At 69.6% G+C, this 57,189-nt stretch carries 46 protein-coding genes and 3 pseudogenes (1 of these 49 cut by a window edge); 20 read left to right on the top strand and 29 right to left on the bottom strand.

Annotated elements, in window-relative coordinates; translation table 11 throughout:
* Window positions 1-1,723: the 5' portion of a LodA/GoxA family CTQ-dependent oxidase gene (locus ACFY0F_RS26415; RefSeq protein ID WP_388799047.1), read on the bottom strand. It extends 299 nt beyond the left edge of the window; the window shows 1,723 of its 2,022 coding nt (coding positions 1-1,723); its start codon is at window positions 1,721-1,723; its stop codon lies beyond the left edge, outside the window.
* Between the two features lie 856 nt (window positions 1,724-2,579).
* Between ACFY0F_RS26415 and ACFY0F_RS26410 the strand changes: the two genes are divergently transcribed.
* Window positions 2,580-2,753: a DUF5133 domain-containing protein gene (locus ACFY0F_RS26410; RefSeq protein WP_388799271.1), complete on the top strand. Its 174-nt coding sequence runs from the start codon at window positions 2,580-2,582 to the stop codon at window positions 2,751-2,753.
* A gap of 192 nt (window positions 2,754-2,945) precedes the next feature.
* Here the strand turns inward: ACFY0F_RS26410 and ACFY0F_RS26405 are convergent, their stop codons facing one another.
* On the bottom strand, window positions 2,946-4,067 hold the full coding sequence (locus ACFY0F_RS26405) for a PP2C family protein-serine/threonine phosphatase (protein ID WP_388799044.1): 1,122 nt from the start codon (window positions 4,065-4,067) through the stop codon (window positions 2,946-2,948).
* Window positions 4,068-4,515: 448 nt separating this feature from the next.
* On the opposite strand from ACFY0F_RS26405, the gene ACFY0F_RS26400 reads away from it, so the two are divergent.
* Both ACFY0F_RS26400 and ACFY0F_RS26395 read left to right on the top strand, forming a co-directional pair.
* Complete coding sequence (locus ACFY0F_RS26400; RefSeq protein WP_388799041.1) at window positions 4,516-4,782, top strand: hypothetical protein; 267 nt, start codon at window positions 4,516-4,518, stop codon at window positions 4,780-4,782.
* A gap of 831 nt (window positions 4,783-5,613) precedes the next feature.
* Window positions 5,614-6,363 (top strand): phytanoyl-CoA dioxygenase family protein, encoded by a 750-nt coding sequence (locus ACFY0F_RS26395; protein WP_388799038.1) that lies wholly within the window; start codon window positions 5,614-5,616, stop codon window positions 6,361-6,363.
* 79 nt (window positions 6,364-6,442) lie between these two features.
* Here ACFY0F_RS26395 and ACFY0F_RS26390 read toward each other — a convergent pair.
* The 5 genes and pseudogenes from ACFY0F_RS26390 to ACFY0F_RS26370 all read right to left on the bottom strand — a co-directional run.
* Window positions 6,443-7,006: pseudogene (locus ACFY0F_RS26390) on the bottom strand (transposase); the annotation flags it as partial.
* An 11-nt stretch (window positions 7,007-7,017) separates the two neighbouring features.
* Window positions 7,018-8,157, bottom strand: a complete 1,140-nt coding sequence (locus ACFY0F_RS26385) for an XdhC family protein (RefSeq protein ID WP_388799035.1) — start codon at window positions 8,155-8,157, stop codon at window positions 7,018-7,020.
* Window positions 8,150-10,288, bottom strand: coding sequence for a xanthine dehydrogenase family protein molybdopterin-binding subunit (locus tag ACFY0F_RS26380; RefSeq protein WP_388799032.1), 2,139 nt, complete (start codon window positions 10,286-10,288; stop codon window positions 8,150-8,152). Before ACFY0F_RS26380 ends, ACFY0F_RS26385 begins: the two co-directional genes overlap by 8 nt.
* Window positions 10,285-11,277 (bottom strand): FAD binding domain-containing protein, encoded by a 993-nt coding sequence (locus ACFY0F_RS26375; protein ID WP_388799029.1) that lies wholly within the window; start codon window positions 11,275-11,277, stop codon window positions 10,285-10,287. Before ACFY0F_RS26375 ends, ACFY0F_RS26380 begins: the two co-directional genes overlap by 4 nt.
* A complete protein-coding gene (locus ACFY0F_RS26370) occupies window positions 11,274-11,855 on the bottom strand; it encodes a (2Fe-2S)-binding protein (RefSeq protein WP_388799026.1) in 582 nt (193 codons plus the stop codon). The genes ACFY0F_RS26375 and ACFY0F_RS26370 overlap by 4 nt, the downstream gene beginning before the upstream one ends.
* 283 nt (window positions 11,856-12,138) lie before the next feature.
* Between ACFY0F_RS26370 and ACFY0F_RS26365 the strand changes: the two genes are divergently transcribed.
* Window positions 12,139-12,708, top strand: coding sequence for a TetR/AcrR family transcriptional regulator (locus ACFY0F_RS26365; RefSeq protein WP_388799023.1), 570 nt, complete (start codon window positions 12,139-12,141; stop codon window positions 12,706-12,708).
* A 500-nt stretch (window positions 12,709-13,208) separates the two neighbouring features.
* Here the strand turns inward: ACFY0F_RS26365 and ACFY0F_RS26360 are convergent, their stop codons facing one another.
* The 3 genes from ACFY0F_RS26360 to ACFY0F_RS26350 form a co-directional block, all read right to left on the bottom strand.
* Entirely contained in the window at window positions 13,209-13,877 is a 669-nt protein-coding gene (locus ACFY0F_RS26360) for a response regulator (RefSeq protein WP_388799268.1), read from the bottom strand.
* 8 nt (window positions 13,878-13,885) lie between these two features.
* On the bottom strand, window positions 13,886-15,196 hold the full coding sequence (locus ACFY0F_RS26355; RefSeq protein WP_388799266.1) for a sensor histidine kinase: 1,311 nt from the start codon (window positions 15,194-15,196) through the stop codon (window positions 13,886-13,888).
* Between the two features lie 169 nt (window positions 15,197-15,365).
* The gene (locus ACFY0F_RS26350) at window positions 15,366-17,480 is read right to left on the bottom strand and encodes an MMPL family transporter (RefSeq protein ID WP_388799020.1); all 2,115 of its coding nucleotides are present in this window, start codon (window positions 17,478-17,480) and stop codon (window positions 15,366-15,368) included.
* A gap of 592 nt (window positions 17,481-18,072) precedes the next feature.
* Between ACFY0F_RS26350 and ACFY0F_RS26345 the strand changes: the two genes are divergently transcribed.
* Window positions 18,073-19,215: an acyl-CoA dehydrogenase family protein gene (locus tag ACFY0F_RS26345; protein WP_388799017.1), complete on the top strand. Its 1,143-nt coding sequence runs from the start codon at window positions 18,073-18,075 to the stop codon at window positions 19,213-19,215.
* Between the two features lie 348 nt (window positions 19,216-19,563).
* Here the strand turns inward: ACFY0F_RS26345 and ACFY0F_RS26340 are convergent.
* Window positions 19,564-19,713 (bottom strand): annotated as a pseudogene (locus ACFY0F_RS26340) (transposase); the annotation flags it as partial.
* On the opposite strand from ACFY0F_RS26340, the gene ACFY0F_RS26335 reads away from it, so the two are divergent.
* Together ACFY0F_RS26335 and ACFY0F_RS26330 are read left to right on the top strand one after the other, a co-directional pair.
* Entirely contained in the window at window positions 19,714-19,980 is a 267-nt protein-coding gene (locus ACFY0F_RS26335) for a hypothetical protein (protein ID WP_388799277.1), read from the top strand. It begins immediately after the preceding pseudogene.
* Between the two features lie 436 nt (window positions 19,981-20,416).
* Window positions 20,417-21,304, top strand: coding sequence for a YceI family protein (locus ACFY0F_RS26330; RefSeq protein ID WP_388799014.1), 888 nt, complete (start codon window positions 20,417-20,419; stop codon window positions 21,302-21,304).
* A gap of 706 nt (window positions 21,305-22,010) precedes the next feature.
* Here the strand turns inward: ACFY0F_RS26330 and ACFY0F_RS26325 are convergent.
* Window positions 22,011-22,541 (bottom strand): MarR family winged helix-turn-helix transcriptional regulator, encoded by a 531-nt coding sequence (locus ACFY0F_RS26325; RefSeq protein WP_388799011.1) that lies wholly within the window; start codon window positions 22,539-22,541, stop codon window positions 22,011-22,013.
* 109 nt (window positions 22,542-22,650) lie between these two features.
* Between ACFY0F_RS26325 and ACFY0F_RS26320 the strand changes: the two genes are divergently transcribed.
* The 5 genes from ACFY0F_RS26320 (at window position 22,651) to ACFY0F_RS26300 (ending at window position 27,870) form a co-directional block, all read left to right on the top strand.
* Window positions 22,651-23,214 (top strand): NADPH-dependent FMN reductase, encoded by a 564-nt coding sequence (locus tag ACFY0F_RS26320; RefSeq protein WP_388799008.1) that lies wholly within the window; start codon window positions 22,651-22,653, stop codon window positions 23,212-23,214.
* Window positions 23,215-23,220: 6 nt separating this feature from the next.
* On the top strand, window positions 23,221-24,210 hold the full coding sequence (locus ACFY0F_RS26315; RefSeq protein ID WP_388799006.1) for an amidohydrolase family protein: 990 nt from the start codon (window positions 23,221-23,223) through the stop codon (window positions 24,208-24,210).
* A 384-nt stretch (window positions 24,211-24,594) separates the two neighbouring features.
* On the top strand, window positions 24,595-25,479 hold the full coding sequence (locus ACFY0F_RS26310) for a catechol 1,2-dioxygenase (RefSeq protein ID WP_388799003.1): 885 nt from the start codon (window positions 24,595-24,597) through the stop codon (window positions 25,477-25,479).
* A 105-nt stretch (window positions 25,480-25,584) separates the two neighbouring features.
* On the top strand, window positions 25,585-26,415 hold the full coding sequence (locus ACFY0F_RS26305; RefSeq protein WP_388799263.1) for a dioxygenase: 831 nt from the start codon (window positions 25,585-25,587) through the stop codon (window positions 26,413-26,415).
* 531 nt (window positions 26,416-26,946) lie between these two features.
* Window positions 26,947-27,870: an MBL fold metallo-hydrolase gene (locus ACFY0F_RS26300; RefSeq protein WP_388799000.1), complete on the top strand. Its 924-nt coding sequence runs from the start codon at window positions 26,947-26,949 to the stop codon at window positions 27,868-27,870.
* An 83-nt stretch (window positions 27,871-27,953) separates the two neighbouring features.
* Here ACFY0F_RS26300 and ACFY0F_RS26295 read toward each other — a convergent pair.
* Window positions 27,954-28,432, bottom strand: a pseudogene (locus tag ACFY0F_RS26295) (transposase); the annotation flags it as partial.
* 68 nt (window positions 28,433-28,500) lie between these two features.
* On the opposite strand from ACFY0F_RS26295, the gene ACFY0F_RS26290 reads away from it, so the two are divergent.
* The gene (locus tag ACFY0F_RS26290; protein WP_388798996.1) at window positions 28,501-29,403 is read left to right on the top strand and encodes an AraC family transcriptional regulator; all 903 of its coding nucleotides are present in this window, start codon (window positions 28,501-28,503) and stop codon (window positions 29,401-29,403) included.
* A gap of 347 nt (window positions 29,404-29,750) precedes the next feature.
* On the opposite strand, the gene ACFY0F_RS26285 is transcribed toward ACFY0F_RS26290, so the two are convergent.
* Entirely contained in the window at window positions 29,751-30,113 is a 363-nt protein-coding gene (locus tag ACFY0F_RS26285) for a hypothetical protein (protein WP_388798994.1), read from the bottom strand.
* Between the two features lie 502 nt (window positions 30,114-30,615).
* Between ACFY0F_RS26285 and tap the strand changes: the two genes are divergently transcribed.
* From tap to ACFY0F_RS26265, 4 genes are all read left to right on the top strand, one after another.
* Window positions 30,616-32,859, top strand: a complete 2,244-nt coding sequence (gene tap / locus ACFY0F_RS26280; RefSeq protein WP_388798991.1) for a telomere-associated protein Tap — start codon at window positions 30,616-30,618, stop codon at window positions 32,857-32,859.
* Between the two features lie 12 nt (window positions 32,860-32,871).
* Complete coding sequence (gene tpg / locus ACFY0F_RS26275) at window positions 32,872-33,429, top strand: telomere-protecting terminal protein Tpg (protein WP_388798989.1); 558 nt, start codon at window positions 32,872-32,874, stop codon at window positions 33,427-33,429.
* Between the two features lie 316 nt (window positions 33,430-33,745).
* Window positions 33,746-34,099 (top strand): hypothetical protein, encoded by a 354-nt coding sequence (locus tag ACFY0F_RS26270; RefSeq protein WP_388798986.1) that lies wholly within the window; start codon window positions 33,746-33,748, stop codon window positions 34,097-34,099.
* A 625-nt stretch (window positions 34,100-34,724) separates the two neighbouring features.
* Complete coding sequence (locus tag ACFY0F_RS26265) at window positions 34,725-35,276, top strand: cupin domain-containing protein (protein ID WP_388798982.1); 552 nt, start codon at window positions 34,725-34,727, stop codon at window positions 35,274-35,276.
* Window positions 35,277-36,114: 838 nt separating this feature from the next.
* Here the strand turns inward: ACFY0F_RS26265 and ACFY0F_RS26260 are convergent.
* Both ACFY0F_RS26260 and ACFY0F_RS26255 read right to left on the bottom strand, forming a co-directional pair.
* Window positions 36,115-36,720, bottom strand: coding sequence for a dihydrofolate reductase family protein (locus ACFY0F_RS26260; RefSeq protein ID WP_388798979.1), 606 nt, complete (start codon window positions 36,718-36,720; stop codon window positions 36,115-36,117).
* Between the two features lie 72 nt (window positions 36,721-36,792).
* A complete protein-coding gene (locus tag ACFY0F_RS26255) occupies window positions 36,793-37,185 on the bottom strand; it encodes a hypothetical protein (protein ID WP_388798976.1) in 393 nt (130 codons plus the stop codon).
* Between the two features lie 254 nt (window positions 37,186-37,439).
* Here ACFY0F_RS26255 and ACFY0F_RS26250 point away from each other — a divergent pair, with 254 nt between their 5' ends.
* On the top strand, window positions 37,440-38,180 hold the full coding sequence (locus tag ACFY0F_RS26250; protein WP_388798973.1) for a class I SAM-dependent methyltransferase: 741 nt from the start codon (window positions 37,440-37,442) through the stop codon (window positions 38,178-38,180).
* A 303-nt stretch (window positions 38,181-38,483) separates the two neighbouring features.
* Here ACFY0F_RS26250 and ACFY0F_RS26245 read toward each other — a convergent pair whose 3' ends face one another.
* The 4 genes from ACFY0F_RS26245 to ACFY0F_RS26230 form a co-directional block, all read right to left on the bottom strand.
* A complete protein-coding gene (locus ACFY0F_RS26245) occupies window positions 38,484-41,768 on the bottom strand; it encodes a GH92 family glycosyl hydrolase (RefSeq protein ID WP_388798970.1) in 3,285 nt (1,094 codons plus the stop codon).
* A gap of 460 nt (window positions 41,769-42,228) precedes the next feature.
* Window positions 42,229-43,386 (bottom strand): cellulose-binding domain-containing protein, encoded by a 1,158-nt coding sequence (locus tag ACFY0F_RS26240; protein ID WP_388798967.1) that lies wholly within the window; start codon window positions 43,384-43,386, stop codon window positions 42,229-42,231.
* Window positions 43,387-43,513: 127 nt separating this feature from the next.
* Complete coding sequence (locus ACFY0F_RS26235) at window positions 43,514-44,524, bottom strand: ABC transporter permease (RefSeq protein ID WP_388798965.1); 1,011 nt, start codon at window positions 44,522-44,524, stop codon at window positions 43,514-43,516.
* A gap of 37 nt (window positions 44,525-44,561) precedes the next feature.
* Window positions 44,562-45,602 (bottom strand): substrate-binding domain-containing protein, encoded by a 1,041-nt coding sequence (locus tag ACFY0F_RS26230; RefSeq protein WP_388798962.1) that lies wholly within the window; start codon window positions 45,600-45,602, stop codon window positions 44,562-44,564.
* A 172-nt stretch (window positions 45,603-45,774) separates the two neighbouring features.
* Here ACFY0F_RS26230 and ACFY0F_RS26225 point away from each other — a divergent pair, with 172 nt between their 5' ends.
* On the top strand, window positions 45,775-46,536 hold the full coding sequence (locus ACFY0F_RS26225) for an ATP-binding cassette domain-containing protein (protein WP_388798959.1): 762 nt from the start codon (window positions 45,775-45,777) through the stop codon (window positions 46,534-46,536).
* A gap of 274 nt (window positions 46,537-46,810) precedes the next feature.
* On the opposite strand, the gene ACFY0F_RS26220 is transcribed toward ACFY0F_RS26225, so the two are convergent.
* The 7 genes from ACFY0F_RS26220 to ACFY0F_RS26190 form a co-directional block, all read right to left on the bottom strand.
* Window positions 46,811-48,226, bottom strand: coding sequence for a cytochrome P450 (locus ACFY0F_RS26220; RefSeq protein WP_388798956.1), 1,416 nt, complete (start codon window positions 48,224-48,226; stop codon window positions 46,811-46,813).
* Between the two features lie 280 nt (window positions 48,227-48,506).
* Window positions 48,507-49,757: a beta-ketoacyl-ACP synthase II gene (fabF, locus tag ACFY0F_RS26215; protein WP_388798953.1), complete on the bottom strand. Its 1,251-nt coding sequence runs from the start codon at window positions 49,755-49,757 to the stop codon at window positions 48,507-48,509.
* Window positions 49,754-50,233, bottom strand: a complete 480-nt coding sequence (locus ACFY0F_RS26210) for an SCP2 sterol-binding domain-containing protein (RefSeq protein ID WP_388798950.1) — start codon at window positions 50,231-50,233, stop codon at window positions 49,754-49,756. The genes fabF and ACFY0F_RS26210 overlap by 4 nt, the downstream gene beginning before the upstream one ends.
* Window positions 50,230-51,924 carry an FAD-dependent oxidoreductase gene (locus ACFY0F_RS26205; protein ID WP_388798948.1) on the bottom strand — a complete coding sequence of 565 codons (1,695 nt, stop codon included), beginning with the start codon at window positions 51,922-51,924 and terminating at the stop codon, window positions 50,230-50,232. The genes ACFY0F_RS26210 and ACFY0F_RS26205 overlap by 4 nt, the downstream gene beginning before the upstream one ends.
* Window positions 51,921-52,910, bottom strand: coding sequence for a hypothetical protein (locus ACFY0F_RS26200; protein WP_388798944.1), 990 nt, complete (start codon window positions 52,908-52,910; stop codon window positions 51,921-51,923). Before ACFY0F_RS26200 ends, ACFY0F_RS26205 begins: the two co-directional genes overlap by 4 nt.
* 4 nt (window positions 52,911-52,914) lie before the next feature.
* Window positions 52,915-54,051 carry a 3-oxoacyl-[acyl-carrier-protein] synthase III C-terminal domain-containing protein gene (locus ACFY0F_RS26195; protein ID WP_388798941.1) on the bottom strand — a complete coding sequence of 379 codons (1,137 nt, stop codon included), beginning with the start codon at window positions 54,049-54,051 and terminating at the stop codon, window positions 52,915-52,917.
* A 19-nt stretch (window positions 54,052-54,070) separates the two neighbouring features.
* Window positions 54,071-54,331 carry an acyl carrier protein gene (locus tag ACFY0F_RS26190; protein WP_388798938.1) on the bottom strand — a complete coding sequence of 87 codons (261 nt, stop codon included), beginning with the start codon at window positions 54,329-54,331 and terminating at the stop codon, window positions 54,071-54,073.
* Window positions 54,332-54,692: 361 nt separating this feature from the next.
* Here ACFY0F_RS26190 and ACFY0F_RS26185 point away from each other — a divergent pair, with 361 nt between their 5' ends.
* On the top strand, window positions 54,693-55,322 hold the full coding sequence (locus tag ACFY0F_RS26185; protein ID WP_388798935.1) for a class I SAM-dependent methyltransferase: 630 nt from the start codon (window positions 54,693-54,695) through the stop codon (window positions 55,320-55,322).
* Window positions 55,323-55,337: 15 nt separating this feature from the next.
* On the opposite strand, the gene ACFY0F_RS26180 is transcribed toward ACFY0F_RS26185, so the two are convergent.
* Both ACFY0F_RS26180 and ACFY0F_RS26175 read right to left on the bottom strand, forming a co-directional pair.
* Entirely contained in the window at window positions 55,338-55,577 is a 240-nt protein-coding gene (locus ACFY0F_RS26180) for a transposase (protein WP_388798932.1), read from the bottom strand.
* 481 nt (window positions 55,578-56,058) lie between these two features.
* The gene (locus tag ACFY0F_RS26175) at window positions 56,059-56,946 is read right to left on the bottom strand and encodes a neutral zinc metallopeptidase (protein WP_388798929.1); all 888 of its coding nucleotides are present in this window, start codon (window positions 56,944-56,946) and stop codon (window positions 56,059-56,061) included.
* Window positions 56,947-57,189: the final 243 nt, after the last annotated feature.

Genomic DNA, 57,189 nt, shown 5'->3' with positions numbered 1-57,189 from the left:
AGTCGCGCACCTCGACGATGCCGAGCTTGGGCCAGTCCTTGATCATCTGTGTGCGCTGCTGGTTCATGGTGCCGTTGAGGCCGCGCAGCCAGGTCGCCCGCCGCTCGAACGCCTCTTCCCGGGCGCTGTCGTCGCTCCCGGTCGACGGCGTGTTGACCTTCTCGAAGTCCTCCAGCTTGAGGACATGGTTGGGTGCCTGGGCAGGCCAGAAGGTCGGCAGGTAAGGGCTGTACCGGGGCCCCAGGTTGGCCAGCACCTCATAGCCGGAGCGGCAGCTCGCGGTGTCCGCCTGCCAGGGGGCGGCCATCCAGCGAGTGAGGTCTCCGGGCCCCTGTGCGTGCAGGGGGCCGTTGGCGGCCACCGCCTCCTGCGGGGTGAGGGTGGGCCCGTAGTCGGGTTCCGCGGTGCCCGTGGCGCGGTGCAGGATGCGGAAGGGTTCACTGAACATGCTCGGGTGCCTGATCGGCCAGGTGACCTCGCACCCCGGGTGGAACGCGTCGGCGGCGCAGTTCTCCAGGGTCGCCCGGTCCAACAGCCCCGGCTGCTCGCCGACAGGGGCGTCGTCGACCGTGGGGCGCGGCTGCCGCAGGGGTCCGGCCAGGAAAGCCCCGTCCGCCCAGCGCTGCAGCATCCAGTCCTGGGTCGGCGACAGTACCAGGTGCTGACGCACGGACTTGGGCGTGCTGGCCATGGCGTCGCCGTAGATCCACGGCCACGGCAGCGGGGACTTTCCGTCCCGGTCGTAGTCGCGCAGGGCGGCGTACGTCTGGCGGCGCAGTTCCCGGTTCCGGTCGGACGGATCGGCGAGCCTCTTGCGCATGGCAGGCGAGAGGAAGAAGTGAGGGCCGTTCCAGCCGAACTGCGCCGCGAATCCCTGGTTGACCCACTGCAGATCGCAGAACCGGCGGAAGATCGGCTCGATGTGATCGGTGAACGAGATCTGCTGCGGGCGGGTCAGCGAACCGGCCTGGACGAAGACGTCGAAGAGCAGGTCGTGGAGGGTACGTATGGACTTCACGCCGGGGGCGTAGTCCGGAGGCCCGACCACGACCCAGGCCGGGGCGGCGGTCAGATCCTTGCCGTCGATACGGACCGTCGCCGTCACCGGGCCGTCGGACACGTCGTCGTACCAGGTGTTGTTGTTGGCGACCCCAGTGATCGGCTGGTTCGTGTAGGAGGCGGAGTTTCCCCGGCCACCGAGCACCAGCAGACGGCCGTCGGAACGGGTGGAGATCTCGCCGAGGTACACCGCCTTGCCCATGATCTTGCCGGTGTCGAACTTCTGCGTCTCGGTCTTCGAGCCGCGGACGGTGCGGCTTCCGGGGTCGTTGACCAGCTTCTTCCTCTCGGCGCCCACGACGTCGGCGTTGCGCAGAGCGTATTGCTCTGCCGCGAGCGTGTTGCCCTCGGGTATGTCCAGCGCCAGATGGAACTGGTACCAGGCGGCCTTCTTGTTGGCCAGATGCACCGTCCACTGGATCTCGGAGACACCCTCGGTGCCCGGCTTCAGCTCCCTCACCACCTCCCCCGCGGCGTTGTAGCCGTACACACGGAACCGTGCGGCCTGCCTGCGGAGCGCCCCGGAACCGTCCTTGTAGGAGCCGGGGTCCGCTGGTTTCTGGTCCGGTGATTCCGGGCCGATGAAGGGTGCTTCGAGACTGTTGCCGACCCGGGCGACACCGATGGCGGGGTGAATCTTCACCTTCACGATCTGACTGTCCATCGAAGAACCTTCCGTTGGGGGCCGTCGGGATGCGGTCTCGCATGTAAGACGCGCAATTCCGCCCGGGGGTCACACTCCGACGGGGCTGATCGACGGCCGATCATCATTGACCTCCTACCAACTGCTGTCGTACGCACGAGTTCGCCCCGGTCGGAGGTGTGTTGCCGCACCTGAGGAGATCGCCGGCGGAAGTCAGCGGACGCGTCTCGATCAGCTCACCACGCCGGTGAGGACCCGGCACGCACGAAAATGCCGTACCGCCCCGCCTCGTCGACGGCCTCCTCGCCAAGACCTGCCTCAAGCTTCCGGCCGCCGTGACTCGGCCATGGAGGTGCACCTGGTCGAGGAGAACGCCCTCGCGCGTCAGGGCGAAAGCCGGCACGGTACGGCGGCGCGCGCGTACCGGAGGCTCGTCCTCCGCGACAAGTCTGAGCTGGCCCGTGACGTCCCGCAACAACAACCGGGGGCGAGGTGCGGAAAGGCTCCGGGGCAGGGCTCCACCCGGCGCCAGTCCGTCACCCGTCGGGCCCGGGAGCTATGCAGGCAGGATGCCGGCATAGCTCCCGAAGTCAGGGGGATGCTCGAATGTCGACCAGGTGGCTGTCTCTGGGGCACCGACGACGAGGACTCCGTGTGGCACGCCGCCATCGACCGGGACCTGCGGCCGCCAGTTCAGGACGCGTTCCATCTGGGTGGTGCTGGCGCAACCGCCCAGCGGGTCGCCGGGCGGCATCGGCGTCTCCCGGAGCTGGGTGCCGGGGTAGGGCGGCGATGAGGTCAGCGACGCGGCGGATGCTGGTCGGGCGTCCGGTGCCGATGTTGATCGTCTCCCCGTCGGCGGCCCGGGTACGACGCGCTGCGGATCCTGCATGCCGATGAGGGAAACCCGGAGGTCCGCCGGCGTATGGACGACCTCGCGTGCATGTTGTGCGTGTCCACCGGCACCCGCGGTATCGACGCTGCCCTCGTCTCCGCACGGTTCCGGCTGCCTGGCGCCAGCACAGAGGACGATTCTTTCGTGCCCACCTGACCCTCCGCTACGGACGAATGTTCCTTGAGACGTGATCTGCGTGCGCCTGCGGGATGAGAGACGGTGGGGCGGGAACCGGGCTGCGCACCCGTTCCCGTGCGAGGTCGGCGTGCATGACGGGACGCATGCCATCACTGCCGGGCTGACAGGTACTGGCCTGGTCGAGGACGAGCGGAGTCCGGTGGCCGGGGATCAGACTGTCACGCGGCGGATCGCGACTACGGCCGCGTCGTCGTTGAGGTGTCCATCGACGTGGGCCAGCAGGTCCTGCTGGAGATGGCGCAGTAGATCGTCGGGGTCGTCCTTGGCCCACTCCATCACCCGTTCGGTGAAGGGGTAGAAGTCTCCGTCGGCATTGCGGGCTTCGATGACGCCGTCTGTGTAAAGGAGCAGCAGGTCGCCGACCTCGAACGGGAAGGTCTGGACGTCGTAGGCGGCCATGCCGAAGACCCCGCCTAGTCCGATCGGAAGGTGGCTCGCCTCGGCCACGAGTGGGATGAGCTGATTCCCCCGCAGAAGGAGCGGTGGTGGGTGGCCGCAGGAGATGAGGTGGACGACCTGCTCGTGGTCGGGGATGTCGAGCAGCATGGCGGTGGCGAAGTCCTCGTTGGTGTCCTGCTCTGTATGTGATCGCCACTGGGTGGTGTCCCAGCGGAGCGCGGCGTCCAGGTGGACGGCGAGGCGAGGGAGGGTGGCCTGTCGATGGGCGGCTGCGCGGAAGGCGCCGAGCAGCAGGGCGGCATTGCTGATCGCGGGCAACCCGTTGCCGCGTACGTCGCCGATGAGGAGCCGGGTACTGTGGTGGGCGGTCCGTGCGGCCGCGTACAGGTCTCCGCCCAGGTCGGCTTCTTCCTCGGCGGGGATGTACATGCCGGCGATCCACAACGGGCCGACGTGTGTGGGCAGTGGCTGCAAGAGCACACTCTGTGCTGCCTCGGCCACCGACCGCACCCGGTGCAACTGCCGCTCACGCCGGTCCCGCAGCACGCAGAAGGTGACACAGACGGTGGAGACGACGATCAGGGCAGCGACCTGGACCTGGATGTTGGCGGTGGGCAGGACGCCTCTGAGCACGCCGATCAGCACCTGGGCCGCCACCGCGAGAGCTCCCATCAGCGCCGTCACGCGGGCACCGGCGAACGCCACGGTGATCGCGGGTGCTGCCACTAGCAGTGGACCGAGGTGGATGTGCGGGGGAGCCAGCACATCGACCACACACACGGTGACGATCAGCCCCAGTGGGATCACGACCAGCGCGGGTGCGTGACCCGGCCGCCAGGAATGCCGCAGGTTCAGCCGCGCTCGAAGGGCCATGCCTCCAGCTTTCCACCTCCATCCGCATGCGGGGATGTCGCCGCTCCGGGGACCGGATGCCGTGGTTGTGTGAGACGGAAGTCCTTCATCGGACGCCCTGAGCAAGCAGGCCGCCGTCAGCGATCTCGGCCAGTCGCCCCACGAGGCCGGATGCCCAGCGGCACGGCAACCCGCCGCCCGCGGCGAAGGAACGTGACCCGTCGCTGGTACCCATGGAGATGACCTGGCACTTCACGAGCCCCCGGGTCGCCTGGTCGCTTCCGGACGGCGTACAGCGCCGACAGGGAAAGGTCATGTCCTGGACATTCCGGCATGGCCGGCGGCTGGGCGTTCCTGATGTAAGGCCCCCGGCTTCGGGCCCGATGCCGAGGCGCTCGCCCGGCTCGGCGTCACCGAGACGGTCCACCTGAGCGCCACCTCCGCGAAGGCCATCTACACCTTCGCCCACATGCATGACGGCCGCCGCATCGACGACGACTGGGGTGCCCTGGAGCTGATCTGGTACGACTGCGGCCGCGCCCCCTACTTCCGAGGCGGTCAGCTCGACTTCCTCAACCAGGCCATACGCCGCGCCGAACTCGACCACCCCGAACTGACCAGCGAGTTCGAGCTGTACTTCCACGCCCTGGAGGACGCCTTCGGCCTCCAACTGCCCCGGCAGGACATTCAGCAGGGAACGGTCCGGGCCGCGCAGTGGGCACGCCGCGACAGTTGACCGTTCCGCCCCGAGAGCCTGCCGAGGACCGTGGCATCTCATGGCAGCCCGCCTACCCCCGGGCATGCCCCCCACCTCGACGGCCGCGCAGCCGTGAAGGGCACAAGGCAGCAATCCACGTCCCTCGAGTCGCTCCTGCGCAAGCGGGGATGATCCCGGCTCGTTTCGCGACAGCCATCCGCCATCCTCCCGCGCGAGCGCACTGCAGGCTTACTCCTGAGGCTGGCCGCCGCGGTTGAGTCCGTCTCCAGCATCCCTGTGCGTACTTGCCGTTTCGGTCGATAGGTCGGAGTTGGTGAAAGTGTCGAGAACCGGCTTGGCGGCAACGGAAGAATGCAGGTCACCTCGGCGGTCACGGTCTCGTGCAGCTGCCGCTCAGCCGTCGCACGCAGCTTCTCCGGCATGGCGTACGGCATCGCCGCGTCCACGGCAGCCGCGACCGCGCGGCGCCGGGCCCGGCTACCGAACCGCCGGTCCTCGCACCGCGGACACTCCCGGCCCGTATCGAGATGCATCCCCTCGTCACACAGCTGGTCGCCGCACTTCTGGCGCTGCGGCAGGGCACGGGTGACCAGCCAGCCCACCGGGCTCAGGACTGCTGCGGTTCGCATCTGCGAAACACTTTCTACCGGACCGTCACCCGCAGGGTTTCCGCGCCGGGGTCGGCGGCGAAGGGGATGAGCATCCGGCGGCCACGCCGCCGGCCAGCTGGTGCTCTGACCGGGAAGGTTCGCCGGGTCGGTTGCGCATTGCGGGTCGAGGTGCTTTCTGCCTCAAGCGGCAAGGGAAATTCGGTTGTCCGAGTCCCCCACTGCCTGTTGCACTGGCGACATGGGGCAGATCACCGGGGAGATGCGAGCCTCCTTCCTTCGCGACGGGTTCGTCGTCGTGCCGGACGTGCTGGACGCGGCGCAGATCGCGAGGGGGCGAAGGATCGTCGAGGGGATGCTGGAGCGGAAACCGCCTGACCCTGGTCACCGGGGACCGTACTTCCTGTTCCCTCGACTCGGCTCTGTAGGACATCCGCTTCTTGAGTTCTACCGGAGTGCAGGAATCGGTGAACTCGCGGGTGAGCTGCTGCGGCCGGGGCTGAGCGTGTACGAGCCGGAGTTCGCGCAGCTCGCCCTGACGCTGCCGCCCTGGCCGAACCCGCCCGGAGGTCCGCACGTCGACGGGCTCACCCCGCCCGAGCCGGATGGCCGCCCCGGCACGTTTTCCCTCCTTGCCGGGGTGTGGCTGACCGACCAGAGCCTCCCACACCGGGGGAACCTATGGATCTGGCCAGGCACGCACCTGCGCTTCGGGCAGTTCCTGGCTGAGCGCGGACCCGACGCATTGCGCCTTCAGGACATGGTGCCCGGTCCGTACCCGCCCGTTGAACTGGGCGACCCCGTGCAGGCCACCGGCACCGCTGGAAGCGTTCTTCTCGCGCACTACCTGCTCGGCCACAACATCGGCGATCACGTCGCAGGCGAACGGCGGGAGACGATCTACTACCGGCTGATGGCCCAGGGGCACCGGGAAGGATGGCGCGACTACGTCACTGACCCCCACGTCGAGTTCCGGGCGGAGTCGGTGTAGCAAGCGCTGCCTGGCTCTGGCAGAGCATCGGATGAGAGTCACGGTGCACTGCTGTGATCGCATGGATTCGCCGCGTCGTTCAGGCCGCGGTGGCGAGGGGGCGTCGGCCCCAGCGGATTCCCTTCTCGCTGCGGATGCGGGCGCGTTCCTTGCGTTCGGCGGCCAGGACGTCGCGATGGCGGGCGTTGGCGTTGCGCCAGCGCAGGTAAGCGTGCAGGGCCCGATTCTGCACGGTGTGGTTGGGATAGTTCGAGTTGGCGATGGTGAACTGCCTCAGCGGTCCGAAGCGCGCCTCGATCGGGTTCGCCCACGAGGCGTAGGTCGGAGTGAAGCGCAACTCGACCTTGTACTTCTTCGCCCAGCGGCGGATGTCGGCGCCCTTGTGGGCGGATAGGTTGTCCATGATCACGTAGATCGGTGCGCCATCGGGCCGGGCGGCGCGGATCGACCTCAGCGCGGCCAGCGTGTTCGCAGTGCCTTTCCTGCGGTGGTTGACACCCCACAGGCGGTCGTCGCCGACCGAGTGACAGCCCTGGAAGTAGCGCACCCCGTGAGTGCGGTGGTAGGTGGCCGGCACCCGGTCGGGATGTTTCCGTTCGGCCCAGCCCCAGCCTGCGGTGGGCCGGATCCCGAGCGGACCCACCTGGGCGCTGCTTATCCCACCGTCGCTTCCGCGGTCTGAAGGTCGCGGTGGATGGGCGTCCGGGAGTCGGTCAGGGGCACCCCGGTGCCGCCCCGCCTGGCGGCGACGATCTCCGCCACGATCGACAGGGCGGTCTCCTCGGGCGTACGAGCACCGAGGTCGAGGCCGATCGGAGAGCGAAGTCTTTCCAGTTCCCGCGCACTCACCCCCTCGGCCCGCAGACGCCTGTTGCGCTCCTCGTGGGTGCGGCGCGAGCCCATCGCGCCGACGAAAGCCACCGGCATGCCGAGGGCCAGCTTGAGCAGAGGGATGTCGAACTTGGCGTCGTGGGTGAGGACGCACAGGACCGTGCGGGTGTCGGTCGCGGTGCGCCGCAGGTAGCGGTGCGGCCAGTCCACGACGACCTCGTCGGCATCGGGGAAGCGGGCCCGGGTGGCGAAGACCGGGCGGGCGTCGCACACGGTCACGTGGTAGCCGAGGAACTTGCCGGCCCGTGCCAGCGCCGAGGCGAAGTCCACCGCCCCGAAGACGATCATGCGTGGTGGCGGCACGTTCGACTCGACCAGCAGGGTGAGGCCGCCGGGGCAGTGTGAACCGTCCGCCGACATCTCCACCGTGCCGGTACGGCCCGCCTCCAGCAGGGCGCGGGCCTCGGCCGCCGCCGCCCGATCCAGTTCCGGGTGGCCGCCGAGAGCGCCTTCGTACGAGCCGTCGTACCGCACCAGCAGAGCCCGGCCCAGGAGCGCGGCCGGGCCGCGGGCGACCCGGGCCAGAGCCACCGGCCGGCCCTGCGCGGCGGCCGCCACGGCCGCCGCGAGGACCGCCCGGGCGGGCTCCTGGCCGGACACCGGCGTGACCAGCACCTCGATCGTGCCGCCGCAGGTCAGTCCGACGGCGAAGGCGTCCTCGTCGCTGTAGCCGAACCGTTCGAGCACGCTCTCCCCGGTGCGCAGCGCCTCCAGGCACAGGTCGTACACCGCGCCCTCGACGCAGCCGCCGGAAACCGAGCCGATCACGGTGCCCGCGCCGTCCACGGCGAGGGCGGCGCCGGGACCGCGCGGTGCGCTGCCGCCGACGGCCACCACGGTGGCGACGGCGAACTCCCGGCCCTCCGGGATCCACCGGTCCAGCTCCCCGGCCAGGTCAAGCATCGAGCGCTCCCGTCGCCGAGGTCAGGACCCGGTCCGGCCGGATGGGCAGGACTCGGTGGCGCACGCCGGTCGCGTGCCAGACCGCGTTGGCGACGGCGGCCGCGGCGCCCACGATGCCGACCTCGCCGATGCCCTTGATCCCGACCGGGTCGTTCGGGTCGAAGTCGTCGATCCAGTCGGCCTCGACGTGCGGGATGTCGGCGTGGGTGGCCACGTGGTAGCCCGCGAGATCGGCGCCGACGTGGCCGCCCGAGGCGCGGTCCCGTACGGCCTCCTCGTGCAGCGCCATGGAGATGCCCCAGATCATGCCGCCCACGAGCTGGCTGCGCGCGGTGAGCGGGTTGACGATCCGGCCCGCCGCGAAGATCCCGAGCATGCGCCGCACGCGCACTTCGCCGGTGGTGACGTCCACGGCCACCTCGGCGAACTGGGCTCCGAAGGAGTGTCGCTCGGCGGGCGCGAGCGAGCCGATGGCCTCGGTGGTGTCCGAGCGCACTGTGATGCCCTCCGGGGGGATGTCGGCGCCCGGAGCCAGTGTGTCGCGCAGTTCCGCGGCCGCGGCGGCGACCGCCCAGGACCAGGAGCGGGTGCCCATGGAACCGCCGGCGATCATCGCCGGTCCGAAGTCGCTGTCACCGATGCGGACGCGGACCCGCTCCGGGGGCACGGCCAGCGCATCGGCGGCGACCAGGGTGAGTGCGGTACGGGCGCCGGTGCCGATGTCGGCCGCGGCGATCCGCACGGTGAAGCCGCCGTCCGGGTGCGCGGTCACGGTGGCCGTGGAGGGCGCCGCGCCCGCGGGGAAGGACGCCGCCGCGGTGCCGGTGCCGAGCAGCCAGCGGCCGTCCCGGCGCAGGCCGGGGCGCGGGTCCCGGTCCGCCCAGCCGAACCTGCGGGCGCCGTCCCGGAAGCAGGCGGCCACGTTGCGGCCGGCGAACGGCAGGCCGGACACCGGCCCCCGCTCGGGGTCGTTGCGCAGCCGCAGCTCGACCGGGTCGATGCCGCCCTTCTCGGCGAGTTCGTCGAGCGCCGCCTCCAGCGCGAAGGAGCCCGGCGCCTCACCCGGGCCCCGCATCCACGTCGGGGTGGGCACGTCGAGCCGGACCGCACGGTTGGCGGTGTGGTGGGCGGCGGCGTCGTACATCACCCGTGCCACCCCGGCGCTCGGCTCGACGAACTCGTGCACGGTGGAGGTGAGGCTGAGGGAACTGTGCTCCAGCGCGCGCAGCCGCCCCTCGGCGTCGGCGCCGAGCCTGACCCGCTGGATGGTGGGACTGCGGTAGCCGGCCAGCGAGAACATCTGGCGGCGGGTCAGGACGACTCGCACCGGGCGCTGCAGTATGGTTGCGGCCATCACGGCGGCCACCTGGTGGGCCCGTACGCCCTTGCTACCGAAGCCGCCACCGACGTGCTCCGAGCGCACCCGCACCGACGCCGGGTCGAGCGAGAAGAGGTTCGCGAGTTCGCCGATGACCCAGGTGGCGCCCTGGTTGGAGTCGACCACCTCGAGCCGGCCGCCGTCCCAGTGGGCGGTCGCCGCATGCGGCTCCATCGGGTTGTGGTGCTCTTCTGGGGTGCGGTACTCGGCGTCCACGACGAGGTCCGACGCGGCCAGTTCGGCGTCCAGGTCCCCCTTCTCCGTCACCGCCGGCATGTGCCCGTCCACCGGGTAGGCGCCCGGATGGCCCGCGACGAAGTCGATGTCGTGGGGCTCCTGTTCATAGTGCACCACGAGCGCCTCGGCGGCCTCCCTCGCCTGCTCGGACGTCTCCGCCACGACCAGCGCCACCGGCCAGCCCAGGTGCGGCACCCGGTCGTGCTGGAAGACGGCACAGGTCGGGTCCGGCTTCGTGCCCAGCAGACCGGTGTAGTCGGTGTTCAAGCGCAGGGCGTTGCGGTGGTCGAGGACGGCGAGGACGCCCGGCATGGCGAGGACCGGGTCGCTGTCGATGGCGCGGACGCGGCCACGGGCGACCGTGGAGAGCACCAGCCAGCCGTGCGCGAGGTCGGCGAAGGGGATCTCACCGGCGTAACGGGCCGCGCCGGTGACCTTGTCCCTGCCCTCCACGCGGGTATGGGCAGTGCCGACGGAAGGCTCCCGCGTGTGGGCCGCGGCGGTGACGGTGGTCATCGGGTGGCCTCCTGTGCGAGTCGGGTGAACTCGGCCACGACGAGGTTGCGCATGAGTGTCACCTTGTATCCGTTCTGGGCCAGTGGCCGTGCTGCCGCCAGTTCGGCGTCGGCCGCGGCGGCGTAGGTCTCGGCGTCGGCGGGAGCACCGATCAGGACGCGTTCGGCGGCGAGGGCCCGCCAGGGCCGGGAGGCGACGGCGCCGAAGGCCAGGCGCGCGTCGCGTACGATGCCGTCCCTCACGTCGAGCGCGGCCGCGAGCGAACCGATGGCGAACGCGTACGAGGCGCGCTCGCGCACCTTGCGGTAGCGGGAGTTGGCGGCGACCGGAACGGGCGGCAGGGCGACGCCGGTGATCAGGGCACCTGCAGGCAGGGCGGTCTCGCGGTGCGGTGTGTCGCCGACGGACAGGTAGAAGTCCGCCAGGGGCGCCTCCCCCGGCCCGTCGGCGGTCTCGAAGTGGACGACCGCGTCGAAGGCGGCGAGCGCGACGGCCATGTCGGAGGGGTGTACGGCGACGCAGTTCTCCGACGCTCCCAGGATCGCGTGGTTGCGGTGCTCGCCCTCTATGGCGGGGCAACCGCTGCCCGGAACGCGTTTGTTGCACGGTTTGGCGACGTCGGTGAAGTAGCCGCAGCGGGTGCGCTGGAGCAGGTTCCCGCCGATCGTTGCCATGTTGCGCAGCTGTCCCGAGGCGCCGGCCAGCACCGCCTGGGCCAGCGCTGGGTAGCGGCGGCGGACCTCAGGGTGCGCGGCCAGGTCGCTGTTGGTGACGGTGGCGCCGATGCGCAGGCCCCCCTCCGGCGTCGACTCGACGTGGTCCAAGGGGAGTTCGCGGATGTCGACGAGCCGGGCGGGGCGTTCGACGCCGGCCTTCATGAGGTCGACGAGGTTGGTGCCGCCGCCAAGGAAGCGGGTGTCGGGATCGGCGCCGAGCAGCGCGACGGCGCCGGCGACGTCGGACGCCCGTCGATAGTCGAACTCCCTCATGCCACGGCCTCCTTCGGCTCCGGCCCGAGGCCCGCGCGCCTCGCGTCCGGCTGGGCCTCGGCCGCCTGGGCCACGGCCTCGACGATCGAGACGTAGGCGCTGCACCGGCAGAGATTTCCGCTCATGCGCTCGCGGATCTCTTCGGCCGTCAGCGGCGGTGGTCCGGCATCGGGGCGGAGGTCGTCGGTGACGGCGCTGGGCCAGCCCGCCGCGTGCTCCTGGATCACCCCGATCGCCGAGCAGATCTGTCCTGGAGTGCAGTATCCGCACTGGAATCCGTCCAGGTCGAGGAACGCCTGCTGCACGGGATGCAGCTGCTCGCCCTCGGCGACGCCTTCGATGGTGGTGATCTCCCGGCCCTCGGCCGCCACGGCCAGTTGGAGGCAGGACACGGCCCGGCGGCCGTCCAGCAGGACCGTACAGGCGCCGCACTGTCCCTGGTCACAGCCCTTTTTTGAGCCAGTCAGCGCGAGGCGCTCGCGGAGTGCATCGAGCAGGGTGGTGCGGTGGTCGACGGGCAGTGTGTACTTCTCGCCGTTGATGTTCAGGGTGATGACACTGGACGCCGATGAGGCCATGAGCAGCTTCTTTCGCCTAACCAGGGCAGATGGGGTATTTCAACGACCGGGGAACCGGGCGGGCGCGCAGGGTCTGCGGTGCGGCACTGCGGCGCAGGAGTGGGGCGACGATGCGTGGTGCTGGAACCTGAAGAGGACCGCGGACTGCCGCAAGGACTCGTCCGCAGCTATCGTGGACGACAACCGGACAGCCGTCCGCTAAGTGGGAAACTTAACGGACAGCTGTCCGGTTAGCAAGGGCGAGGTTCGGCCACGAACCCCTCTAGGAGGACGAGTGCCGCAGATGAAGGATGCACCCCGGCGCTCGGACGCCCAGCGCAACCGCGAACGCATCCTGGAGGTGGCACTCGCCGAGTTGTCCCGCTGCGCGGACACACCGCTGAGCGCGATCGCCAAGAAAGCCGGTGTCGGCCAGGGCACCTTCTACCGCAACTTCCCCAACCGCGAGGCACTCGTCCTGGAGATCTACCGGCATGAGATGCAGCAGGTCGCCGACAGTGCCGCCCACCTGCTCCGGACCCGGCCGCCGGCACAGGCCCTGCGCGCCTGGATGGACCGGCTTTCGGAATTCGCGATGACCAAGGCCGGCCTGGCCGACGCAATCCGGCAGGTCACCAGCGCGCCAGGCAGTCCGGGGAAGCCGGCCCCCACGCCGGTGATCGACGCGGCGGAGTTGCTGCTCCGCGCCAATGAGCAAGCCGGCACCGTCAGGTCAGGCGTCACTGGGGACGATTTCCTACTCGCCATCGCGGGCCTGTGGCAGCTCGACCCGCGCGACGACTGGCGGCCCCGGGCCACCAGACTCCTCGACCTCGTCATGGACGGCCTGCGCACGGGGGCGCCCGGCCGGTGAACAGCGCACCGCCGGTCACCGGCGGGCACGATGGCCGGGCCGTTGTTCGCGTCCACGAACACCTGCAGCTCAACCGGCACCCTCGTGGCGCAGCCCCGCGCTGCCGCCGTCCGGGGGGACTCGTACGTCCGTAAGGTGTCCACCGCGGTCACCCGCTGCCCTCCCTGGCTGCCGATTCCCCAGGAGGTCGTCGGTTCGACATTCGACGATCCGCAGCCCAGGCCAGACGCAAGGCGATGCAGATCACCCATCGACGACAACATGAGCAAGCGGTACCGGCAGGCAGCCTCTGCTCTGCCCGCTCGACTCGGGCGACGCACGCATCCGGCATTCCCGACGTTCTGCCGGACGAGGGCGGCGTTCAGGCCGGTGGCGAAAGCCCACCACCCAGCGCCCGGCGGGCGCTCTCCAAGCACTCCTCAGCGAACCGAGGGCGTCCTGGTCTACCAGAGGTTTCGGCCGGCAACACGCTTGGACTTGACACAGGTTGGCGGCGGCGCTCAGACCGCCCCGGGAATGACGAGCCCCGACTCGTACGCCACGATCACCAGCTGCGCCCGGTCACGTGCCCCCAACTTGCCCATGATCCGGCTGACATGGGTCTTCGCGGTGAGCGGGCTGAGCCCCAGCGCTTCGGCGATCTCGGTGTTGTTGAACCCGCGCGCGACCAGGGTGAGCACCTGCCGTTCCCGCTCGGACAGCCCGTCCGGGCCGCCCACCGCTGACGTCGCCGTGTCGGGTGCGCGCAGGAAACGGGCGATGAGCCGTGAGGTGGGTCCTGGCGAGAGCAGGGAGTCCCCGGCGGCCACGGTCCGGATGGCGTCGAGGAGTTCGGCCGGCCGGATGTCCTTCACCAGGAAGCCGGACGCCCCGGCCCGCAGCGCATCGACGATGTGCTCATCGGTGTCGTACGTCGTCAGGACGAGCACCTTCACGCCGGCCAAGTCCTCGTCGGCGGCGATGAGCCGGGTCGCCTCGATGCCGTCCAGGTCGGGCATGCGTATGTCCATCACGACGAGGTCGGCCCGCACGGAACGGGCGAGGTCCACGGCCTGCCGCCCGGTGCCCGCCTCGGCGACGACCTCCATGTCCCCGGCGGACGCGACGAGCATCGCGAACGAGGCCCGTACGAGGGTCTGGTCGTCGGCGAGCAGTACACGGATCGGCATCGGGGCCGTCACGAGGGTTCCTCCCGGGGCAGCGGCAGCTCGGCGATCACTTCGAAGCCCACGGTGGGACCCGGTCCGGCGTCCAGTGTGCCGCCCACGCTACGGGCCCGCTCACGCATCCCGACGAGCCCGAACCCCGGCGCGCGGCCGACGACTTCCTGTCCGTGCCCCACCCCGTTGCGCACCGCGCTGCTCACCCCGTGGCCCGCCCCCTGCCCCGCCCCGTCGTCGGCGACGGTCACCCGCAGGGTCCCCTCCGCCGCCCGCAGTCCCACCCGGACGGTCAGGTCGTCGCGGCCCCCGTGGCGTACGGCGTTGGTGAGCGCCTCCTGCACGATCCGGTAGGCGGCGGCGCCCACCGAGGGCGGTACGCCGTCCGCGTGGACGGACAGTTCGACCTTGGCCCCGGCCACCCTGGCCGCCTCCGCGAGCGCGCCCAGCCCGTCGAGCCCGGGCAGCGGCCCGCGCCCGTCCGGAGAGCCGAGCCCGGAACCGGAACTCGATCCGGAGCCGGGTTCGGCCACCCACTCCCCTTTCCCTCCGACACTCACGCTCATCTCGTTCGCCCGCAGCACCTCCAGCGTCGTACGCAACTCGCCCCGGGCCGTCCGGCAGGTCTCCGCGATGTCGTCGAGCGCCTGGGCGACCGCCTCGCGGTCGAGCCGGTCCGGATCCGCGGTGAGGACGTGGGCCGCCACGGACGTCCGCACACCGATCAGGGTGATGCTGTGCGCGAGCAGGTCGTGCAAGTCGCGGGCGATCCGCAGCCGCTCCTCGACGACCCGCCGCCGCGCCTCCTCCTCGCGGGTCCGTTCGGCCCGCTCGGCCCGCTCGACGATGGAGGCAACGTACTGGCGGTAGAAGCGGGCGTCGACGCCGAAGAACAGGACCGCGATGACCCAGCCGGAGATCCGCAGGAGCTCCAGCGCCCCGTCGGGGTTGGTGAAACTGTTGATGATCAGCGTCGGGCCGAGGACGACGACAGCGGTGAGCAGCGAGCGGCGTACCGTGCCGGTCGCCGCGACCGTGTAGAGCGCCAGGAGGGTCGCGGGGATCGGTACGGCGTGGTTGTAGTCGAGGACGTGGTAGGGGGTGACGCAGACCGCCACCGCGAGCAGCACGAGCAGCGGACGGCTGCGCCGCCACACGAGCGGCACATGGGCGCCGGCCAGCAGGGCCCAGCCGGGCGGACCGAGCGGGAGTCCGTCGTCGATGAGCAACGCGAAGATGACGGCCAGCACGGCGACACCGACGGCGAGGAACGCATCGTTGCGGGTGCGGTGCGGCGCGGTGAGCGGGTCCCGGTTGACGACCGCCATGACGCGCTCGATCCGGCGGGGCCGCGCGTCACCCCGTACGACGGTGGTTCTCAGGCCCCCTGCGGCTGAGGTCGCTCCCAGATCTTGCACGACTCCATCTTCCGTCATGGGGTGCCCCTCCGGCAGAAGGCAGGAGAGGCGCCCGGTCGGCTGTGGTGAGCCCGGCAGGTCAGGGCGCGCCGACCTGGTCCGGCTGCCGCGGCGGCTCGGTCGGTTCGGACGGCCCGGCGCCGGGCGCGGGTTCGCGGGAGAGGCCGCCCGGCCACCACATCTTCCGGCTCAGGGCGACGCTGGCACTGGTCACCAGGTACGTCCGTACGAGGAAGGTGTCGAGGAGTACGCCGACGGCGATCACGAAGCCGAGTTCGACGAGTTGCACGAGCCCCATGTTCATCAGCACGGCGAAGGTCGCGGCGAGGACCAGGCCGGCCGAGGCGATGACGGCGCCTGTGCTCCGCAGGGCGGTGAGCGCGGCGGCGGCCGGTTCCGCGCCGGCCAGGGACTCCTCCCGCATCCGGTGCATGAGGAAGATGCCGTAGTCGACGCCGAGGGCGACGAGGAACACGAAGGACAGCAGCCCGAGCCCCGGATCGGTTCCCTTGAGGCCGAGGACCGGGCCGAAGGCCAGCCCGGCGATCCCGAGGGCCGCGCCCCAGACCGCGACCACGGCGGTCACCAGGATGAGCGGCGCGACGAGACTGCGCAGCAGGACGAACAGGATGAGCAGCACCGAGACGAGGACCAGGGGTACGACGATCTTCGTGTCCCGGCTGTTGGTGTTCTCCAGGTCGATCTGCTCGGCGCTGTCCCCGCCGACGTACGAGCCCTTCAGTTCGCTGCGCAGGGACTTGATGGTGGCGGTCTCTCCCGCCGACTGGGGTGTGTCCTTCGCGATGACGGAGATCTCGGCCCAGCCGTCTCCGGTACGGCTCTTCTCGGCGCTCTCGACTCCCCGGGTGTCCCGGATCGCCGCGAGGGTCCGGTCGACGCGGTCCGCCGGGGTGATCACGTCGATGGGCTGAGTGCCGCGCTCGGGGTAAGCCCGGGCGAGGGTCTCCATGGCTGTGACGGCCTCCGGCTTGGTGACGAAAGAATCCTCCTGCTTGACCGGTCCCGGCAGGTTGAGCGTGCCGAGGGCGAGTGCGCCGAGCAGGACGGCTCCGGTCGCGAGCACGGTCAGCGGCCTGCGTCCGGCGGAGTCGCCCATCGTGGCGAAGAGGCTCCGCCGCTGTTTGGGTCCGCTGCCGTAGGCCGGTACGAGCGGCCAGAAGACCCGCCGCCCGAGCAGTACGAGGACGGCGGGGAGCAGTGTCAGCATCGCGATCAGCGCGCACAGCACACCGACCGTGCCGAGCGGGCCCATGCCACGGCTGCTGTTGAGATCGGCGGCGAGCAGGCACAGCAGGCCGGCGGCGACGGTGCCGGAGGAGGCGAGCACGGCGGGCCCGCAGCCGCGCAGGGCGGCGACCATGGCCTCGTACGGGCGCTCGATGCGCCGCAGTTCCTCCCGGTAGCGGGAGACGAGGAGCAGTGCGTAGTCGGTGCCCGCGCCGAACACGAGGATCGTCATCACGGCGGAGCTCTGGCCCGTGACGGTGGTACCGAAGGCCTGGTTGAGCCCGTACGCGACACCCATCGACATGAGGTCGGCGATGCCGGCGACCACGAGCGGCACGAGCCACAGCACCGGGCTGCGGTAGATCAGGATCAGCAGGAGGGCGACGACGGCGACGGTGGTGTAGAGCAGTGGCCCGCCGAGTGAGTCGTAGACCTTTCCGGCGTCGGTGCCGAGCGCCGCGGTGCCGCCCACCTCGACGCTCAGCCCGTCCTGGCCGCGGGTGATGCTCCGGACGTCCTCGACGAGCGCGTCCCGCAGCTTCTCGTCGTGCCCGGGCTCGTTGCTGACGACGGGGTACATGAGGGTCGTACCGTCGCCGGACGGAATCCCCTTGGGCGCTCCGCCGACCAGCTCATGCGCTGCGGCGATCTCCTCGACCTGCCCGGCCGCCACCCGCCGGTCGTCGGCGCTCAGCCCGCCGCCCCGGTGGTACACGATCACCATCTCGGTGCTCTCGCCCCCGGGCAGCGCGTCCTGTATCCGGGCCACTTGGGTCGAGTCGGCGCTGGAGGGCAGGTAGTCGGTGGCCCGGTCGTGCTGCACGTCGGCGAGCTTCGCCGCGAACGGGCCGACCAGCGCGAGCACGGCCACCCATAGCCCGAGCAGCGCCCAGGGCACGGCCCGTCTGCGTCCCACGCCCTTCGCGGTTGTCTTCCCGACCGTCATGAGCAGATCTCCCTCGCTACGACGACTACCGATTCAGCTGTCAGCCTTCCGGCACGGGGAGGGGTTTGCGTCGGACGGGAGGGGGAGCCTGCGGGTACTGCCTGGGGTGGCGGGGGGTGCGGATTACTCCCCCGGGAGTAGTGGGAGCCGCGGGTGCATGTTCGCATGCGGGTGGGTGGGGGCTGGTCGCGCAGTTCCCCGCGCCCCTGAAAAACGGGGCTACGCCCCAGTTGCGGCCCGTTAAGCCTGCACCAGCTACGGCACTCCGCGCTCACGCACGCCGCCGAGGATGGCGCGAGCACCGTCACCTTGCCGGCCCTGTCCGGACACATCTCGGTCGCCTCGCCGGCCGAATACCTGGGTCTCCCCGCAGGCCACGGGCCCGCCGGCAGCAATCAAGGAACCCGCCGCACGGCGCCGTTGAGCGCGAGGTGTGGGGGCGGGGTTCGGCGGAGACGCTGTAGCCTTTGCCGCCGCCGGGCGCACGGAGTCCGCGCAGCACGTACTGCTCGGTGAGCAGGCCGGCCGCTCGCGCGCTGGCAGCCAGCGCTACCTGAGGAATGGACGTAGATCACGGAACGTTGCCTGGCGCATGACGACTAAAAGTATCGACGGCGCGTCCGTCCCCTTGCTCGACGGCGCTCGTACGGCGGCGAAGCAAGCAGCCGTCGAAGCCGCAGCGACCGAGCGAGATCGGCGGATCACCGGCGTGAGTGCCGCCGCTGCTCGGGCTGCGGGCGCGTTCGCCTTGGGCGTCCGCCGATCCGATGGAGGGATCGAGGCCGACCTCAGCACGAGGGTCCGGTTCCTGGCCGAACTCGGACGGGGCTGCCCGTCGACGGCCTGGGTCGCGGCCACGAACCTCGAAGCGAAGCGGGTGTTGCAGATCGGCACGTCAGAAGAGGCATACGCGGATGCGTTTCGCGATGTCGACAGCGTAGCGTGCGCGTCTGCTCGGCCGGGGACGGCCGTCCGTGAGCCCGGCGGGCTGCGCATCTCCGGCCGATGGTCGTACGCTTCGGGATGTGAACTCGCCGAATGGGCGATACTTTCCGTGCAACTGCCCGGGGAGGGTGACCGCCCGCCGCAGCCGACTGCGGTGTTAGCCCGGACCCGGGATCTGACCATCGACCGAGACTGGCACATGGCGGGACTGTGCGGCACCGGAAGCCACACTCTCGTCGGCGGTGACGTGTGGATCCCCGATTCTCATCTGCTCGACTTGCCCCGGATCGCCGCTGCGGCATCCAACATCGCGATCGCGGTCGGGCTGTTCGCTCCCCTGTGGGGTGCCGCGCGCGGCGCCCTCGACATCGTGGTCGATGTCCTTGCCAAGCGGACGTCGCCGAACCCCGCCCACCCCACCCTGGCCGACTCTCCCGGCGCCAGGAGGAACCTCGCCGTCGCCGCGCACAAGATCGACACCGCTGAGCGGCGCATGCTCGGGATCGCCGCTGCAGTCGACGCCACGCAGCCCGGCGAGGTGCTTGCGGCCGAAGAGCGTGCGCGGCTCCGAATGGATCTGATCGCCGCTGTGCGGGAATGTCGTAGCGCACTGGAGGACTTGCTGGACCTGCACGGATCCACCGGCCTGGACAGCTCCAACCCATTGCAGCGGTACTGGCGGGACTTCGCAGTGGGGTCGCGGCACGTCCAGTTCACCTCCCACGTCGTCGAAGAGGATTACGGCGTGCTTCTGCTCGGCATCAACGAAGCACCCTCCGGGATGCTCTGAGGACTTGCCGGACACGAGGACGCCTCCAGGAACATCGAGAGCTATGTCCACCCGGCGTCGTCCTTCGGGGCCTCGCCGCACCCCCGGCCTCCCGAGCCGCTGTATCGGCGGGATCTCCTGGCGGGCGATGCCCGCGGACTTCCCCGACTGGGGACGCGTCCGCGCCTTCTTCCGCCGGTGACGCGAGCACGGGCTGATCGGCGAATTCCACGACCGGCTGCGCGGAACGGTCCGTGAGCGCGAGGGCCGTGAGGCTGAGCCCACGGCGGGAAGCATCGACACGCAGTCGGTGCGGGCCGCCGCGACGGTGCCGGCCGCCTCACGCGGCTACGACGGCGGGAAGAAGGTGCCGAGGCAGTCCACCGCCAGGTGCCGCTTGCGGCCGCCCACCTTCTTCCCGCCGTCCCAGCCGGACGTGGAGCGCGGGATGTTCGCCGCTGCCCGCAGTGACTGCGAGTCGACGATCGCGGCTGTCGGGTCCGGTGAGCGGCCATCGCGGTGCGCCGTCTCATCGCCAGCGGGCCGCTGACCAACCCGACGGCGAACCCGGAGGCCGTGCTGATCAACCCCGACCACGTGACGGAGATCTGCGGGATCAAGGGTCTGGCGCAGCGACTCGCCGACGAATCGCCGCTCGGGCCGGACCAGGCGGCCGCTGGACTGGGCGTGAGGAGGGTCGACTTCGACTACATGCGGGACCTGCTGTGGGTACGGCGGCGGAACGACGCGAGGTGCGCTTCGGCACGTTGCGGGCCGGAGCTGTGATGGTCCCGCTGTTCACCACAGCGTCCATCGACGCCCTGCCCGCCGCACACCCCGAGGCCGACCGAACCAGGCCCGTTCCACGGGCGCCCACCCGGCCGTGGACGCTGTGTCCCTACAGTGCAGCTGACGCGACGTGAGTGAACAGCTCCCGGAGATTGTGTGAGCAAAGGCGCGCGCCGACGAGACCGCGGCGTGCCCGTGCAGCTGGGCGTCGTCCCTGGTCGCAGGGGTCGGGCGGCCCCGACCCCGCTGAAGCATCGAGTGAAGGCTCGATTGCCTGTGCGAAGTTACTTGCTCGAACCGGTCTATGCTGGCGCCGGAATGCGCAGGGTGTCGGCCGATTGCCTTTCCGTCCGGCAGTTTTGACAGGAGCGGGGTGCGCCACCGCTCGTAGAAACGTTCGTACAGGGACACGCGAAAATTGATCAGGCACTTGTTGGGCAGAGGAAGAATCGCGAACCAGAAGAAGGGCGCGCTCGCCGGCCTCTCGGTGCCGCAGAGCGCGGGCCTCCTCAGCTTCCGCGTCATCGACCCGGTCGGTGAGCCCCTGGTGCAGGCGCAGTACACGCTGAACGACAGCCAGGGGCGCAAGGTCGTCTCAGGGGAGACGGACCCGTACGGCTGGGGCGTCGTCGTGGTCCCCGTCGGCGAGTACCGCATGTCGGTCTCGGCGGACGGCTTCGCCGCGCATCTGGGACACGCGTCCGTGCGAGAGGGGGGTGTGCCCGTTGCGCTCGGCGACCTCACCCTGCATGCCGCACCCACGCTACCCCTACCCGAACCAGGCGAGTGGGAGATCGAGGCCGCGCACACCCGAATAGGCTTTACCGCCCGCCACATCGGTCTCGGCCGCGTGTACGGCGGCTTCGGCAACTTTGCCGGGGCCATCAGGGTCGGCAGCACCATGGAGCACACCGCGATGCACGTCGTCATCGACGCGGCATCGATCGACACAAACGTCAAGATGCGTGACAACCACCTGCGGTCGGGGGACTTCCTCGACGTGGAGAACTTCCCGACCCTGGAGTTCTACAGCGACCGCTTCGTGCACCGCGGCGGCCAGAACTGGGTGATCACGGGCGGTCTCACCCTTCACGGGGTGACCCGCACGGTGACCCTCGACGCGCAGTACAACGGCGTACGGGTGGGTATGGAGGGCGAGACCCGCGCCGCCATCCACGCCACGACCGAACTGCACCGCGAGGACTACGACATCAACTGGCAGACCATGCTGGCGCGCAACATCGCCGTGGTCGGCTCGAACATCAAGGTCGACCTGGACATCCAGATCGTCCCCAAGGGCACCGAGCTGGAATTCAAGTAACGCAGAGGCGAACTCCGCAGAGCCGTGCACGGACCCGACCGGTCCCCTACGCGGCTCTCCTGCGTTCCGGGCCGGGCGCGGGAATGGTGACGGGAAATCAGGCTGCCGCGCGATGGGCGCGGCAGCCGTCGACAGGCTTACAACAGCCATGAATTCCGTGCGGCGAAAACGAGATGCCGAGCCACTCTACGTCCTTGAATTCGACGTGCACGCCCGCGCGCCCGCCGCCTTCCTTGCGGAAATAGGCGTCGGCGATGGCCTCCGCGACCAGGTCGTGCAGGTCATTTCCGTCGCTCCGGTCTCCCGGGCGGACAGGACCAGGCCGGCGTGTGCGGGCGAGACGGCGGTCATGATGTCCCTCATTCGGCCCGCATCCGAGGTCCCATCCGGGCCGAATCCGAAGTGGGCCCGAGTGCGAACGAGCAGGCAGCCGATTTGCGGGCTGCGGGCATACCTGCAGAGTTCGCCGCGATCCTCGCCGACGCCGACGTCCGGGCCGACCGGGAAGGCGAGGTCAGCACCGCGGTACTCGAGATGGCAGGCCACCCGCCACACACCTTCACCCATTTCGTCCAGGAACACGCGCACCGGTGGGCAGCAGCGGCCGCTTGAGAGCAGGGATTAGCGGGAATCCCGGGCCGATGCACGCTGGCTGCGGTCGGCTGCCCCGCACAGCCGCTGCTGTCGCACTGCGCGGTTCAGCCACTCATGTCTTCGGCGGAAAGATCCCCCGGTGGCCGTGCGTCGTTTCACCCTGTGCGCGCTCGACGCGGGCGAGCACCTTGTCGGAGATCCGGTGCAGCGTCCGCAGTTCGTTCGGGGTGAGGACGTCGATGAACAGGTCCAGCACCTGGCCGACGTGTCCGGGTGCCGCGTCCGCCAGATGGGCGTAGCCGGCGTCGGTCAGGATCGCCTGCGTGTACCGCCCGTTGTGCGGGTCGGGCTCGCGGCACACGAACCCGCGCTTCTCGAGCCGGCCGATCATGTGGGACAGCCGCGACAGCTCCGCGCTGGCCAAGACCGCGAGCTCGCTCATTCTCATGCGACGCCCGGGCTGATCGGACAAGTGCGCCAGCACGTAGTACTCGATGAAGCTGAGCTTCGACTCCTGCTGGAGCTGCGACTCCAGGGCGGCCGGCAACCTCTGGACGAGCTTCATGAACCCGCGCCACGCCGCCAGTTGATCACCACTGAGCCAGCGCGACTCGGACACTCCGGACTCCCGTGAGGCAGACATACGCGCAGTCTACCCACGTCGCCTAACTTGAATATTCATGTCAGCACGGTTAGGCTGACACTTGAAGATTCAAATGCCGACAGGCTCACCAGGACTGGAAGAAGCATCCATGAATGACCTGAAGCTGGCCATCGTCCTCGGCAGCACTCGTCCCGGCCGCAACGGCGAAGCGGTGGCGAACTGGGTGCTGGCCCAGGCCAAGGGCCGGCCGAACGCCGACTACGAGCTGATCGACCTGGTCGACTATCCACTGCCGCACCTGGACGAGGCCGTCCCGGCGAGCAGGGGCGTGTACGCGGGCGAGCACACGAAGGCCTGGTCCGCCAAGATCAGCGAGTTCGACGGATACATCTTCGTCACCCCGGAGTACAACCACTCCACCTCCGGAGTGCTGAAGAACGCCATCGACTACCTCTACACAGAGTGGAACAACAAGGCCGCCGCCTACGTGTCGTACGGCTCGCTCGGCGGAGCGCGAGCGATCGAGCACCTGCGGGCGATCTCGAGCGAACTGCAACTGGCCCACGTGCGCCAGCAGCTGTCGTTCTCGTTGCTCACCGACTTCGAGAACTTCTCGGCGTTCAAGCCCTCCGCGCTGCACGACGGCGCCGCTTCCGTCCTGTTCGACCAGCTCGAGTCGTGGGCCCGCGCGCTCAAGACCGTCCGTAGCTGAGTCTCGATGAAGCTGTACGGGCTCGAGGAACACTTCGTCACCGCGGACGTGATCGAGGCGTGGCAGCGGCGCGACCCTCATCTCGCCGAGCCGATGATGAAGTGGGCCGTCGCCAGTGACATCACTCCGGCACTGCTGGACGTCGACGGCGGACGCATCGCGGCCATGGACGACGCCGGGATCGACACGACGGTGCTGTCCCTCACGACGCCGGGTCTGCAGAACCTCGACGCGGCGGAGGCGGTCGCCTTGCAGAGGCCCACGAACGACATGATCGCTGCCGCCGTGCGCCGCCACTCCGAGCGTTTCCAGGGATTCGCGGCGCTCGCCACCTCCGCGCCGGCCGCCGCGGCCGACGAACTGCGGCGGGCGGTCACCGAACTCGGGCTCAACGGCACGCTGGTCAACGCCAACTCGCGTGGCCGCGCTCTGGACGCGCCCGAATTCTGGGACATCTACGAGGCCGCCGAGGACCTGCGCGCACCCGTCTACCTGCACCCCAGCGTTCCGTTACCAGTCGTCACGGAGGCCTACTACCAGGGCTTCAGCGAGCCGGTGAACAGCATGCTGGCCACCGGTGCGTTCGGCTGGCACTACGACGCCGGCCTGACCGTGCTCCGGATGATCGTCGCCGGCGTCTTCGACCGGTTCCCCGACCTTCAGGTCATTCTGGGGCACTGGGGCGAGGTCGTGTTGTTCTACCTCGACCGCATCGCAGCCCTGGACAAGCTCACTGCCCTGCGACGCCCGATCGCCGAGTACTTCCGCTCGAACATCTTCATCACCCCCGGCGGCATCTCCAGCCACAAGTACCTCCGGTGGAGCCTGGAGACGGTGGGGGTCGAACGGATCATGTACGCCTCCGACTACCCGTTCAACCGGGAGCGCGCCGGATCCGCGCGGCGTTTCCTGGACACGGCACCGGTCGACGAGGCCGACCGAGAGCGCATTGCCCACCGGAACTGGGAAGAGCTCGTCGCCCGTATCCGGCGCTGACCACCACGCGGGAAGGGAATATCGCATGCCGCTTCTGCCGGGTCCGGATGTCCCTCTGTATTTCACCGATTCGGCCACGGCCGGGAACGCGAGCTGGACCACCTCGAGGTGGGCATGGCACATCTGGTCGTCGGCGCCGGCGGCCCGATCGCATCGGAGTACAGCCCCCTCCACCCCGAGCGGGTGACCTCGCGGGCCCCGCACACCGATCGCCTCCACTCGGCCGGCCGGTCTCACCACGTCCACCCTCCTGCTCGTCGGCGCCGCCGACCTGCTGACTGCCCCGCCGGAGTGGAACGCCGCCGCACTCGACTTCCTGACGCGTCACCGCGTCCGTCCGAGTCACACTGCCGGTCCCGCACCGGAAGAAAGGAATGCACGCACGTGAGCGAGTCCCAGAGCCGGTTACAGGTCGTGTTCGCCGATCTGCGCCGCGCCGTCGACAACGTCATCCTCAAACACCAGGTCACCCTGGAGGAACTGCTCGCCGCCATCGACTGGCTGCAGCAGGTCGCCGACGCCGGCGAACTGCCGTCCGCGAGCATCCTGTTCTACAAGACCGTCCTCAAGGGAACCGAGGGCACGACCTACGCCCATCCGGAGAAGGACGGCGCGAGCTACTGGGAGATGGAAGGCCCCGCCCACCGTCCCGGCGCCCCCGTCCTGCACAGCCCCGCCGTACTGCCGATGCGCCCCGACGAGCCCGGCGACCCCCTGGTCGTGTCCGGAACCGTGCGCACCACCACCGGCGCCCCGCTGCCCCGCGCGGCCCTCGAGATCTGGCAGATCGATGCCAACAACGTGTATTCCGGAATGGACGCCGACGACTTCAAGCCGCTCGACATCCCTAACGACTCCACCGGCGTCCCCACCCACAACCTGCGCGCCAGGATCATCGCCGACGCCGACGGGCACTGCGAGTTCCGCACCGTGATGCCCGGCACCGAAACCTTCGGCCTGGCCACGGACAGCCCGCTCGCCACGCTGACCCGAGCGTTGCAGCTGCAAGGTGTGCGTCCGCTGCACATCCACGCGATCGTCTTCGCCGACGGGTGCCTGCCTCTGACCACTCAGATCTACTTCGACGGCGACCCACTGGTCACCAGCACCGTCGAAGGCGCCGTCCCCGCCGCCGCGGTCAGGACCACCGTCCGCCACGACGACCCGGACGACTACCTCGCTCGCGGCCTCGACCAGCCCTACCGCGCCCTCACCTACGACTTCGTCCTGCGCCCCACGGCCGCCGCAGCCGCTTCCACTCCGCAGTAGACGGACTGGAGCCTTCGCTTCGAACAGACTCCTGTCTCTACGAACCACTCAGGGAGGTCAACCATGAATGCTGCCGCCGATCCCGCGGCCGTCTACGACCGGTTCATGAGCGAGCAGGCTCCGGCCAGTCGCGATCAGCGTCGCTGGACGCCGGCGGACGGCCCGATGCCCGCCCTCTACCTCAGCCATGGCTCGCCGGCGCTGTTCGAGGACGCGCTGTGGATGAAAGAGCTGTTCGGGTGGTCCCAGGCACTGCCCAAGCCGACGGCGATCCTGATCGTCAGCGCGCATTGGGAGTCGGCGCCGCTCACCTTCTCGGCGTCGGGCCCGAGCACGCCGTTGGTCTACGACTTCGGGGGCTTCGCCCAGCGGTATTTCCGGATGACCTACGAAACACCGGACGCCGGCGCACTGGCCGCCCGGGTCGCGGCCTCGATGCCGGACAGCGAACCGGTTCACCACCACGCCCGCCGCGGTTTGGACCACGGCGCCTGGGTCCCGTTGAAGACCATGTACCCCTACGCCGACGTGCCGGTCCTGCAAATGTCCCTGCCCACCCACGACCCCGCCCGGCTGATGGACATCGGCCGTCGGTTGCGGGGCCTGCGCGAGGAAGGGGTGCTCGTGGTCGGTTCGGGCTACATGACGCACGGGGTGCCCTTCCTCACCCGGGACCAGTTCGTGCACAACGTCGTGCCGTCCTGGTCCGCCGACTTCGACGCCTGGGCGGCCGACGCCCTCACCCGTGGCGACGTCGACACCCTGGCCAACTACCGCAGCCTCGCCCCCGCGGTGCACTTCGCGCACCCCACCGTCGAGCACTACTCGCCGCTGTTCGTCACCCTCGGGGCCGCGACCGACGCCGAAGTGCCCGTCCGGACGAAGATCGCGGGCTACCGGTTCGGGTTGTCCAAACGATCCTTCCAGGTCGCTTGACGCGATCCGGCCGATGTGGTGGAGACGTGGTGCCTCCCCGTGCAGCACCAGTGTCCGGCTCTGGCCGCTTCGGCACTCCTCGACGAGCTGCTCGAGGACAGAGATATCCCGAGTCCGGCCGTGCATTCCGCCGGCAGCGCCGACACCGTCCCTGCGAAGTGCAGCCGGAGCGGCAATGAGCATCTGTTCCCCCGGATAGTGCAACGACGTCACGAGAGAAACGGCTCAGGCCAGCCCCTCGGGCCTGAGCCTGGGCTGCATGCGCCTACGGCTGATCGACCCGACGTCTTCGGGGCGTCTACACCGTCTTGTCGCTCGGCTGTGATCTGCGGAGAAACCGGCACAAGGCGCGGTGGGTGGGCGTGTCGGACTTCGTGAGCCAATGGCTCTTGCGGTCCCGAAGCGACGGCACAGCTGTGGCGCGCGAAGCGTCGCCCTCGCGCACCCGCAACCTCTTTGTGAAGACGATTTCGCATCAGAGAGGTACTCTCGATTATTGAGCGTCTTCTTCTATCTCCATACCGTCGAGGCATGCAGACCTTCACTCTTGGAGCCTTCGAGATCACCCGCGTCACTGAATGGCACGGCCGCTTCGCGCCGGTCGGCGTGCTGTTCCCCTCCATCCCCGACGACGCATGGCACGAGCACCAGCAGTGGCTGAACCCGCACTTCTGGGACGCTGCGAGCGGTGATTACCAGGCCCACATGCAGACGTGGGTGCTGCGCGGGCAGGGCCGCACGATCCTGGTCGATACGGGCATGGGCAATGGCAAGCCGCGCGCCCATGGCCTCATGGACAACCGCGACGGCGACTTCCTCCACCAGCTTGCTGCCATCGGCGTGCAGCCCGAAGACGTCGACACGGTCGTCAACACCCACCTGCACATCGACCACGTCGGCTGGAACACCCGGCTGGACAACGGCGAATGGGTGCCGACCTTCCCCAATGCCCAGTACCTGATGCACAAGGCGGACTTCGACTACTGGAACCCCGCCAACAACATCACTCGCAAGGCCGACTTCGGCGACCCGGCCGACAGCAGGGCAGCCTTCAACGACAGCGTGCTGCCCGTCCACCAGGCCGGCCAGGCCCTGATCTGGAAAGGCACCGACCACACCATCGCAGCCGGGCTGTCCCTCCAGCTCGCCCCCGGTCACACCCCCGGCTCGACGGTGCTCAAGCTGCACTCGGGCACAGACCGCGCCTTCTTCGTCGGCGACCTGGTCCACACCCCGCTGCAGTTCCTCACCCCCGCCCACGACACCTGCCTGAGCGAAGACCAGCAGCAGGCAACCGTCAGCCGCCGCCGGATGATGGAGGAAGCTGCCGACACCAACGCCTTGATCATCCCGGCCCACCTCGGTGGCGCCGGAGCGGCCGAAGTCGCCAGGAACGGACGAGACTTCACCATTAAGCAGTGGGCGCCGCTGGCCGCACCGACAGCGAAGAACTGACCCCTGCGCCGCCTGCCAGGGACGTACCCCTAGTAGTGTTTGGTCGATGACACCGGCTTCCTCAAGGACGGGGGTGCCTCGGCGTGCGTGGCGGCCGAGAGGCCAACGAGGAGAGGCAGTCCGTTCGCGTCCGACAGATGTGCATCTTGAAGCTCGGCTTACCCCGGTCCACGGGGCTCGGACCTGTGTGTTCGCCCTCTTTTTTAGCTCTCACGTGTTAGCTCTCACGTGAGCGGTGTCGAGAACGACGCGGGTGACGTTGATGAGGCCGGCGTCGTCAAGCCGGTGCAACACGGCTTCGTGCAGACGGCCCCAGACCCCAGCTCTGGACCAGATCAGGAAACGGCGGTGGGCGGTCGAATTCGAGATGCTGAAGCAGGGCGGTGGAGCCCGCCAGGCGCAGCCGCTGACCAGGACGTAGATGATGGCGGCGAACAGCGTCTCATCTGGAGTGTCCGGCGTTCCGCCGCCCTGTGGCCGCCCCTTTCGATGGAGGGATCAGCGGCTTCGCGATCTCCCACAGACCGTCCGGAACAATCCAACTCCATGTACCCCGCCCCATACCGGAGTCAACGACCGCCTCACCACGTAGGACACGGTCTTGATAACTCATCCGATACCTTCGTGGGCATGGATGTGCTCAGTGATGTAGTCGCATCGCTCCGCTCAGGCCGCCCGTTCGCCAATCGTGAAGACCGCGAAGGCGCCTGGCACATCCCCTTCACGCCGTTCGCCGGAGCAGGCTTCCATATCGTCCTAAGCGGATCGTGCCGGCTGCTCACCGATAACCGTGCGCCGCGCACCCTGAACGTCGGCGACGTCGTACTCACGCCCCACGGCTCCGAGCACGCTCTGGCGGACGTCGGCCATGCGGACGAGGACGGCCCCACCTCCCTGCTTTGCGGGGCCTACCAGCTCGACCGATCGCAATCCCACCCTTTGCTGGCCACCCTTCCAGAGGTCATCCATCTGCGATCGCAGTTCGGCCGCCACCCCGCTCTGCACTCCGCGGTGTCCCTGCTCGGCAGCGAACTGCAGCACCCGCAGCAAGGGGCCGTCTCCGCCCTGTCCACACTGCTGGACCTCTTGCTGATCTACATGCTGCGGGCCTGGTTCGAAGACGAGTCCGACCGCGGCGCTCCCGGCTGGTCCGCCGCGCTCGCCGACCCCGCGGTCAGCGCAGCGCTCAGCGCCATGCACGAGGATCCCGCACGTGCCTGGACGGTGGAGGACCTGGGCAGGAAGGGCAAACTGTCACGAGCCGCCTTCGCCCGCCGGTTCACCGGCCTGGTGGGGCAGCCGCCGCTGGCCTATCTGACCTGGTGGAGGCTCAGCGTCGCTGCCCGCCTGCTCAAGGACGGCACCACCTCGCTCGAAGCCATCGCGCACCAGGTGGGCTACGGCTCGCAGTACGCGTTCGCCAACGCCTTCAAGCGGGCACACGGCGTCTCCCCCGGCCGCTACCGGCTGATGCGGGCTTCCGATCAGCAGCCCACGCGATGGCACCCGGAGACCGGGATGACCGACTGCTGAGGTTTTCGCTAGTTCCGTGGTGGTTAAGTATGGATCGTCAGTCCTGCGTGGATGAAGGAGCATCCGGCGGGCGAACAGGTCCTCGACGGTGGCCAGGTTGAGCGGCCCCTCGTCGATGTCGATCTGCGTGACCGCTTCCCCGGGCCGAGTCAGGCTCCGTCGCCGTTTCGGCCGCGGTCCGCACAGCCCCAGCTCTCCCCGTCGCCGACACGAACAGCCCCCGCGTCCCCGCGCGCCGTAGATGCCGTGCCAGCTGACTCACCGCCTTGAACTGGTCGGGATAGAGCCGCGCAGGTCCGGGATGGCCGGGGCGCTGTTCCACCACGGGCATGACAGCTCTTCTCGAGTCAGTGACTCCAGTAGTCGCGGCGGGGCAGTTCGACCCACGCATCGGGCGGTCCGGCCACGGCGCGGCGGTCGGTCGGACGCAGTCCTGCGAAGGCGCAGGCGTAGGCGACGGCGTTGTTCCGGTAGAGGTAGGAGGCCAGCACCTGCGCGGGGATGTCGTCCTCGTCCGGTTCTCCGCCGGGGTGCAGGTCTGAGCCCTCGATCGTTCCATGGCGGGCGATGCTGCCCTGGTTGCCGCAGTTGGGATTGCCGTAGAGGCCGTAGCAAAGGGTGCCGGCAGACAGCCGGGCCAGCACGCCGGGCATGCTCGGCGCGTAGCCCCAGGGCTGGGTGACCACGCAGCCGCCGGGCACGGACGTCACGCCGACGGTGTGCAGGCTTTCGTCATGTCGTACGCGTAGGGATCCTCCGGCAGCTCGTTCAGCACGTCGAGGAGGTCCGCCACGCAGGCCAGGCCCGTGTGGTGAGGCGACGGGCCTCCTGCGCTGCCGCACACTCGGTCTCGGTCAGCGACACCCCTTCCGGCACCGGGAACAGCTCGGGGACCAGCCGCCGAGCGAGAGCCGCCAGGGATCGGCCCCGGCAGCGGCGAGCGCTCGTGCGTTCTGCGGCCTCCTGGACATGACAGTCCCCGCCCATGTCGGCCCAGCCGTCGCCCTCTGCCGCCTTCGCCCCCCCTCGCCCCGGAAACCGCAGCAACGGCACGAGCACGGTGGGCTCCCCGCCGCTGGTACACGATTCCGGTTCAGTGACGGGACTTCATTACCCCCAAAGACACGGTTAGTACGCTGAATGTATGTGATTCGCACGTCGTTAGTACGCGGTAAGAGCGTTTCGAGGTAGGGTGAGGGGCGGAGGTGTCCCATGTCTGAGTTGTTCGACGCGGTCGACGCGCTGGTCGCGTCCCGCTCCCCCCTGCCGCCGCCGGCCGAGCGCAGGCGGCTGCGCCAGGCGCACGCGCTGACCCTGGACGAGGTGGCCTCCGCCCTGGAGGTGCGGCGGGCGACCGTCGGCGCCTGGGAGTCGGGCCGGACAGAGCCTCGGCCGCCGGAGCGGGAAGCGTATGCGCGCCTGCTCAAGCAGCTCGCCAGGCTCTACCCCGCCCCCGAGAGCACCGGCCCCCCGCAGGAGGACACGGACATCGCGGCGCCGCAGACCGTCCCCACCGCGGCGCCCACAGCGCAGCCGCGGCCCGCGGGTGGGGCACCGGAAGCTGCTGCCACATCCGAGGCCGGTGCGCCGTCGGCGGCCCCTGCGGCCGGCGGCGCAGCGGCCGCCGTGTCGCAGCCGCGTACCGGCAGGACGCCGCAGGGCTCGCGGCGTCCTGCCGCGACCCAGGCCGCCCCGGCCCACATCCCGGCGCCCGGCGGCGCCTACCTGCACGGCCCGCTGCTCGTCCTCGACGCCGACGCCGACAAGCAGGTGACCGGCTACGGCGTCGGAGGTCTGCTCCTGGACGTGCCCGCCAAGTCCCTGCCCGCGCTGGTCGAGTGGACACTGGCCGAGGCGCGGCTCGGGGCGGAGAAGCTGCACGGTTCGGGCAAGGACGCCGACCCACTGCTGGTGCTCACCGAGGCCGCGTGCGAGCGGTACGGCCTGCCCGCCGTCCTGTCGGAGTCCGAGCGGCTTGCCGGGCGGCTGGCGGAGGGGCACAAGGTCATCAAGCAGCTTGAGCGTGCCGACTGGCAGCTCACCAGGCGGGGGCTGGGGCCGTGGGCGCGGATCTACCGCCCCGCCCAGGGAGGCCGCAGGCAGTGCGTGCAGCTGTGCATCCCGTCCTGGCGTGCCCTGGACGGCCGGGCGTGGGGTCATGCCGCGCAGCTTCCGCCGACGGAGCTGGCCCGGGTACTGGGCGTGTACGCGGCCCGGGTCATGACGCCGGTCGGCTCCACCGCCGTGACCGGGCTGCAGCTGATGACCGCGCTCAACCCGCCGACCCGCGCCGGCGAGCCGGACGCCGACGGCAAGCGACACAGCGAGCACCGGCCCGGGTCACTGGGCACCGAGCCGGTGGACCCGGCGCCGTGCGAGGCGACCGACGGACACCCGGTCCTGGCCCACCTGCCCCGCTTCCACGTACGCGGCCCCGGCGAGCGGCTGTTCGAGGAGGCCTACGACTGGGCACGGGACCTGACCGATGCCGAGTGCATGCAGCGGTACCTGGTCGGCATCGACGTGAACCTGGCGTTCGGGGCGGCCGCCAACGGCGCGGTCGTCGGCCTGGCATCGCCGCCCGCGCACGTCACCAACCCGGTCTTCGACCCAGCGGTGCCCGGATCCTGGCTGGTCGACCTCTCCCATGTCGACCTGTCCCGGGTGAAGGTCGGCAAACAGTGGCGCGACCTCGCAGGCGGCCTGCTGCCCAGCCCGTTCACGCCCACCGGCGAACGCCCCACCGGTCCGGCCTGGTACGCCACCCCCACCGTCGCCTACGCCGTGGAGCTCGGCTACGACGTCGCGCCCGCCGAGGCGTGGGTGCGCCGCGAGAGCGGCCGGTTCCTGGACGGCTGGTACAAGCGGCTGCGCGACGCCTACGTTGCCACCATGGCGGACCTCGGCGTCGCGGAGAAGGTCTCCCCGGCCGAGTTCCTGAAGGCCATGGACGGCTACAAGAGCCGTGATGCGGAACTGGCGATCGTCGTGGACGCGGTCAAGATGACCGTCAAGGGCGGCATCGGCAAGTTGCAGGAGAAAGCCCGCGGGGGCGGCTGGAAGCCGGGGCAGGCCTGGCCCGCCCTGGCCCGGCCGACCTGGCGACCGGACATCCGCGCCACCGTCATCTCCCGGGCCCGCGTCAACATGCACCGCAAGATGCTCAACCTGGCGGCGGCCACCGGCCGTTACCCCATCGCGGTCCTGTCCGACTGCGCGGTGTACGCGGCCGACGGGCCCAGCCCCCTGGACGTCCTGCCCTACGACGCCGACGGCAAGACCGTGCCCGGCAGCTTCCGGCTGGGGGTGTCGCCCGGCATGGTCAAGCACGAGGGCACGCAGAGCGTGCTGTGGGGCGCCAACGTGCTCGAGCAGCTCGCCGGCGACGGCCATGTCGCCAACCTCGCCCGGTACATCAAGACCGGTGAGGTCACCGCCAAGGACACCGGAGAGTAGGGGAATCGCGGCATGGTCACGGTCGGGGAAGGACTCGACAAGGCGGTGCAGGGGGCCTTCACCCGTCCCCTGCCCAAGTCCGCAGGGGCACAGATGCGGTACCTGGTCCGGCAGCACCAGCGCAGCACCCGGCGCGTCGCCGAGCTGCTCGGCATCAGCCAGCGCACCGTCGAGCGGTACGTGAAGAACCAGATCAAAACCCCCCGCCCGGAGCTCGCCGACCGGATCGAACGCGAGGTCCGCGCCCGCTGGCAGCCGCAGATCCGGGCCAAGGCAAAGCAGGCCGCGGCCACCACCGGCGGCATCATGATCGATGTCCAGGCCCGTTTCGGCTACACCGCCGCCCCCGGCAGCACTGACGATGCCCGCGTGCGTCACCTCACCCTCGCGCTGCCCCCACGGCACGCTGCCCGCCTCTTCGAGGCCCAGGAGGCGGGTCTCACCGAAGACCGCCTCCGCCAGATCGCCGCACAGGCTCTGGGCGAGGTCTACTTCCGCGACAGCGGCCGCCGCGCCCACGGCCTCGAAGTAGAGCTCACCGACCTGATCGACCTGGAGTTCGAGCTGTAGCCGGTCAGAGTCCCAGACAGGACGGAAAGAAGGGCATGGGAGGGGGACCTGTGGCAGCAGGGGCGTCAGCGACCGTGTCACTGACCGGGGAGCTGACCTCGTGGCTGATCAACCGGATCGCGGACCGCTACGGGCTGACAGCCGCCGCTGTGCTGCGGCAGTGAACCTGCCGCAACTCCCCCGGCCCGGAACGACGGCGGCGGCGTACGGGCCGACGCGGAAATCGTCCTCAACGAAGCCGGGCGGGCTGTGCTCGCCGAGCTGTGCGGGGTCGGGCCCCAGGTCCTGGCGCGCGCTCTGCCCGCATCCACCGAGGATGATCCCAACATCAGCACCGGCCGGAAGGCAGACCTGGCGCAGGCGCGGTGGCGGGCGGCGAGCGCCGTGGCGGGAGAAGCGGCGTTCGCCTGCCCGGCGCACCGCGCGGCGCACCGGGCAGGCACAGCGGGCGGTGCGGTATGTGCCGCGCCGGCTGCGGGTGTGTGTCCGGCACGGGCGGTGGCTGCTGGACGCGGACGCCGACCAGCCGCTGCAACACCTCGACCTGCGCGGTGTCCCGGAGGCGGCTGCGGCGCAGCGGCAGTGGGCGGGGGTGGCACGTCGTGCGGTGCGGGCCGCGGCGGAGCCCGGCCAGGTGTCCGCCCTGGCACACGCGGTCGTGGCCCGGTAGTGGGATGAGATCCTGCGCTGGGAGCGCCAGGTGCTCTGGCCGCAGCGCCTGCACCAGGTGGCGGGCGGCAGGGCGCCGATACGCGGCCCCGGGCCGCCGAGCGGTTCGGCGCTTGCGCCAGGATGGCGGCCACCAGCGGACCTGCTGACCTTCTGCACCATGAAGTCCGTGGTCATTTTTGCTCTGGTTCTCCCCGCCGCTGCCGGCTTCGATGACTGGGCCGGCGGCACGGGCTTCGACATGCCGTTCTTCATCTTCGGGGCCGACCGGGACGTCCTCGCTCCCGCCGGGCGGGCCAAGCGGTTCTTCGGCGAGATGCAGGCGAAGCACGGGAGTTCACGCTGGCCGGGGAGGCGGGCCGCTTCGCCTCCTTCCGCGACTCCGGGCAGCTTCTGCGCCTCATGCCGACCAAGGTTCGCCCGCTGGCGGCGTCCCGGGAGCAGGTCGCAGCCGAGTGAGGAGGGGCGGTCCCGGCGGCCAGGCCCCCTGCGGCGTGCGTCGGCAGATTGACCCGTGATTATGCATCAGGAATGAACCATTTCCTGTGTCTTTTCCTGCCATAGAGTTGTGGACACAAGGCCGGGAGGGAACGCCGGACCGGTCACTGACCAGGGGAGATACCATCATGAGCACCAGCGTGCTGAAGCCCGTCCTGACCCGTGCCGTCGAGGCGGAGACGACCAGTGACCCGAGCAGCACAATGACGCTGCTGGCCGACTGCGGCACCGGCGGCAGCCCGATCACCAGCTACCGTTCGGCGTTCGCGAAGGGCGCGGTCGGGGCTCCGGCGCACTTCCACACGCGGGCCTCAGAGCTCTTCTTCGTGATCGGCGGCACGCTCCTGGTCTTGGTGGACGACGAGGTGAAGACGCTGGACGAGGGAGACTTCCTGCTCGTCCCGCCGCACACTCCGCACGCCTTCGCCGCGGGCCCCGGCTGCACGGCCGACGTGCTGTTCACCTTCACCCCCGGCATGCCGCGCTTCGACTATCTGCGCCTGCTCGGCCGCGTCATGCGCGGCGAGGCCAGTCCACAGGAGATCAAGGACTCCTCCGAGCTGTACGACAACCACTACGTCGACAGCCCGCACTGGCGCGCCGCCCTGGAGGCGGCGGCCGAGCAGGTCCGGCTTCGCCAGGAAGACCCGGACGTCACCGACAGTCCGCTCTTGTCGTAGTCGGCGGATGCCGACGAGTGCCGACGGGTGAATTCCTGGTTGTGGGCGGTCAGTTCGTCTGGCCGGTCGGTGCGTCAGGGGCGTGGACGGCATCGATCCGGCGGCCGAGTTGGTGACGCACGGCTGCCTGGAAGTGCTCGCGTACGCCCGGGGGCACGGGTGAGCCAGGTGGAGAGGCGAGCGACGCGGGCGACTGCGGCGGATGCGAGCGGCCCCCTGATCCTCGAGTGCGGTCAGAGCAGTGAGGGCGCAGGCTCGTTCGTGGAGGCTGTGACGGGGTCCGGCTCGGGCGAGCGGGGCAGGGTCGCGGCGGGGGGGCATCGCGGGCCTTTCAGCCCGGGCGGTGGTGAGGGGCAGGAGCGTTGGGTGGTCGCCTGCTCGTGTTTTTCGCAAGCCAGTGCCGGCTTCTCCGCTCCGGGCGCGTTCGAGAAGGATCCTTGAGGCGGGGAAGAGCCGGCCAAGGGCGTCGTTGCTGTGTCACTTTTCGCGGGTGGCGTTTCCAGGCGAGTTCGGAAGTTGCTCGCTGGGAGACGCCAAGGCGGCCCGGCAGCGCGAACGGCGGAGCCCGTCACCGGATGACACCTCACACCGGCTGCCGTCGGCGCACCCCAGAGGGCGCCGCGCAGCCGTACGGCCCTGCGGAGAATCCGCGCCCGCCCGGCCAGCCCCGGCCGGACCCCGTGCGGACCGGACCCGCCAAGGACACGGCCCGCACCCGGCCTCCGGCCACCAACGCCCCCCGATGCCCATGCACGGGCCGCCGCCTTGCACACCAGCCCAGCCCCGGCGCTCCGCCCGCACAGGCCAAAGACGCCCGTGATGGAGATGTACAGAAGCTCTAGTAGCTGTCGTATCTCGGCTTACCATTCGGCCGATAGACGCCGACGATGGTGCCCCCCTTCGTCGACGAGACGCTGACCGGCTCCAGAGCAGTGGGGATCGCTCCGTCGGCGAACAGCCGCTTGCCGGCGCCGATGATCACCGGATGGATGGTGAGCCGGTACTCGTCGACCAGGCCGTGGTGGATGAGGGTCTGGGCGAGGTCGCCGCTGCCGACGACGTTGATGTTGCCGCCGTCGGACACCTTCAGCTTGTGTACGGCATCGACGATGTCGCCCTCCAGCAGCATCGAGTTCTGCCACTCGACGGACGTCAGAGTCCGAGAGGCCACGTACTTGTGCATGGTGTTCATCCGATTGGTGAACGGGTTGTCGGGATCGGCGGTCGGCCAGTACGACGCGAAGATCTCGTAGGTCTTGCGGCCGAGCAGCATCGCGTCGGAGTGCTCGTACCAACCGGTGATGGCCGTGCCAACCTCGTCGTCGGACACTGCTTTCTGCCAGCCTCCGTGTTCGAAGCCGCTCTGGGCGTCCTCGTCCGGGCCGCCCGGGGCCTGCATGACGCCGTCCAGCGTCAGGAACGTGCAAACGATGATCTCGCGCATGGTGCGCTCCTTTCGTCGACGGGTAGACCGCACAACCGCCGGAAACTCACCGCCGGGCGGCTTCGTTCACTCTCAGTGACGGCAGTGCTGTGTCGCCGGGACGGCCGGGGCGATCGACGTCCGTGACGGGACTCCGTCGCCCGCGTGCAGCTGCTCATGACCGGGACGAGAGTGCCAAGATGCGTTCCTGGTGACAGATGGCGCGCGGGCTCGGCTTCTGAGGTGGCTGCGCTTCGGGCAGGTTTCCGGAACACTGTCCGAGCGCCACTTGGTGAGACGACGGTGCCCCGGCAGTTCGGCGGCCGGTGGTCGCAGCGGGCCGAACTCGTCGAAGGTGAAGACCCAGTCGGAGACGTGTTCGATGGCCTGCTCTATTCGGTCGAGCTCGGCGTCGAAGTCGGGGTCGGTCGACTCCTTCCAGGTCTTGGTGCACTGGAAGGTGATGCCATACCGCTTGGGCAGCATCCGCAGGGCCTAACGACCGATGGTGGACTACATCGCGGACGGTGCTGTTCGTGTTGCCCCGCCGGATGATCTGCTGCAGCTTCCGCCCCTGGTAGTCGGCGATCCTGCGGACTTGTCTCCTGACGCTGGATCAGCTCGATCGTTCCCACCCGATCGCTTCGGCAGCCGGACGGGACACCCGTGAACCGGTGAACCAGCCCGGTCCCAGCACAATGGTGTTGACCGCTTCCGACAGGCAGTGCTTGAGTCGGCGCGTGGACAGCATTTCCGCCAACCGGCGGTTCTGGAACCGGATCAGCAGCGCCTACCAGCGCGAGCACGACCCGCAGATCGGTGCAACGCCGCGGCTGTGGGGCACGTACGCCATCCCCGATGCGCACCTGCACGCCCTGGGCGACGTCACCGGCAAGCGCGTCCTCGAACTCGGCTGCGGCGCCGGCCAGTGGTCCAGGGCGCTCGCCGCTGAGGGCGCCACCGTGGTCGGGCTCGACCTGTCCGAAGCCCAGCTCGCCGCGGCAGCCAGAGCGATGGGAGCGGCCCGCTACCCGCTGGTGCAGGGCGCCGCCGAACACCTCCCGTTCGCCTCCGACAGCTTCGACCTGGTGTTCTGTGACTACGGCGGGCTCAGCTGGGCGCCCCCGCACCTGGCCGTCCCGCAGGCCGCACGCATCCTGCGCCGCGGTGGGCGCCTGGTGTTCAACGTCGCCAGCCCATGGTTCGAAGCCTGCTACGACGAAGCCGCCAGCCGCGTAACCACGACGTTGCAACAGGACTACTTCGGGCTGGACACCGTTGTCGAAGGCCAGGGCGCGGTCAGTTATCAGCTCACCTACGGCGACTGGGTCAAGGTCCTGCGGGGCGCAGGTCTCGTCATCGACGACCTCATCGAGCCGCGGCCCGAACCCGGAACAGTCAACGGCTACAACCGAACCGACCCGTCTGACTGGGCATATCGCTGGCCGGCAGAAATGCTCTGGGTAACCCACAAACCGTAAGCACCGTCGCACCGAGAGGTGAAGGTGTCCCCTTCTGGGTCGGCCCCAGAAGGTCCTGTCATACGTGCTGTCCGCCGACCAGCGCTGATGCCGCTTCAGCCGTCCTGATCACTCTCCTGTCGGGCTGGAGCGGCCCACGTGGGCTCAGCCCGGCTCGTCCACCTCAGAGGGGCATCCTTGCGACCGATGGCCGGTGGCTCGTTTCCTCGCTGGTTCCGGTCTTATGCGAGCAGTTGGGCCGCCACGCTGGTGAGCCGCAGACCCACACCACCCCGATGCTTTCCGGCCCGCTCCCGCCCTGCTTCAGTGGCCGAAGCCGTAGGAGAACAGGTGGGCGGTGCCTGTGGAGCCGGTCACCGGGAGGGTGATCGAGGCCACCTGCTTGGCCGGGTCGAGCGGGATCTTGGTGGCGAAGACGTAGGTCTTGACGGTGTTGCGGCCGCCGCTCGCGGTGTTGCGGTAGGACGTCGTGACGGTCGTCGTGTCGTCAGGACGGGGCTTGCTGCCCCCGCCGTTGAGAGTCCAGTCCGAGAAGCCGACCGTGGCCTGCGAGGTGGTGCCGTCAGTGTAGGTGACGGTCAGTGTGCCGGAGACCCCGCTGCCGTCCGTCGGTGCGTTGACCGCCGCACCCAGCAGGCCGAGCGACGCACCCGATGTGTCGGCGGGCATCGGGATGGTCTGGCCGGCCATCTCCACGTTGTCCGGCTGACCGGACGTCACTGTCGGCCAGGTGTAGGAGATTCCGTCGGCCGTGACGGTGGAGCCGCTCGTGACGCCCGCCGCCGACAGTGCGTTCTGCGAGTACGCCCAGCCGTCGCCGTCAAAGCCGGCCGAGAAGCTGGTGCCGTCGGGATAGACGCCCTCGTTGGTGTCGTACGGCCACAGGGCACCGGCCTTGGCCACGGCTACGCGGAGGGTCGCGCCGGTGAGTGTTGCACCGGTCGTGTGGTCGGTCAGGGCGAAGGTGACGGGGAACGTTCCTTCGTCCGGGCCCGCCGTCATGTGGACCTTCGCATCGGCGCTGCTCCCAGCGGGCACCGTCACCGAGCCGGACGTCGCGTCCAGTGTGACTCCGGATGGTGCCGTCGCCTTCCAGTCGGCCGTGACGGCCTTGCCGCCGAGGTTGGTCAGCTTGAGCGTGCCGTCACCGGACCCGCCGGGCTGGAGGACGAGGCCGTCGCTGGTGGGTCCGGTCGCGGCCAGCACCCGGTCGCCGCCCGTGGTGTCCGAGGGCGGCGCCGCGGACGGGCCGGACGCCCAGGACTTGTCGGGCTGGGTGCCGAGGGTGAAGTCGAGCGTGCCCGCGCTCGCGAACTGCTGGTACGTCAGCCAGGAGGTCTGCCACGCCTTGCCCTTGACGTCCAGCGACTGCACGTAGGGCGCGTCGGGAGCAGCCATCGGTGCATTGATCTGCACCGACTTGCCGTTTGCGAAGGTCACCTTGGCCGCCGGGAACACCGGGCTGCCGAGCACCAGGGTGTCCGCACCCGGAGTCTCCGGATACATGCCGAGCGACGACCAGACGTACCAGGAACTCGTCGCGCCGAGGTCGTCGTTACCGAAGGAGCCGACCGGGGCGTTGAAGTACAGCTTCTGCTGTGCTTCGCGGACGGCAGCCTGGGTCTTCCAGGGCTCGCCCGTGTAGGCGTACTCCCAGGGGATCTCGACGCTGGGCTCGTTGCTCAGGTCGGCGTCGGTGCCACCGGGGTGGGCGATGTCGTCCAGCAGGCTGTCCAGGTAGGACGAGTACGTCTGGGCACCACCGCGCGCCTGGATGAGCTGTTTCAGGTTGAACGGGACCATCGGCGTGTACTGGGCCGAGGTGCCCTCCACGAAGCCGTTGGAAGTGCCCGGGGTGAAGCCGCCCGCGAACTGGCCGTCCTTGTTCTTTCCCTGCATGTAGCCGGTCTGCGGGTTGAAGACGTTCATCCAATCCTGCGCGCGGGTGGCGAATTTGGTGTAGACGTCCGCCTTGCCCAGTGCCTTCGCGAAGGCGGCGACGGCGTAGTCCGCGGAGTCGTATTCCAGTTGCGTGGAGACCGGGCCGTAGAAGTTGCAGCAGCCGTAGTCGTTCTCGTCGAGGGGGAGGTAGCCCTTCGCGTCCCGTACCGACTCGCCGGGGCGGTCATTGTTCGGGACGGTCGCCTCGTGCTGCAGGGCGGCGAGCGCATTGGCCGTGTCGAAGCCCCGGGCTCCGAAGGCGTACGCGTCGGCGATGATGCCGGCGGCCGGGTCGCCGACCATCACGTAGCTCTCGCCGTTGTTCGAGGCCCACTTGGGCAGCAGGCCCGTCTGGTCGTAGCCGTTGAGCATCGAGGTGACGACATCACTGGTGACCTTGGGCTCGACCATCGCCATCAGCTGCGTCTGGGAACGGTAGGTGTCCCAGCCGGAGTAGTTGGCGTACTGGGCCTGTTGGCCCTTGGCCAGTTTGTGGATCTGGTTGTCCATGCCCATGTACTGCCCGTTGGCGTCGGAGAGGACGTTCGGATGCAGCAGGGCATGGTAGAGCGCGGTGTAGAACTGCACCTGCTGGTCCGCGGTCCCGCCACCGATCTGGATCTTGTTCAGAACGGCGTTCCACGCGTCGTGGTTCGCCTTCTCCACGGCGTCGAAGTTCCAGTTCTTGATCTCGCTGCCGAGGTTGTCCTCCGCATTGGCATCGCTCGTGTACGAGATACCGACCTTCGCTCGCACCGTCGGGTTGGCGGAGGTGTCGAAGGTCAGATACATGCCGTTCGCGCCCGTCGTCGGCGGCTGGGCGGCCGCTCCGGAGCGGGTACCGCCGCTCCTGTGCACGGTCGGGGACGGCTTCGCGGGCACCGTGAAGTGCTTCTCCTTGAGCGCCTTGGACGTGTGTGCCGGTAAGGTCTGGCGGACCTTCCCCGCCTTCAGTGACGTCGCACCGGGGTTGATGGTGCCGCCCACCCAGGTGCCGCTCGCGGTGAACGGCTGGTCGAACTTGATGTCGAAGTGCAGGGTGTACCGGTTGTCCGCGCCGCAGAAGTGACCACTGTCGACCGAGCCGCTGATCTCCTTGCTGTTCACAACTCGGACGCGGGTACCGTCGATCTGTGTGGCGCCGCCGCTGAGCTTGAACAGCAGGTTGGCCTGCTGCCCCGCGGGGAAGGTGAAGCTGCCCAGTCCGGCGCGAGTGGTGTCGGTCAGCTGGGTCTTGACTCCGTTGGAGTCGGTCACCCCGTAGTACCCGATGCCGGTCTGCTCGTCGCCGTGGGTGAAACCGACGGACGCGTTGCCGAGGTTGCCGGACAGCGCGCCGGTCACCGGCAGGACGGGCAGGTCGCCCGCGACGCCGCAGCCGGGGCCAGAGACATGGGTGAGGCTGAAGCCGGAGAGCTTCTTGTCGTCGTACTCGTAGCCGCCGCCGTCGGGGCGGTGGGGCGTGGTGTCGGGGCCCCACTGCACCATGCCGGCCGGCATGTCGGGGCCGGGGAAGGTGTCCACCGCACCGGAGGTGCCGATGAGGGGGTTGACCAGGGCCGCGGCGTCCTTCACCAGGGCCGGCGTCCTGGTGCTCGTGGCATGGGCGGCCCCGATCGCCGGGAGCGGGAGTACGGCGATGCCCATGACGGACACCACGGCCAGGCGTTGACGGAATCTCTCGCGGTGTCGTGGCACAGCTGAACGTTGGGATCTGACCATCGGTTGCCTCCGCAGCGGTTCCCACTTCGCACATGAGCCGGCGACGTGCCGATCAGGCCGACGCCGCCGGATGGCAACGTTGTCAGGCCGGGGGTCGATCTGACAACGTTGCCATGTACGACAGACGAGTGAAACGCGTGCACTCACGAGTGTCAACGAAACCAACAGGGCTTTCTGAGCGCGCAGTTCACATACAGGACGTGCGGTGCGGTGAACTCGGGCTGCGGGCAGTCGCGTTCGGCGTCGTCTACGCCCATCTGACCTCGCCGGGAGGTGACCTGGCCCGCCGTGCCCTCCTGCACATGCACCTCGGGTGAGGGACCCCCGGCACCCGACGTTCCGGTCCAAGGTGGGTCGGTGAGGGGCGAGGGGGCCTGCCCCGGTGTCAGCAGCCGATCGGCGAGGAGCCGAGGGCCACGTCGTCGAACCAGAGAGTGTCGTCTCCCGTGCCGTAACTCTCCCACCCCAGGCGCAGGCCGGTGGGGCGGGGAGGGGTCGCGCGGCCGAGCCACTGACCGTCGACGTCGTGGGTCGGCACCCCGTCCACCTGCAGTCCGGCGATCTCCCCGTCGTCGACCCACGTGCGCATGGACGGGGCCGTGGTGTCGATCTGGAACCGCAGGCACAGCCACCGGCCCGTCGGCAGCGGTGCGCTGAGGGCGACCCCCGCCGGGCTCTGTTCCGGCAGCGTCGCGTCGTCGCTCTCGCGGTTCCACTGCAGCGCGCCGTTCTGCCCGCCTGCACGCAGCGCCTTGCCGCCCTGCGAGGCGTCCGGCATGGACACGAAGGTGACATGGCCGGCGGGCAGGGCGTTTGTATGCCGGACCCACATGCGGACGTACACCACAGGCCCGACGGAGGACAGATCGCGGGTAGAGGCGGCGAAGACGTGGTTGCAGTAGCCGGCGCCGCCGTCGACGCGCAGTGATCTGGTGCCGCTGTGGGTGACGGACGTGTCGACGCTGACCTTCCCCACGCCCTGGCAGTCGGGCGCCGTGGTCTGCCAGGCGCCCGAAGGCACGGTGCCGGTCTGGTCCTCGAAGTCCGAGCAGATCGTCGCCCCGGCACATCCGGACGGCGTGCCTGCAGGGGGCGCCGGCGGCGTGGGCGCGGCTGCGCCGCACGGCGTACCGTTCAGGGCGAAGTCGGTGGGAGCCGGATCGGCGCTGCGCCAGGTGCCCTGGAGCCCGAAGTCCGCGGACGCGCCGGCGGCGAGCACAGCGTTGTGCGCGACGTTGGCCGCGGTCATCGTGCTGCCGGACTGAGTGACCTGCGCGTTCCAGGCGGACGTGACCTGCTGGTCGCCGCCGTACGCCCACTCCAGCCGCCAGCCGTTCAGGGCGGCGCCGAGATTGGTGACACGGATCCGGGCGGTGAAGCCGCCGGTCCACTCGTTGGTGGTGTAGGTGACCGTGCAGCCCGCAGCCGCGCCCTGCGCACGCGGCGCCGCGATGGCGGGAACGGCGGCCACGGCCACCACAGTCATCACCCACGCCCAGAGCGGCAGGCGGCGCCGATACACACGTAAGGCACTCATGTCCATGGCAGGTCCCTCGGAGGGAAGCGTGTGGGAGCGCTCCCAATATGAGAGCGGCAGCCTGCACTGTCAATGCCGAGACCGTCCCCGTGCGACGGATATCTGGGCCTCAGCGCCCCGGCTCGGGCGAATGTCAGCGTGAGCCGCTCCTGCGGAGCACCTGGTCGACACCGACCGCGACGATGACGAGGGTTCCGGTCGCTACATCCTGGTAGAGACTGTCGATGCCCGCCTGGGTGAGGCCGGAGCGGAGCACGTTGACAATGAGGGCTCCGATGAGTGTGCCGATGATGCTGCCCCGGCCGCCGAACAGGCTGGTGCCGCCGAGCACGACGGCGGTGATGCTCTCCAGGTTGGCCGTCTGGTAGGCGTTCGGGTCGGCATTGGCGATGCGGCCGAGGGCCTGCCAGGCGGCGATGCCGTAGAGGAACCCCGCGGTGACGTAGACCGAGAGGACGGTGCGCCACACGCTGATGCCGGTCAGGCGTGCGGACTCGGGTGCGTTGCCGACGGCGTAGATGTGCCTGCCCCAGGCGGTGTCGGCGAGTACGTACCGGAATAAGGCGTAGAGGCCGATGAGCAGGAACGTCCCCCAGGTGAGGAGCACCGCCCCGAGCTGGATGCCGTCCCCCCAGAAAAGGAGGAGACCGGAGGTCACCTGATAGCTGCGCGAATGGGAGTAGAGCCTGCTCACCGCGAAAACGACGGTCAGGGCCCCCAGTGTCACGATGAAGGGTGGCAAGCCCAGCCGCGCGACGAGCAGGCCGTTCACCAGTCCCAGGAATGTCGCCACGGCCAGGCCGAGAAGCAGGGCCTCCCAGGAATTGGCGCCCTCGAAGGCAAGTTTGGCCATGATGATCGTGCCGAGGACCGCGATGGCGCCGTTCGACAGGTCGATGCCGGCGGTGAGGACGATCAGGGACTGGCCCAGCGCCAGCGTGCCGATCACGATGGACTGCTGGAGCACCAGTGAGAGGTTCTGCGCCGTCAGGAACGTCTCCGTGGTGATCGAGAAGACCGCCACGGCGATGAGCAGAGCGGCGAGAGGGCCGACGGCCGGCGTGCGCAGGGCGTACCGGAGTGTCTCCCGGAGCCGGGCGTGCGGTTCACTGCCGGCGGCGCGGTTGGTGACGCGGGTTCTCATCGGCCGTCCTGATCTCTTGGACCGCTCGGCCTCGGTGTCATCCCCAGCAATGCTTCAGTCCCCAGTCCGTGTTCTGGGACGCCAGTCCGCCCACCGGCTTGTCGGTGATGAGCACGGTGCCCGTGTCGGTGAATCGGTGCGGCTTCTTCCCGCTCCTGGCGTACTCGACGACCGAGTCGACGCCTCGGGTGGCCATCGTGACCGGGAACTGCATGACCGTGGCCGCGTACTTGCCGGACCGGACGTCGCGCACGCCGTCGCACCCGCCGTCGATGGAACCGATGGTCACCTTCTGGGTGAGGCCGCGGGCCGTGATGGCGGCGGAGGCGCCGCCGGCCACCGGCTCGTTGATCGTGTAGACCGTATTGATGTCGCTCGTGCGCTCCAGGAGGTTCTCCGTCGCGGTCTGTGCCGGATTGCGTTCTCCGTTGGTGTTCGCCTGTCCACGGATCGCCGGGGAGCCGTTGGTGATGCCGAAGCCCTTGAGGAATCCCTCGTGGCGCTGCTGGCTGACGGTGGAGTCGTCCGTACCGTCGAGCATGATCACCTTGGGTGGGTGGCCGGCGAGAGCGGCCCTGAGATATGCACCCTGGAGGCGTCCCGCCTTGACGTTGTCCGTCGCGTAGGTGGCGTCGGTCGCGCTCGGCGGTTCGGTCGTGGAGTCCAGCGCGATCACCACGATGCCCCGTCGGCGGGCCTCCGCGATGGTGCTCAGGAGCCCGGTACCGTTCGACGGGGTGATGAGGATGCCCTGCACACCGCGGGAGATGAGACTCTCCATCGCGGCGACCTGGCCCTCGTTGTCGCCGTCGAACCGGCCGGCCAGAGCGATGAGCTTGGCGTGGTTCTGTTTCGCCGCCGCCGCGGCGGCCTTGCGCAGGGTCACGAAGTACGGATTCGTCTCCGTCTTGGTCACCAGACCGATCGTGACCTTCCGCGACGCCGTGCCAACGCTGTGGCTCTGCCCCCCGCCGCATCCGGCGGCGCCGAGCAGCAGGCCTCCCGCCATCAGGAGCGCCGCTCCCCGTCGGTAACGCCACTGTCGTGCGCGCTTGCGGCTCGAACGGTCGTGTGTCATGGTCACGCGCTCCTCCGGCCGGTCCGACGTCTCGCGGGTCTTGCCGCTCCACCACGTGTCGAGATTATTCCTAAAGGCCGGGTAAGGGTGTTTTGACCTACCGTTGAGTACGAGCGGTTTCCACCCGAGGACCTGCTCTCGACGTCGCCGCACGGAGAAGGGGGAGGTACGCGTGACCGGTTCGCCGTTGCTGGCGCTGCGGGGCATCTCCAAGCGGTTCGGTGCCGTGCAGGCCCTCAAGGACGTGGAGCTTGAAGTGCATCCAGGTGAGGTGGTCGCCCTTCTGGGCGACAACGGCGCCGGCAAGTCCACTCTCATCAGGGTCATCGCGGGCGTCACACCCGCCGACACGGGCGTGATCGAGTGGGAGGGCCGGGTGGTGCAGATCAGGACCCCTCACGCCGCCCGGCACCTCGGTATCGCGACCGTGTACCAGAATCTGGCCCTGTGCGATGGCCTCGATGTGGCCGAGAACCTTTTCCTCGGCCAGGAGCGGAGGCGTCCTGGTGTCCTTGGCCGCCTCCTCCGGCAGATCGACAAGGGCAGCATGCGGGGGGAGGCACGTAGGCAGCTGGACGCACTGGGCATTCGCGTGCCCGACGTGCGCGCCCCCGTCGCCATGCTGTCGGCGGGCCAGCGGCAGACGGTCGCGATCTCCCGCGCGCTCCTGGGCCGGCCGAAGGCCGTCCTGCTCGACGAACCCACCGCGGCACTCGGTATCCAGCAGGCGGGACATGTCCTCGACCTGATCGACGAGCTCCGCGAACAGGGGATCGGGGTGATCCTCATCAGCCACAACATGGGAGACGTCAAGGCCGTGGCCGACCGGGCCTCGGTGCTGCGACTCGGCTGCAACAACGGCTTCTTCCATGTGCCGACCACACCCCAGGACCGGATCATCTCCTCCATCACGGGTGCCTCAGGCAGTCCCTGACCGCGCAGGGCCAGCAGGGACTCTGCATGTGGTCATACGCCCCTCCCCCTTGGTATCGCCCGGTGCCCGCGGCCGCGCGGGAACCGCTCTCGGCTGTCCGAAAAGGGATCACGCTGTCTTCACGGCGTCCGTAGGCTCCCCTGAGGCAACCAGCTTGCTCCACCTGCACAAAGTCGTCGGAGCTCGAGCGGACAGCCGGTGCCCCGGCTCGAACCGAGCCGGGCGCGGCGAGTGGTCAGCGTGTCCGGTGCCAGGACCGATGGAGGCGACGCGCTCAGCGGCGCCTGGCGGACATGGGCAGACCGAGCCGCGGCCGGATGGTGATCCGCGCCAGCGGGTCGACCGCGAACCCGGGCACGGGCTCGAACTCCCAGTGCCGTCCCACGGTGGCCAGCGCCATGACGCCTTCCATCTGCGTGAAGTTGTTGCCTATGCACTGCCGCGGACCGGCGCCGAAGGGAAGATAGGCGAGGCGCGGGCGTCCGGGGCGTACCGCGTGACCGGTGAGTTCGTCCGCCGCGTCGGCGGGCCGCGGGTTCTTGAGCCAGCGCTGCGGGGCGAAGCGCTCCGGCTGCGGCCACCACTCGGGATCGCGGTGGTTGATCCACGGGAGGATCGCGACGAAGCTGTCCTTGGGGATGCGGTGGCCGCAGAGCTCGAAGTCCTCCAGCGGACGGCGGGCCATGCCCATGATCGGCGGGTAGAGGCGCATCGCCTCGGTGAGCACCGCGTCGGTCCAGGTGAGGCGGGGCAGGTCCTGGACCGTGGGCAGCCGGTCGCCGAGCACCTCGTCGATCTCCTCGTGCATCCGGTCCCGCGCCTCGGGGTGGTTGCCGAGGAGGTGGTAGGACCAGGTGAGGGCGTTGGCCGTGGTCTCGTGGCCGGCCATGAGGAGGGTGATCGCCTCGTCGTGCACCTGGCGGTCGTCCATGGGCTCCCCGGTGTCGGCGTCGCGCGCCGCGAGCAGCAGGGAGAGCAGGTCGGCGCCCTGGCCGTCACCCTTCCTGCGCTCCTCGATGAGCTGGTAGACGATGGCGTCGAGCCGGTCGCGGCCCTCGAAGAAGCGCTTGTTGCCGGGCAGCGGCAGCATCGACAGATAGCGGGCGAAGGGCAGGGAGTCCCAGCGGAGCGGACCCTCGTGGCGTGGCATGGCGGTGCGGATGGTGCGGGCCACATCGCTGTCGAGCGAGACGTCGAAGATCGTACGGGCCACGACGGCGAGGGTCAGCTCGGTCATCTCGACCGCCATGTCGAGCCGGTCCCCGTCCTTCCAGCCGGACTGGATGTCGTCGGAGATCTCGGCGAAGGCACGGCCGTAGCCGGCGATGCGCTCGTGGTGGAACATCGGCTGTATCAGCCTGCGCTGCTTGCGGTGGAACTCGCCGTCGCTGGTGGTCAGGCCGTTGCCGAAGACCACCGAGAGCGGGGCGGCCCACTTGCCGCGTCCGTTGCTCATGGTGGCCTTCGAGAAGTGGCGGTGCGACGTGACCAGGACCTCGTGGGCCGCTTCAGGGTCGCTGACCAGGTACATGTCGCGAAAGCCGAGCGGGAGGTGCACGATGGGGCCGTACTGGTCGCGCAGCCCGGTGAAGTAGTCCATGGGATTGCCGGACATCGCGAGCAGGGCGCGCAGCCGACCGGTGGGGCCGGGGGTCTTGGTGGCCATGGGGGCGGCGGAGACTTGGGTCATCGAGCTGCCTTCCTGAGGTGTGGTCACGAGTGGCGCCGCGGGCTCGGCCGGCGGTCCAACGGGGCTGAGGTGCCTGGGTGGTTGCGGTCCCGGGCCACCGGGGCCAGCAGACCGAAGACCCGGTCCTGGATCCACTGGGCGGGTGGCGATTCGGCGCGAAACGCTCGGTGTTACGACAGGGGCCTTGCCCGGCTCGGCGAGGGCCTCCTCGCCGTCGGTCTCGATGTGCACCGAGCTCTGCAGGTGGCCTCCGGCGTGAGCTCCATGGACATGGGTGGGGTCACTCCCTGACGAAGCGCTGGAGGGCGAGGGTTACGTTCTGCCCGCCGAAGGCGAAGGAATTGGAGAGGGCCGCCTGGAGCTCGTACGGACGGGCTGTGTTCGGTACGTAGTCGAGGTCGCACTCGGGGTCGGCCGCGTCCTGGTTGATGGTGGGCGGGATGACCCCGCGGTCGATGGACAGGGCGCAGAACGCCGCCTCGGTCGCGCCGGCCGCGCCCAGCAGATGGCCGGTCATCGACTTGGTGGCGCTGACGGCCAGGTTCTCGCTGTGCGTGCCGAAGGCGGACTTGATCGCCCTGGTCTCGGCGGCGTCGGAGAAGGGGGTCGAGGTGCCATGGGCGTTGACGTGGTCGATCTCGCTGGGCTTGAGGCCGGCCTCGCGCAGCGCGGCGAGCATGGCGCGGGCGGCGCTCTGCCCGGTGGGATCGGGGGCGGTGACGTGGTAGGCGTCGCTGGTCTGTCCGTAGCCGCAGATCTCGGCGTAGACGTAGGCGTCCCGTGCCTCGGCCGACTCCGCGGTCTCCAGGAGCAGCATGGCGGCGCCCTCCCCCATGACGAAGCCGTCCCGGTCCGCGGTGAACGGTCGGGAGGCTCGGTGGGGTTCGTCGTTGCGGCGCGACAGCGCGCGCAGGTTGGCGAAGCCCGCGATCAGCGGCGAGGCGATGCACGCCTCGGAGCCGCCCGCCAGTGCGGCCCCGGCATAACCGTCGCGGACCATGCGGTAGGCCTGCCCGATCGCGTCGGCCGAGGAGGCGCAGGCGGTGACCGGTGCGGCGCCGGGGCCGCGGAAGCCGAAGCGCTGGGCGACCGTGCCCGCGCCCATGTTGACGATGGAACTGGGCACGAAGAACGGGGAGACCATCCGGGGTGCCGTCGCGTCCTTCAGGACTCCCGCCATCATGGTGGCGGCGCCGCCGATGGCGCTGCCGATCACGGTGGCGGCACCGTCCCGGTCGATGCCGTCGAGGCCCGCCCGCTCCACGGCGAGTTCGGCCGCGGCGATCGCGAAGTGGCAGAACCGGTCGAGGCGTCTGGCCTCCTTGCGGGTCAGCCAGTCGGTCGGGTCGAAGTCCGTCACCTCGGCGGCGATACGCACCGGCAGCCGGTCGGCGTCGAAGCACTGGATCGGTCCCACGCCCGAGGCTCCGGCGAGCAGCCGCGTCCAGACCGTTTCGGTGCCGATGCCGACCGGGTTGACCATGCCGATGCCCGTCACCACCACCCGGTGGCGCCCGGGGACTGTGCTCATAGGGGCTCACCCGGTTCGGCGAGCCCGAAGAGGGACTCCATCCGGATCGCGAGGTGCACGTCACCCTGGATGTGCAGCCGGCCCTTGAGCAGCAGGTCCATGCCCTCGGCCGCGGCGGAGGCCATCTCCACGAAGCTGACCGCGTCGAGGGTGAGGGTGACCGCCGGGGCGCCCGAGATCCCCGTCTCTCGCACGTCGCAGGTGTCCTCGGTCAGTACGAGGTCGTATGCGACGGTGTCGGCCGGCGGCCTTTCGACCTCCCAACGGGCGATCTGCGGGCCGTCCATGGGTCCTCCGGTGTAGCGCTCGGGCATCCGGTCGAAGGCCGCGCGCAGCAGGTCCTCGCCGTCCGGTGCGGCCAGCCAGGCCGCCAGGTGCTCGCGCGGCAGTCCGGCGAGGGCGGCGCGGACTTCGGAGAGTGTGCCGGAGCGCAGTCCGGCGAGTCGCTCCGGGGAGAGGGTGGGTCCGGGCGTCATGAGGGTCCTTCCGCTCGTGTGGGCACCGGCCCGCTGTTGACCATTCGGTCGACGGCCTGCCGGAGTTCCTGCCGTGGCGCGACGCCGGGCAGCCGGGCGAGGACATGGCCGTCGGGCCGTACGAGGACCGCTTCCGGCCCGTGCAGCGCGTAGATGTCGGCGAAGGCCCCGTTGACATCGCGCAGTTGGGGACCGTCCGCGGTGATCACTGCTGCTGTGAGGGGCAGGCCCAGGACGGTCGGGCGATCGTGCGCCACTTGCTGCCAGACGGCTCCCGCTGCCCCGGTGAGCAGGGCGAAGCCGGTGCGGGCCAGGTCGGTCGTGGAGATCCGGTCGCCGGCCCGGTCGAGCCAGGTGTGCGGGGCCCGGTGGCCGGGCTGGGCGGTCGGCAGATAGGTCACTATGTTCTGGACCACCGGCTCGCCGGGGCCTGGCGCGTAGGTGAAACCCAGCGCCTGCCCTTCGAAGTCGAAGTGTGGCCGGTGCTGTTCGATGTTCCGGGCGAACTCGGTCGGGTCGGCGTCGGATTGGAGCAGCGCCCGCTTCTGCAGGGCGTTGCTCTCGCTGTGCCGGGCGTTGAACTCCGCCACCGGGCGCCGCTCACGCTCGTAGGAGTCGAGCAGCGTGTCGGGGGCGCCGCCGCGCAGTACCGCGGCCAGCTTCCAGGCGAGGTTGTGGGCGTCCTGGATGCCGGTGTTCATGCCGAAGCCGCCGGTCGGCGGGAAGGTGTGGGCGGCGTCGCCCGCGGCGAGCACCCGGCCGTCGGCGCTGCGCCAGGAGGCGAGCCCGGTGGAGCCCATCACCCAGTTCCGTACGGAGTGGATGCGCAGCCCTGCGATCGTTTCACCCGACTCGCCGATGGCGGCCTCGATCAGCTTGAGGTGATCGACTTGCTGCTCGAAGTAGGTGTGTTCCTCGTCGGGGGTGAGGGCGGGGATCTCCAGGAGCCATTCGCCGCGCTTGGGGTCGACGGTGATGAGGACGCCCCGCACGGTGTCGTTGAGCACCCAGTACAGGGCGCTCTCCCGGCCGGCTGTCCAGGGCGAGAGGTCGGCGCTGAAGTGGATGTCGAGGAGTCTGCCGAGCGGGGTGGCCGCGGTCCGTCGCAGGCCCACTTTCTCGCGCAGCGGGCCGTGCAGTCCCTCGGCCAGGACGGCGTAGCGGGCCTCGACGACGGTGGGGCGATCACCCGAGGCCGTCACCCTGACACCGGTCGGGGTGCGGGTCAGCTCCTCGGCCCTGACACCGCGGATCACTTGTGCGTGCTCGGGAAGCCGGTCGACGAGCAGCGCTTCCACTCGGTTCTGCGAGCAGATGACGGGCAGAGCGGGGCTGTTGACCGCTCGCTGCATCAGGGCGTGCGCCGAGTCGATGATGTCGAGGGAGGCGAGTTCGGTGCCGGAGAGCTCGGTGCACCAGGTGATGCGTGCGGTGTTCTCCAGGGGCACGCCGGCGCGGCGTACCTCGGCGTCGATGCCCAGGTGCCTGAGCAGTTCCATGGTGCGTGAGTTGAGCACCGTGGCGCGTGGGTGACCGGACGGTGCGGGGCGCTGTTCCAGGACGACCGTGCGGACACCGTGTCCGGCGAGGAAGTGGGCCGCGGCGAGGCCGGTGGGTCCGGCACCGATCACGACGACGTCGGCTTCCAGCTGCGCGCCGGTCTCCGGCGGACGGGGTACGGCTGCAGTCATCGGCGCACCTCCGCAAGACCGGCGACGACCGGCGCCAGGCGCCGGGCCACCGCGGCGTCGAAGCCGGCCTTGAACAGGACGCGGGCGACGACGACTGTGGGCAGCCCGGTCAGGATGGCGCCGAACAGCCAGAGCACGAACACCCCGGTGAGCACGTTGCGTTGGGCCTCGCCGCGTCGGCCGGCGGCGCGGATGACCCGGCCCCAGACGCGGAAAGCCTTCCCGGCCAGGAGGTCGGCCGCGGCCAGCGGAAACTGCACGGGGGCCGCGTCATGGGCGGCGAGTACGTCGCGGACCCGGTCGGCCAAGGCATCCTCGGAAACGGTGTGGGACGCGGATTCGGCCTGTTCCGGGGCGAGTTCGGGTTGCGCTGGGGCGAGTTCGGCGATGCGCTCGCCGAGGAGCGCCAGCCGGTCCAGCTCGTCCGTGCCGACACCGGCGCGCGGGAACCCCCAGGACGCCTCTCGCTTGCCGGCGAGCAGCCAGCGCAGCGTGGTGACGAAGGTGACCCCGGCGGAGGCGGTGTCCACGGCGGCGATCGTGCCCAGGTAGCGGCCGCCCGCGGCCTGAAGCAGCCGCTGCACCTCGACGGCGGCCGAGTACCACATGTTCCTGCAGGCCACCAGGCCGACGACGGCACGCCCCTCGAACGCCTTCGGCTCGGCGTCGACGAATCCCCGCATGGGCAGCGCCGGAGCCAGATACCAGACGGGGAAGGCGAAGACGACCAGGTCTGCGTCGTCGCCGTCGGCCACCGGCGGCCGGGCGGTGATCTCGGGTGCCCCGTCGGGGGCGACAGCTGCGGGGAAGACACCGAAGAAGCGGCGTACGGGCCAGGGGAAGGGATAGGGCTCCCTCGGCCTGATCTCGACCTTGCGTACGTCCCAACCCGCCTTTTCCAGGGGGTCGGTGACGGCGGAGACGGATTCCAGGAGCTGTCCGGTCTGTGAGTACCAGTAGACCGTCACTCGGGGCTGTGCACCCACGGCCTCAGTCCTCCCCGGCGGAGACGGCCGTCAGATGCGCGAAGGACACCGCGAACCGGCCGGACTCGGGGACCATGACCAGGAGTTTGTCGCCGGGGGACACCAGACCCTCGCTGAGCATCTCCTCCAGGATCACGTAGATGCTGGCGGACCCCATGTTCCCGACCCGGGTCAGGTTGCTGTACCACTTCTCGAGCGAAGGGCCCTTGACCTTCCTCCGCTGGATCTCCTTGAGCACCATGGACTTCATGCGCTCGCTGGAGTAGTGCGCGGGGAACCAGGCGAGCTCGTCCGGGTCGAAGCGGCCCTCGTCGAGCAACCGCTGGTACTCCTTGACCCCGGTCCGTACGAGGTGCGGCAGCAGGCCCAGGTTCTGTCGCAGCGCCAGCGCGCCGTCGGCGGAGGCCTCGGCCGCGGAGGGGTAGTCCCACCAGGTCTGCTCCGCCGAGTTGTCCGACGATCCCAGGTACATGCAGGTCTTTGCGGTGTTGGCGTAGGAGGTGAGCGAGATCCAGTCGATCCGCAGGCTCACCCCGTCGGCCGCCGGGCGGTCCTGCACCAGCGCGGCGCCGGCGCCGTCTGACAGCATGTAGCGCAGGAACGCCATCTCCATGGCGATGGCGCCGTCGTCCGAGACCGGCCGGACATCGGCGAACCGGTCGCTTTTCAGGAAACGTGACGGCAGTTCGGACGCGGAGGCGACCGCGTTCTTCTTCTCCCCGGCCACCACCTGGAGGTAGGCGTTCTTGAGCGCCATCATCCCGGAGCTGCAGATGCCGTGGGTGGTGACGATCTCGCAGGGCGGGCTGCCCAGTTCACCGTGGATGCCGCTGGCGATACCGGGCGCGATGAGATCCGGGACGGTGGTGGCCGCCGCGATGAGATCGATGTCGTCGAGGGTGATGTCCGAGCGGTCCACCGCCTGACGGATCGCAGCGACCGCCATGTCGGTGTTGGAGAACAGGGTCTTTTGCTGCTTGTCGATGGCGTAGTGCCGTGACTTGATTCCGCAGTTGGCGAGGGTCTGCTCTCGCAGGCCCGAACTCGCGTGGCCCACGCTGCCGATGTAGTCCTCGATCTCGTCGTTGGGCACCGGTTCGCCTGGCAGGAAACGTCCCATGGCGGTGATGTAGGCAGGCATTGCAGAGTCTCCCCGTGATCTAGGCGATGGCTGTGATTTCGATCTTGGAGATGGCGAAGTCCAGCACGTCGCCGACGGTGCGGAGCGAACCGATGCGCTCGTCGTCCATCGAAATGCCGTAAGCACCCTGAAGGGTCTGCGCCATGGCGACGAGGTCGAGTGAGTCGATGCCGATGTCGTCGTACAGATCGGATTCCACGGAGAGTTCATCCGGGTCGGCATCGCACTTGGCGAGGAGGAATCCCGTGATATCTGCGTAGAGATCGGTCCTCAGAGACATGTTCACCTCCCGTGCCCCACCCCCTGTGCGGCACGGATTTACTTTGACCCAAGCCGCGGGACCGGGCATCGGAGAGGTTCACGCGGCGGCTCTGAATTTTTCCCGTCCCCCTTTGGTCCGCCACGGTCTTCTCCTGCCCCATCGCTTGCGCGGCCCACACCGCCTGCAGCGCCGCCGTGCACTCGGTGTCGCACATGGGCGGCGACGATTGGCCGTTCAGATCCGCCGGCCCGCTCGAAGGAGCGTTTCGGGTCCGTCGGGCCGCCACACCTCGTGCTGTCCCGTGACCACGTGACGGGACAGTTCTCGGAGCGGTGCCCGGAGAAGTCACGAACGTGCACGGGTGCTAGTTTCCTTGCCCGTGATGGAGCACCAGGACGAGACCAGGGTGGCCTACGACGGAGTCGTCGAGCTGTATGCGTCGATGTTCGCCAATCGGTTGGAGACGCATCCGTTCTCGCGGAACGTGATCCGCACCTTCGCCGAGCTGGTGCGCGGGACGGGGAACCTGCGTGCGGCCGATGTCGGGTGCGGGCCGGGACATCTGACGGCCATGCTGCACGAGCTGGGGCTGGATGCCTTTGGGCTCGACCTCTCCCCCGGCATGGTCGGTCATGCCCGGCGGGCTCATCCGGCGCTGCGGTTCGACGAGGCCCGGATGGAGGATCTGCCGGTCGAGGACGGCGTGCTCGGTGGCGTGCTTGCCCACTACTCGATGATCCATACCCCGCCCGATGAATTGCCCGCGCTGCTCGCCGAGCAGGTACGTGTCCTGGCACCAGGAGGCCTGCTCCTGGTCTCGTTCTTCGCGACCGACGGGCCGGAGCCGGTCCGCTTCGACCACAAGGTGACACCCGCCTACAGCTGGCCGGTGGACCGGTTCGCCGAGTTGCTGGCCGGGGCCGGGCTCGTCACGTTCGCCCGGCTGCTCCACGACCCGGCCTCCGAACGGGGCTTCATCGACGCCCACTTGCTGGCCCGCCTCCACTAAGGTGCGTCTTGTCGATCAGGTGTCGAGCCAGATCAGTGTGCTGGCCAGGGTGATCGCTGCTCGGTAGCGGCCGGGTTGTTCGTCGTAGCGGGTGGCGATGCCGCGCCACTGCTTGAGTCGGTGGAAGCAGCGTTCGACGACGTTGCGGCGCCGGTAGACGGCCTTGTCGAAGCCGCACCGGCGTTCGCGGCGCCGGGCCCGGCCTGCGAGCTGGTCGACCCGCTCGGGGATGGTCGCCTTGGTAGCGGCGTACACCTGCTGGATGCCACCCCTGGACAGCCATCGTTGAGGACATGACCGAAGTCAAGATCCTGGCCCTGCTGCTGGTGTGTTCACTGATCCTCAACCTGTAGGTGATCGTAGGCCTCATCGCCCACGGCACAGGCATCGGCACCCGGCAGGCAGTCCTGACCGCGGCTGGTGCTGCTGCCACCTGCCTCGCCCTCTACTTCTCCGCTGTGAGCGCCTACCGTTGAACCGGGTCCGACCGAACAGCCGAGTCACAGCCCGACGCTGCGCCGGACACGAGGGCGAGCACCATGCCCACGTCGCCTCACCCACAGGCCAAGAGGTCGTTTGTGTCGCTTCATGTGCCAAAGATGAGGACTCGCGACTCGCAGGTATCGGGTTCCTGCACGTGAACGCGCTGGGCCTTCCGGGCGAGCGGGGCGGGGGCCAGCCGCGGCGCGGCCTGATACGTGATCAACCGCGCCTCGTGCCGTGGCTGTCAGCGTGGTCAGCTGAACGTGTTGCAGTCGGCGACGCGGCCGGAGCGGTAGCCGGTCGAGAACCATTGCTGGCGCTGGGTCGCGGAGCCGTGGGTCCAGGTGTCGGGTGTGACCTTGCCCTGGTAGCGCTGTTGGATACGGTCGTCTCCGACGGCGGCGGCCGCGTCCAGCCCGCGGTTGATGTCGTCTTTCGTCAAGTCGGTGATCAGTGGCTTACCACTCTTGGGGTCGGGCGTGGTGGTGGCGTGGTGAGCCCACACTCCGGCGTAGCAGTCTGCCTGCAACTCGAGTTTCACCGAGCCGCTGTTCTGGCCCTTTCCGCTGCCGCGGAAGATCGTTCCGCTGAGGTCCTGGAAGTGGTGGCCGTATTCGTGCGCGATGACGTAGGCCTCGGCGAACGGGCCGCCCTTGGCACCGAACTTGCTGCTCAGGTCGTTGAAGAAGTCGAGGTCGAGATAGACCTTGTCGTCAGCTGAGCAGTAGAAGGGGCCGACGTCGGAAGTCGCGTTCCCACAACCGGTGTTCACATTGCCGGTGAACAGGAACGTCGGGGCCTGCTGATAGGACTTGCCGGCGGCTGTCTCCGTCTGCTCCCAGAATGCCTGCACGCTGTCGACCACGGCGACGATCCGGCACTCCTCCTTGCGGTTGGCGTCGGCACCGGTCCGGCAGTCCGCCGCGAGGTCCGCGGCGGACTTGCCGGACGAGGACGTGTCGCTGCTGCCCGAGTCGAACATGCCGGGGTCGACACCCAGGAACACGGACACAACCAGCACCACGAGCCCGACCAGTCCCCCGCCGATCGTCTTCCCGCCGCCCGGGATCCCGCCCAGCGCACCTCCCCGCCCGTCTGCGACCTCGGACGTGTCCAGATCAGCATCGTCGTCGAATTGCATACGTTGCCCCTCCCTCAAGCGGCGCGCCGGACCGTCCCGCGTCGTCCCGCCCGCCTACCCCGTACGAGGACATCCCCATCCCCTCCTCTTTCTGCTCCGCCTCTTGTAGGGGCCGACGAGTGACGCCGCGACGCTGCTCTGTGGGGGAATGCCTGACCGCCCGTGCGCGGAAAACACCCGCTCCTCGCCGTCGACCGCGCAGCGGGGCCCTGCCTGTCGCCGGTGCCGGGACCGTGCCCGCGA

This window comes from Streptomyces sp. NPDC001544, from assembly GCF_042894285.1.
In the GTDB taxonomy this organism is placed as follows: domain Bacteria; phylum Actinomycetota; class Actinomycetes; order Streptomycetales; family Streptomycetaceae; genus Streptomyces.
Note: the sequence above shows the minus strand (reverse complement) of the source record. Positions and strands in the feature narration are given on the sequence as shown.

Bases quoted from the DNA above. Each gene is read 5' to 3' on its own strand.
- ACFY0F_RS26405 (WP_388799044.1), bottom strand. From the start codon at position 4,067: ATGGCCCTTCGAGCGCGGCTGAACCTGCGGCATTCCTGGCGGCCGGGT.
- ACFY0F_RS26400 (WP_388799041.1), top strand. From the start codon at position 4,516: ATGCATGACGGCCGCCGCATCGACGACGACTGGGGTGCCCTGGAGCTG.
- ACFY0F_RS26395 (WP_388799038.1), top strand. From the start codon at position 5,614: ATGGGGCAGATCACCGGGGAGATGCGAGCCTCCTTCCTTCGCGACGGG.
- ACFY0F_RS26385 (WP_388799035.1), bottom strand. From the start codon at position 8,157: ATGCTTGACCTGGCCGGGGAGCTGGACCGGTGGATCCCGGAGGGCCGG.
- ACFY0F_RS26380 (WP_388799032.1), bottom strand. From the start codon at position 10,288: ATGACCACCGTCACCGCCGCGGCCCACACGCGGGAGCCTTCCGTCGGC.
- ACFY0F_RS26375 (WP_388799029.1), bottom strand. From the start codon at position 11,277: ATGAGGGAGTTCGACTATCGACGGGCGTCCGACGTCGCCGGCGCCGTC.
- ACFY0F_RS26370 (WP_388799026.1), bottom strand. From the start codon at position 11,855: ATGGCCTCATCGGCGTCCAGTGTCATCACCCTGAACATCAACGGCGAG.
- ACFY0F_RS26365 (WP_388799023.1), top strand. From the start codon at position 12,139: ATGAAGGATGCACCCCGGCGCTCGGACGCCCAGCGCAACCGCGAACGC.
- ACFY0F_RS26360 (WP_388799268.1), bottom strand. From the start codon at position 13,877: ATGCCGATCCGTGTACTGCTCGCCGACGACCAGACCCTCGTACGGGCC.
- ACFY0F_RS26355 (WP_388799266.1), bottom strand. From the start codon at position 15,196: ATGGCGGTCGTCAACCGGGACCCGCTCACCGCGCCGCACCGCACCCGC.
- ACFY0F_RS26350 (WP_388799020.1), bottom strand. From the start codon at position 17,480: ATGACGGTCGGGAAGACAACCGCGAAGGGCGTGGGACGCAGACGGGCC.
- ACFY0F_RS26345 (WP_388799017.1), top strand. From the start codon at position 18,073: ATGACGACTAAAAGTATCGACGGCGCGTCCGTCCCCTTGCTCGACGGC.
- ACFY0F_RS26325 (WP_388799011.1), bottom strand. From the start codon at position 22,541: ATGTCTGCCTCACGGGAGTCCGGAGTGTCCGAGTCGCGCTGGCTCAGT.
- ACFY0F_RS26320 (WP_388799008.1), top strand. From the start codon at position 22,651: ATGAATGACCTGAAGCTGGCCATCGTCCTCGGCAGCACTCGTCCCGGC.
- ACFY0F_RS26315 (WP_388799006.1), top strand. From the start codon at position 23,221: ATGAAGCTGTACGGGCTCGAGGAACACTTCGTCACCGCGGACGTGATC.
- ACFY0F_RS26305 (WP_388799263.1), top strand. From the start codon at position 25,585: ATGAGCGAGCAGGCTCCGGCCAGTCGCGATCAGCGTCGCTGGACGCCG.
- ACFY0F_RS26300 (WP_388799000.1), top strand. From the start codon at position 26,947: ATGCAGACCTTCACTCTTGGAGCCTTCGAGATCACCCGCGTCACTGAA.
- ACFY0F_RS26290 (WP_388798996.1), top strand. From the start codon at position 28,501: ATGGATGTGCTCAGTGATGTAGTCGCATCGCTCCGCTCAGGCCGCCCG.
- tap (WP_388798991.1), top strand. From the start codon at position 30,616: ATGTCTGAGTTGTTCGACGCGGTCGACGCGCTGGTCGCGTCCCGCTCC.
- tpg (WP_388798989.1), top strand. From the start codon at position 32,872: ATGGTCACGGTCGGGGAAGGACTCGACAAGGCGGTGCAGGGGGCCTTC.
- ACFY0F_RS26270 (WP_388798986.1), top strand. From the start codon at position 33,746: ATGATCCCAACATCAGCACCGGCCGGAAGGCAGACCTGGCGCAGGCGC.
- ACFY0F_RS26265 (WP_388798982.1), top strand. From the start codon at position 34,725: ATGAGCACCAGCGTGCTGAAGCCCGTCCTGACCCGTGCCGTCGAGGCG.
- ACFY0F_RS26260 (WP_388798979.1), bottom strand. From the start codon at position 36,720: ATGCGCGAGATCATCGTTTGCACGTTCCTGACGCTGGACGGCGTCATG.
- ACFY0F_RS26255 (WP_388798976.1), bottom strand. From the start codon at position 37,185: ATGCTGCCCAAGCGGTATGGCATCACCTTCCAGTGCACCAAGACCTGG.
- ACFY0F_RS26245 (WP_388798970.1), bottom strand. From the start codon at position 41,768: ATGGGCATCGCCGTACTCCCGCTCCCGGCGATCGGGGCCGCCCATGCC.
- ACFY0F_RS26240 (WP_388798967.1), bottom strand. From the start codon at position 43,386: ATGGACATGAGTGCCTTACGTGTGTATCGGCGCCGCCTGCCGCTCTGG.
- ACFY0F_RS26235 (WP_388798965.1), bottom strand. From the start codon at position 44,524: ATGAGAACCCGCGTCACCAACCGCGCCGCCGGCAGTGAACCGCACGCC.
- ACFY0F_RS26230 (WP_388798962.1), bottom strand. From the start codon at position 45,602: ATGACACACGACCGTTCGAGCCGCAAGCGCGCACGACAGTGGCGTTAC.
- ACFY0F_RS26220 (WP_388798956.1), bottom strand. From the start codon at position 48,226: ATGACCCAAGTCTCCGCCGCCCCCATGGCCACCAAGACCCCCGGCCCC.
- fabF (WP_388798953.1), bottom strand. From the start codon at position 49,757: ATGAGCACAGTCCCCGGGCGCCACCGGGTGGTGGTGACGGGCATCGGC.
- ACFY0F_RS26210 (WP_388798950.1), bottom strand. From the start codon at position 50,233: ATGACGCCCGGACCCACCCTCTCCCCGGAGCGACTCGCCGGACTGCGC.
- ACFY0F_RS26205 (WP_388798948.1), bottom strand. From the start codon at position 51,924: ATGACTGCAGCCGTACCCCGTCCGCCGGAGACCGGCGCGCAGCTGGAA.
- ACFY0F_RS26195 (WP_388798941.1), bottom strand. From the start codon at position 54,051: ATGCCTGCCTACATCACCGCCATGGGACGTTTCCTGCCAGGCGAACCG.
- ACFY0F_RS26190 (WP_388798938.1), bottom strand. From the start codon at position 54,331: ATGTCTCTGAGGACCGATCTCTACGCAGATATCACGGGATTCCTCCTC.
- ACFY0F_RS26175 (WP_388798929.1), bottom strand. From the start codon at position 56,946: ATGCAATTCGACGACGATGCTGATCTGGACACGTCCGAGGTCGCAGAC.